General features: G+C 69.8%; 46 protein-coding genes (2 of these 46 only partly in view). 33 read left to right on the top strand and 13 right to left on the bottom strand.

Going from position 1 to position 57,671, the window contains the following annotated elements; all coding sequences use genetic code 11:
- Together FNH13_RS13665 and FNH13_RS13660 are read left to right on the top strand one after the other, a co-directional pair.
- Nucleotides 1-2,220, top strand: the 3' portion of a protein-coding gene (locus FNH13_RS13665; RefSeq protein ID WP_143783921.1) for a glycosyltransferase. It extends 936 nt beyond the left edge of the window; 2,220 of the gene's 3,156 nt are visible here — the last part of the coding sequence; the start codon falls outside the window, past its left edge; the stop codon is at nucleotides 2,218-2,220.
- A complete protein-coding gene (locus tag FNH13_RS13660) occupies nucleotides 2,220-3,971 on the top strand; it encodes a DUF5719 family protein (RefSeq protein WP_143783920.1) in 1,752 nt (583 codons plus the stop codon). Before FNH13_RS13665 ends, FNH13_RS13660 begins: the two co-directional genes overlap by 1 nt.
- Before the next feature lie 89 nt (nucleotides 3,972-4,060).
- Here the strand turns inward: FNH13_RS13660 and FNH13_RS13655 are convergent, their stop codons facing one another.
- A complete protein-coding gene (locus FNH13_RS13655; RefSeq protein WP_143783919.1) occupies nucleotides 4,061-4,474 on the bottom strand; it encodes a metallopeptidase family protein in 414 nt (137 codons plus the stop codon).
- A gap of 121 nt (nucleotides 4,475-4,595) precedes the next feature.
- On the opposite strand from FNH13_RS13655, the gene FNH13_RS13650 reads away from it, so the two are divergent.
- From FNH13_RS13650 to FNH13_RS13635, 4 genes are read left to right on the top strand one after another with little or no spacing between them, the layout of a single operon-like run.
- On the top strand, nucleotides 4,596-4,955 hold the full coding sequence (locus FNH13_RS13650) for a DUF3499 domain-containing protein (protein ID WP_143783918.1): 360 nt from the start codon (nucleotides 4,596-4,598) through the stop codon (nucleotides 4,953-4,955).
- Between the two features lie 9 nt (nucleotides 4,956-4,964).
- Nucleotides 4,965-6,386, top strand: a complete 1,422-nt coding sequence (locus tag FNH13_RS13645; protein WP_143783917.1) for a phosphomannomutase/phosphoglucomutase — start codon at nucleotides 4,965-4,967, stop codon at nucleotides 6,384-6,386.
- Complete coding sequence (locus tag FNH13_RS13640; RefSeq protein ID WP_143783916.1) at nucleotides 6,383-6,589, top strand: Trm112 family protein; 207 nt, start codon at nucleotides 6,383-6,385, stop codon at nucleotides 6,587-6,589. The genes FNH13_RS13645 and FNH13_RS13640 overlap by 4 nt, the downstream gene beginning before the upstream one ends.
- A gap of 8 nt (nucleotides 6,590-6,597) precedes the next feature.
- A complete protein-coding gene (locus FNH13_RS13635) occupies nucleotides 6,598-7,878 on the top strand; it encodes an SIS domain-containing protein (RefSeq protein WP_143783915.1) in 1,281 nt (426 codons plus the stop codon).
- On the opposite strand, the gene FNH13_RS13630 is transcribed toward FNH13_RS13635, so the two are convergent.
- The 3 genes from FNH13_RS13630 to FNH13_RS13620 form a co-directional block, all read right to left on the bottom strand.
- Complete coding sequence (locus FNH13_RS13630; protein WP_143783914.1) at nucleotides 7,803-8,270, bottom strand: hypothetical protein; 468 nt, start codon at nucleotides 8,268-8,270, stop codon at nucleotides 7,803-7,805. The two genes, FNH13_RS13635 and FNH13_RS13630, sit on opposite strands and share 76 nt — an antisense overlap.
- Nucleotides 8,267-9,220, bottom strand: coding sequence for an amidohydrolase family protein (locus FNH13_RS13625; protein WP_228266405.1), 954 nt, complete (start codon nucleotides 9,218-9,220; stop codon nucleotides 8,267-8,269). Before FNH13_RS13625 ends, FNH13_RS13630 begins: the two co-directional genes overlap by 4 nt.
- A gap of 167 nt (nucleotides 9,221-9,387) precedes the next feature.
- Nucleotides 9,388-10,131, bottom strand: coding sequence for a hypothetical protein (locus tag FNH13_RS13620; protein ID WP_143783913.1), 744 nt, complete (start codon nucleotides 10,129-10,131; stop codon nucleotides 9,388-9,390).
- Nucleotides 10,132-10,300: 169 nt separating this feature from the next.
- Here FNH13_RS13620 and kynA point away from each other — a divergent pair, with 169 nt between their 5' ends.
- The 12 genes from kynA (at nucleotide 10,301) to secA (ending at nucleotide 29,582) form a co-directional block, all read left to right on the top strand.
- On the top strand, nucleotides 10,301-11,143 hold the full coding sequence (gene kynA, locus FNH13_RS13615) for a tryptophan 2,3-dioxygenase (RefSeq protein ID WP_228266726.1): 843 nt from the start codon (nucleotides 10,301-10,303) through the stop codon (nucleotides 11,141-11,143).
- Complete coding sequence (locus tag FNH13_RS13610) at nucleotides 11,136-12,389, top strand: kynureninase (protein WP_143783912.1); 1,254 nt, start codon at nucleotides 11,136-11,138, stop codon at nucleotides 12,387-12,389. The genes kynA and FNH13_RS13610 overlap by 8 nt, the downstream gene beginning before the upstream one ends.
- A gap of 23 nt (nucleotides 12,390-12,412) precedes the next feature.
- The gene (locus FNH13_RS13605; RefSeq protein ID WP_143783911.1) at nucleotides 12,413-13,834 is read left to right on the top strand and encodes a mycothione reductase; all 1,422 of its coding nucleotides are present in this window, start codon (nucleotides 12,413-12,415) and stop codon (nucleotides 13,832-13,834) included.
- Nucleotides 13,835-13,994: 160 nt separating this feature from the next.
- Nucleotides 13,995-15,464: an adenosylhomocysteinase gene (gene ahcY / locus FNH13_RS13600; protein WP_143783910.1), complete on the top strand. Its 1,470-nt coding sequence runs from the start codon at nucleotides 13,995-13,997 to the stop codon at nucleotides 15,462-15,464.
- Between the two features lie 7 nt (nucleotides 15,465-15,471).
- Complete coding sequence (mtrA, locus tag FNH13_RS13595) at nucleotides 15,472-16,149, top strand: MtrAB system response regulator MtrA (protein ID WP_143783909.1); 678 nt, start codon at nucleotides 15,472-15,474, stop codon at nucleotides 16,147-16,149.
- Nucleotides 16,150-16,153: 4 nt separating this feature from the next.
- Complete coding sequence (gene mtrB, locus FNH13_RS13590; RefSeq protein WP_143783908.1) at nucleotides 16,154-17,884, top strand: MtrAB system histidine kinase MtrB; 1,731 nt, start codon at nucleotides 16,154-16,156, stop codon at nucleotides 17,882-17,884.
- Nucleotides 17,881-19,656: an LpqB family beta-propeller domain-containing protein gene (locus FNH13_RS13585; RefSeq protein ID WP_143783907.1), complete on the top strand. Its 1,776-nt coding sequence runs from the start codon at nucleotides 17,881-17,883 to the stop codon at nucleotides 19,654-19,656. The genes mtrB and FNH13_RS13585 overlap by 4 nt, the downstream gene beginning before the upstream one ends.
- A gap of 86 nt (nucleotides 19,657-19,742) precedes the next feature.
- Nucleotides 19,743-20,489, top strand: a complete 747-nt coding sequence (locus tag FNH13_RS13580; protein ID WP_143783906.1) for a ComF family protein — start codon at nucleotides 19,743-19,745, stop codon at nucleotides 20,487-20,489.
- A 244-nt stretch (nucleotides 20,490-20,733) separates the two neighbouring features.
- Nucleotides 20,734-21,423: a ribosome hibernation-promoting factor, HPF/YfiA family gene (gene hpf / locus FNH13_RS13575; protein ID WP_143783905.1), complete on the top strand. Its 690-nt coding sequence runs from the start codon at nucleotides 20,734-20,736 to the stop codon at nucleotides 21,421-21,423.
- Between the two features lie 65 nt (nucleotides 21,424-21,488).
- A complete protein-coding gene (locus FNH13_RS13570) occupies nucleotides 21,489-22,682 on the top strand; it encodes a winged helix-turn-helix domain-containing protein (protein ID WP_143783904.1) in 1,194 nt (397 codons plus the stop codon).
- 169 nt (nucleotides 22,683-22,851) lie between these two features.
- Entirely contained in the window at nucleotides 22,852-26,694 is a 3,843-nt protein-coding gene (locus FNH13_RS13565; protein ID WP_228266404.1) for an ExeM/NucH family extracellular endonuclease, read from the top strand.
- A 146-nt stretch (nucleotides 26,695-26,840) separates the two neighbouring features.
- The gene (gene secA / locus FNH13_RS13560; protein ID WP_143783902.1) at nucleotides 26,841-29,582 is read left to right on the top strand and encodes a preprotein translocase subunit SecA; all 2,742 of its coding nucleotides are present in this window, start codon (nucleotides 26,841-26,843) and stop codon (nucleotides 29,580-29,582) included.
- Nucleotides 29,583-29,588: 6 nt separating this feature from the next.
- On the opposite strand, the gene FNH13_RS13555 is transcribed toward secA, so the two are convergent.
- On the bottom strand, nucleotides 29,589-30,152 hold the full coding sequence (locus FNH13_RS13555; RefSeq protein WP_143783901.1) for an Rv3235 family protein: 564 nt from the start codon (nucleotides 30,150-30,152) through the stop codon (nucleotides 29,589-29,591).
- Nucleotides 30,149-31,015: a LysM peptidoglycan-binding domain-containing protein gene (locus FNH13_RS19315; RefSeq protein ID WP_143783900.1), complete on the bottom strand. Its 867-nt coding sequence runs from the start codon at nucleotides 31,013-31,015 to the stop codon at nucleotides 30,149-30,151. The genes FNH13_RS13555 and FNH13_RS19315 overlap by 4 nt, the downstream gene beginning before the upstream one ends.
- 153 nt (nucleotides 31,016-31,168) lie before the next feature.
- On the opposite strand from FNH13_RS19315, the gene FNH13_RS13545 reads away from it, so the two are divergent.
- The gene (locus FNH13_RS13545) at nucleotides 31,169-31,729 is read left to right on the top strand and encodes a hypothetical protein (RefSeq protein WP_143783899.1); all 561 of its coding nucleotides are present in this window, start codon (nucleotides 31,169-31,171) and stop codon (nucleotides 31,727-31,729) included.
- A gap of 78 nt (nucleotides 31,730-31,807) precedes the next feature.
- On the opposite strand, the gene FNH13_RS19115 is transcribed toward FNH13_RS13545, so the two are convergent.
- The gene (locus tag FNH13_RS19115) at nucleotides 31,808-32,053 is read right to left on the bottom strand and encodes a helix-turn-helix domain-containing protein (protein ID WP_165700116.1); all 246 of its coding nucleotides are present in this window, start codon (nucleotides 32,051-32,053) and stop codon (nucleotides 31,808-31,810) included.
- 293 nt (nucleotides 32,054-32,346) lie between these two features.
- Between FNH13_RS19115 and FNH13_RS13535 the strand changes: the two genes are divergently transcribed.
- The 5 genes from FNH13_RS13535 to pruA are packed head-to-tail and all read left to right on the top strand — an operon-like array spanning nucleotide 32,347 to nucleotide 37,984.
- Nucleotides 32,347-32,940 (top strand): hypothetical protein, encoded by a 594-nt coding sequence (locus tag FNH13_RS13535; RefSeq protein ID WP_143783897.1) that lies wholly within the window; start codon nucleotides 32,347-32,349, stop codon nucleotides 32,938-32,940.
- Nucleotides 32,937-34,418: an AAA family ATPase gene (locus FNH13_RS13530; protein ID WP_143783896.1), complete on the top strand. Its 1,482-nt coding sequence runs from the start codon at nucleotides 32,937-32,939 to the stop codon at nucleotides 34,416-34,418. Before FNH13_RS13535 ends, FNH13_RS13530 begins: the two co-directional genes overlap by 4 nt.
- Nucleotides 34,419-34,430: 12 nt before the next feature.
- A complete protein-coding gene (locus FNH13_RS13525) occupies nucleotides 34,431-35,846 on the top strand; it encodes a WS/DGAT/MGAT family O-acyltransferase (RefSeq protein WP_143783895.1) in 1,416 nt (471 codons plus the stop codon).
- 24 nt (nucleotides 35,847-35,870) lie between these two features.
- Nucleotides 35,871-36,305 carry a DUF6912 family protein gene (locus tag FNH13_RS13520; protein ID WP_143783894.1) on the top strand — a complete coding sequence of 145 codons (435 nt, stop codon included), beginning with the start codon at nucleotides 35,871-35,873 and terminating at the stop codon, nucleotides 36,303-36,305.
- Between the two features lie 50 nt (nucleotides 36,306-36,355).
- Nucleotides 36,356-37,984 (top strand): L-glutamate gamma-semialdehyde dehydrogenase, encoded by a 1,629-nt coding sequence (gene pruA / locus FNH13_RS13515; RefSeq protein WP_143783893.1) that lies wholly within the window; start codon nucleotides 36,356-36,358, stop codon nucleotides 37,982-37,984.
- A gap of 38 nt (nucleotides 37,985-38,022) precedes the next feature.
- Here pruA and FNH13_RS13510 read toward each other — a convergent pair whose 3' ends face one another.
- Entirely contained in the window at nucleotides 38,023-38,526 is a 504-nt protein-coding gene (locus FNH13_RS13510; protein WP_143783892.1) for a DUF2505 domain-containing protein, read from the bottom strand.
- Nucleotides 38,527-38,588: 62 nt separating this feature from the next.
- On the opposite strand from FNH13_RS13510, the gene FNH13_RS19110 reads away from it, so the two are divergent.
- The 3 genes from FNH13_RS19110 to FNH13_RS13500 all read left to right on the top strand — a co-directional run bounded on the left by FNH13_RS19110 (nucleotide 38,589) and on the right by FNH13_RS13500 (nucleotide 45,625).
- Nucleotides 38,589-38,753 (top strand): hypothetical protein, encoded by a 165-nt coding sequence (locus FNH13_RS19110; protein ID WP_165700115.1) that lies wholly within the window; start codon nucleotides 38,589-38,591, stop codon nucleotides 38,751-38,753.
- A gap of 495 nt (nucleotides 38,754-39,248) precedes the next feature.
- A complete protein-coding gene (locus FNH13_RS13505; protein ID WP_143783891.1) occupies nucleotides 39,249-44,048 on the top strand; it encodes an NAD-glutamate dehydrogenase in 4,800 nt (1,599 codons plus the stop codon).
- 59 nt (nucleotides 44,049-44,107) lie between these two features.
- Nucleotides 44,108-45,625 (top strand): sensor histidine kinase, encoded by a 1,518-nt coding sequence (locus tag FNH13_RS13500; RefSeq protein ID WP_143783890.1) that lies wholly within the window; start codon nucleotides 44,108-44,110, stop codon nucleotides 45,623-45,625.
- Nucleotides 45,626-45,633: 8 nt separating this feature from the next.
- Here FNH13_RS13500 and FNH13_RS13495 read toward each other — a convergent pair whose 3' ends face one another.
- A complete protein-coding gene (locus tag FNH13_RS13495; RefSeq protein WP_109474243.1) occupies nucleotides 45,634-45,882 on the bottom strand; it encodes a WhiB family transcriptional regulator in 249 nt (82 codons plus the stop codon).
- A gap of 395 nt (nucleotides 45,883-46,277) precedes the next feature.
- On the opposite strand from FNH13_RS13495, the gene FNH13_RS13490 reads away from it, so the two are divergent.
- Nucleotides 46,278-47,468 carry an amidohydrolase gene (locus FNH13_RS13490; RefSeq protein ID WP_143783889.1) on the top strand — a complete coding sequence of 397 codons (1,191 nt, stop codon included), beginning with the start codon at nucleotides 46,278-46,280 and terminating at the stop codon, nucleotides 47,466-47,468.
- Nucleotides 47,469-47,620: 152 nt separating this feature from the next.
- Here FNH13_RS13490 and FNH13_RS13485 read toward each other — a convergent pair whose 3' ends face one another.
- The 3 genes from FNH13_RS13485 to FNH13_RS13475 form a co-directional block, all read right to left on the bottom strand.
- A complete protein-coding gene (locus tag FNH13_RS13485) occupies nucleotides 47,621-48,397 on the bottom strand; it encodes a (2Fe-2S)-binding protein (protein ID WP_165700114.1) in 777 nt (258 codons plus the stop codon).
- 59 nt (nucleotides 48,398-48,456) lie between these two features.
- Entirely contained in the window at nucleotides 48,457-51,144 is a 2,688-nt protein-coding gene (ppdK, locus tag FNH13_RS13480) for a pyruvate, phosphate dikinase (RefSeq protein ID WP_143783887.1), read from the bottom strand.
- Between the two features lie 233 nt (nucleotides 51,145-51,377).
- Nucleotides 51,378-52,214, bottom strand: coding sequence for a pyruvate, water dikinase regulatory protein (locus FNH13_RS13475; protein WP_143783886.1), 837 nt, complete (start codon nucleotides 52,212-52,214; stop codon nucleotides 51,378-51,380).
- 188 nt (nucleotides 52,215-52,402) lie between these two features.
- Here FNH13_RS13475 and miaA point away from each other — a divergent pair, with 188 nt between their 5' ends.
- From miaA to FNH13_RS13455, 4 genes are all read left to right on the top strand, one after another.
- Complete coding sequence (gene miaA, locus FNH13_RS13470; protein ID WP_228266403.1) at nucleotides 52,403-53,341, top strand: tRNA (adenosine(37)-N6)-dimethylallyltransferase MiaA; 939 nt, start codon at nucleotides 52,403-52,405, stop codon at nucleotides 53,339-53,341.
- A 227-nt stretch (nucleotides 53,342-53,568) separates the two neighbouring features.
- A complete protein-coding gene (locus FNH13_RS13465) occupies nucleotides 53,569-54,897 on the top strand; it encodes an MFS transporter (protein WP_143783885.1) in 1,329 nt (442 codons plus the stop codon).
- Between the two features lie 72 nt (nucleotides 54,898-54,969).
- Entirely contained in the window at nucleotides 54,970-55,398 is a 429-nt protein-coding gene (locus FNH13_RS13460) for a cupredoxin domain-containing protein (RefSeq protein ID WP_143783884.1), read from the top strand.
- Nucleotides 55,399-55,403: 5 nt separating this feature from the next.
- On the top strand, nucleotides 55,404-55,814 hold the full coding sequence (locus FNH13_RS13455) for a hypothetical protein (RefSeq protein WP_228266402.1): 411 nt from the start codon (nucleotides 55,404-55,406) through the stop codon (nucleotides 55,812-55,814).
- Here the strand turns inward: FNH13_RS13455 and FNH13_RS13450 are convergent.
- Nucleotides 55,792-56,394 carry a class I SAM-dependent methyltransferase gene (locus tag FNH13_RS13450; protein WP_143783882.1) on the bottom strand — a complete coding sequence of 201 codons (603 nt, stop codon included), beginning with the start codon at nucleotides 56,392-56,394 and terminating at the stop codon, nucleotides 55,792-55,794. The two genes, FNH13_RS13455 and FNH13_RS13450, sit on opposite strands and share 23 nt — an antisense overlap.
- Before the next feature lie 67 nt (nucleotides 56,395-56,461).
- Here FNH13_RS13450 and hflX point away from each other — a divergent pair, with 67 nt between their 5' ends.
- On the top strand, nucleotides 56,462-57,671 hold the 5' portion of the coding sequence (gene hflX / locus FNH13_RS13445) for a GTPase HflX (protein WP_321169196.1). It continues 347 nt past the right edge of the window; only the first 1,210 of its 1,557 coding nucleotides appear in the window; its start codon is at nucleotides 56,462-56,464; its stop codon lies off the right edge, out of view.

Raw genomic sequence — 57,671 nt, 5'->3', positions numbered from 1 at the left:
TGGCGTTTCCGGGGCCGCCGCCGGGTGCGCCGACGAGACCTCGCTGCGCTCTTCGCGCCAGGGTCCAGCGGCTGGCACGGCACCCAGGACACCTTCCATGGGGCGCTGACCAACCCCCGGACTCCTCCGACGACGTCAGCGCTGGAGACCGGGCCGGTCTCCGAGGAGGCCGAGTCGCTCGAGCCGGCACCGAGCAGGTTCCGGAGCGTGTGGAGCTGGCCGTTGGTGATCGCCGTGCTGGTCGGCACGGTCGTCTCCGTGGTGCGCTGGCGCGAGCTGTGGCCCGCCCTGTCCGGGAGCAGCGACGGCGTGCGCGGAGGTGAGATCTATCCGGTGACCGCGGGGGCCGCGCAGGTGTGGCACTCCTGGGCCGACCCCTGGACCGGCAGTGGTCTGGGCAGCGCCGCCGAGACCTCGCCCTGGCTGCTGCCGATGGCCGGCCTCACCTGGCTGGTCGAGCTGTTGCCCTGGGTCGACTCCAGTCAGTCACCCGCTGCGGTCACCGTGACCTGGATCCTGTTCGCCGCCATCCCGCTGTCGGTGCTCACGGGATACGTCGCTGCGCGCACCGCCCTGACGTCCCGCTGGGCACGCGCGGCCACGGGCCTGGTCTGGGCGGGCATGGCACCGCTGTCCGTCGCGGTCGATGAGGGTCGGCTCGGTCCCGTGGTCGCCCACGTCGCCATGCCGCTGCTTGTCGCAGGCGTCGTGGTCGCTGGGTCCCGCAGACAGGGCGCGCTGCGCACGTCAGCGACCTTCGCGACCGTCCTGCTCGCTGCGCTGGTCGGTCTCTTTGTCCCGGCGGTCCTGGTCCTGACCAGCATCGGGGGACTGCTCGTGGTGGCCTTCGGGCCCGGCTGGGGCCGATTGCGCGGACTCCTGCTGGCCGTCCTGCCGTGGGCCCTGACCGGACCGTGGTTGCGTGAGGTCGCCGATGATCCCCGGGTGGTGCTTTGCGGGGCCGGCAGCGGTGCCGTCGGAACGCCGGGCGCCGACGCCTGGCAGATGCTGCTGCTGCACCCAGGCGGTGGCCTGTCGCCCACCCTGTGGTGGACCGTCCCCCTCCTCCTCTTGGCACTCGCTGCAGCCATGCGCACGGGTCACCGCGGACGTCGTGCCGCAGCCCTGTTGTGTGGTGCCGTGATCGGCCTCATCGGAGCGCTGGCCGCGCCACTGCTCCAGGCCGGTGTGGTGCCGGCCGGGCACGGCGCGTCGGGTGACCCGGTGACCGCCTGGTCGGGCACCTTCTTGAGCCTGACCGCTGCGTGTGTGCTGCTGGCCGCGGCACAGGCCGTGGAGCTGCCCAAGCGCCAGGGTCGGGCCTCGTGGCAGCGCCCCGTGGGGGCCGTGCTCACCGGTGTGGTGGCCGTCGCGGGTCTGGGCACGCTGGCCTGGGCTGCTGTTTCTGGGGTCGGGCCGCAGTTGGCGGCGGCCGAGCGTGCCTATCCGGCGGTGGTGCACGCGCAGGCGGACGGGCCGGAGGCCCTGCGGATCCTGGATCTGAGCGTGACCGATGACGTGGTGACCTACCGGTTGGAGGGGCGCGAGCCCGGGCTGTGGGTCCGTGACCGTGTGGGGGAGGTCGTGCACGCTGCGGACGGCGTCGATGAGGCGGCAGCACCGGGCCGCGTCGCCCTTTCCGAGGCTGTTGTGCTCCTGACCGATGCCGGCGGCACCAGTGAGTCCGACGTCGCGCACCAGGCGCTCCTGGACCTGGCGGTGGGCTATGTCGGTCTGCGGGCGGACCCGGAGGACCCGCTGGTCGCGGCGCTGGATGCCACGACCGCGCTGTCCAGGGTCACCTCCACCGACGATGTGCTGCTCTGGCGTGTGGGTGGGGCCGGTGATGAGGATGCGCTCGTGCCACCCGCGCGGGTGCGGTTGCTCGACGGCACCGACACCCCGCTCACCGCGGTGACCGTCGAGGGTGCCCACGCCGTGCTGCGCACCACCGCGGAGGCCGGCGACGCGACCTCGGTGGTGATCTCCGAGGAGGCAGGCTGGGCCGATGTGGCGGAGGTGCGGGCCAGCGGCACGGTGCTCGAACCGGTCACGGGACAGTGGCCGCTGAGTTATCCGGTGTCGCCCGGCGCAGCGGGGCAGTTGCAGATCGAGCTCCCCCCGCGCGAGGTGACGTGGTGGATGGTCACCGCCGGACTCGCCGCCCTGGTGGCCTTCCTGGCGCTCCCCTTCGGCACACCACGACGGAGGACGCCCTGATGCCGCGCTATCCCAAGCGCCGTCGCCCGGCCACGCCGCGCGTCGACGACCTCTTCTACGGCAACCCCGACCCGGAGTCGGAGCAGCAGCCTGCCGACGTGGACGCCAGTCCGGAGAGCAGTGAGGCGGACAGGGGGGTGGATGTCGACGACCCGGCACAGTCAGGAGCCGGAGACGCCGCCGTCGATCAGAGCCCCGAGGAGGGGGCAGGCGGGGCCGCCAAGAGCCGATCACGTCGCAGGATCGGGGTGCTCGGACGGGTCACGCGTGCCGGAGCGCTCGCCGTGTCCGCCGCCGCACTGGTGTATGCCGTCGGTGCCGGTCATGTCGGCACCCTCGACCTGGCAGCAGCTCTGGATCGGGACGATCCCGTCACTGAGCACCCCGGCCAGCCGGTCGGACTGGCTCTGGTGACCGAGACCTCCCTCGGGTGCGTCGGCCCCGAGCAGGTGGGGTTGGACGATCCGAGCGTGCCCGAGCCGGACCAGACCGTGTCGGTCGCTGTCGCCAGCGCACCCCACGAGGCGCTCCCGGAGGGACTTGACCCGGCGGGAGCGGGTGAGGCGCAGGTCTCGGTGACCCCCGGAGGCGACACTGAACGTCTCGTCGCGCGCGGCGGCCTGGCCGGTGCCCAGGTCTCCGGGGACGCCTGGGCGCGCGGGAGTGCCGAAGGCGCCCTCGCGGCAGGTTTTGCGGGATCCCAGATGGGGCTCGGCACGCAGGAGCAGGCCCGGGGCCTGACGACGGCGGCCTGCCAGGTGGCGCAGGAGGAGAGCTGGCTCGTGGGCGGGGGCGGCCAGCCGGGGCGCATCGAGCGGCTCATCCTGGCCAACCCCACCGGCAACCCCGTCACCGTGCAGGTCGACGTGCTCGGAGCCGACGGGCCCGTTGACACCGCCGGGGGCCGGGGAATCGTGGTGCCCTCCGGCGAGCGTCAGGTCATCCTGCTCGATGCACTGGCGCCGGGCGAGGAACGTCCGGTGCTGCACGTGCGCACCACCGGCGGACCGATCCTCGCGGCCGTGGGGGACCGGTGGCTGGAGGGCACTCTCGACCGCGGGGTCGAGCTGACCACGCCGGCCGCACCACCAGCCAGCAGCCTGGTGATTCCGGCGGTGCCGGTGGGAGCAGGCGAGGCCGACTCAGCCGTGGTGCGCGTCGCGGTCCCCGGTGACGAGGACGCCGTCGTGCAGCTGCGTGCGCTCACTCCCGACGGGCCGGTGCGGATCAGCAATGCCGTGACGACCGTCCAGGCCGGTGCAGTGGCGGATGTGGACGTGTCGGACCTGCCGCCGGGCACCCACGCGATCGAGATCGGGGCGGACACCCCCGTCGTGGCCTCGGCACACGTGGAGCGGCGCGCAACCCTCGACGGTGTCAGCGACCTGGCGTGGGTGCCGGCGGGGCCCCTCACGAGCGCACTGGTCGGAGCGCCGTTGGCACACGCGGGCACCGACCCGCTGGAACGTGAGCTGAGCATCGCCTCGGCAGAGGGTGCCCAGGTGCAGATCCTCACCGTCGTGGGCGGCACCACCGATGTGCGGCGCCTGGACGTGCCCGCCGCCGGTTCGGCCACGGTGTCGCTCGACCCCGCCGCCGAGAGCGTCTGGGTCCGGGCGCTTGGTGGCACCGCCACCTCGGCGGTCGTCTCCACCCTGGAGGATGACGCAGGCACCCTGATCGCCGGGATGGTGCTGCCCGAGGCACCGGTCACCCGCCAGGTGCGGTCAGTGGCTCCCTGGCTGCCCTGAGTCAGGCCCTGCCTCCCTGGCCTGCCCTGAGTCGGGCCCTGCCCCCAGTACGGCGGCTCGCGCGCGGTCGGCAGCAGTGATGCTGCTCGTCAGAGCAGGTCCTCGGGGTCCAGCCCCAGCAGTCCGGCAACCTGCTCCGCCACGACCTCGTGCACGAGCGCGGCCACGTCGTCCTCCTGGGCGCGGGCCTCGACCGGGCGGCGATAGACCACGACCTTGGCGGGCAGGGATCCCTCTGCGGGGAACAATCGCCCCAACGCGATGCCTGACTCCCAGGGGGTCGGGTCGGCAGGCGGCACGTCCTCGACGGCGATCTCCACACCGGCCAGCTCCTGGTCAAGGCGCTGCTCGATGTGCTGCACCGCGTCCAGCACCAATTCGTCAAAACGGGTCGAGCGACTCACCATGACCGGCACCGGAGGCCACGCCAACGGGCCGCGTGCGCCCCGCCCGCGCCGGTCCCGACGACGCACCACCGGCTCGGGTCGCGGGCGTGAACGCATGTCCACAGCTCCTTCCGCAGGCTCAGGCCCCAGCCACCTGGCCGGAGTCTCGATTGTGCCACTGGGGGAGGTCGCGGCGTGGTTGCCCCGTGAGGGCGACCCCACGGCATACAGTCCAGGGGTGGTTATCTCTCGTCAGTGCTCCAAGACCGCGTGCGTCAGACCGGCCTACGCCACCCTGACCTACGTCTACGCCGAGCAGACCGCTGTCCTCGGACCGCTGGCCACCTATGCCGAGCCGCACTCCTACGACCTGTGCGATGACCATGCCAAGCGGCTGACAGCGCCCCGTGGCTGGGACGTTGTGCGGCTGGAGATGGGTGACGAGCCGCCGGACGACCTGGTCGCGCTGGCCGAAGCCGTCCGCGAGCACCGCGCGGTGAACGCCGGGAGCTCCGGGGAGCGTCCGCTGCACCCCGCGGAGGCGACGGTCACCGAGATCGGTCGCCGCGGGCATCTGCGCCTGCTCAAGGACCGTTAGGCTCGGCGCGTGACCTCAGCGCGCCTCCAGGACTTCATCAAGGCCTATGACGTGCGCGGACTCGTGCCGGAGCAGCTCAACCCGGCCGTGGCCAGCGCACTCGGCTCCGCCTTCGCCCAGGTCGTCGTGATCCCGGACGGTGCGACCGACATGGTGATCGGCCACGACATGCGTGCCTCGTCGCCGGAGCTCTCCCGAGCGTTCGCGGCGGGCGTCGCCGCCCACGGGGTGGACGTGACCCTGATCGGGCTGTGCTCCACCGACGGGCTCTACTACGCCAGCGGGGCCCGCGAGGTCCCCGGCGCCATGTTCACGGCGAGCCACAACCCGGCCGCCTACAACGGCATCAAGCTGTGCCGTTCGGGGGCCCGCCCGGTCGGTGTCGACAGCGGCCTGGCCGAGGTCCGGGACCTGGCTCAGTGGCTGCTGGACCGGGGTGCCGAGCATGAACTGCCGCCCTCGTCGCGGGCGGGGACCATCGAGGAGGCGGACCTGCTGGCGGACTACGCCGACTTCCTGCACTCCCTGGTCGACCTGGAGGGCGGACGCCCACTGAAGGTCGTCGTCGACGCCGGCAACGGGATGGCCGGGCACACCGTCCCGGCCGTGCTGCAGCGCTCGAGCCTGCCCCTGGAGGTCGTGCCGCTCTACTTCGAGCTGGACGGCACCTTCCCCAACCACGAGGCCAACCCGTTGGAGCCGGAGAACCTGCGTGACCTGCAGGCCGCCGTCCTGGCCCACGGGGCCGACCTGGGGCTTGCCTTCGACGGTGACGCCGACCGGTGCTTCGTCATCGACGAGCGTGGTCAACCGGTGACCCCCAGCGCCATCACCGCCCTCGTCGCCGCACGGGAGATCGCCCGCGAGGTCGCGGCTGGGGTGGCTGGCTCAGAGGTCACGGTGGTCCACAACGTCATCGTCTCCCGTGCCGTCCCCGAGACGATCGCCGACGCGGGTGGCCGGGCGGTGCGCACCCGGGTGGGCCACTCCTTCATCAAGGCCGTGATGGCCGAGCAGAACGCGGTCTTCGGTGGGGAGCACTCGGCGCACTACTACTTCCGCAACTTCTGGTTTGCCGACACCGGCATGCTTGCGGCGATGCACGTGCTCTCAGCGCTGGGGGAGCAGCCCGGCCCGCTGTCCGAGGTCGTCGCGCCCTACGAGCGTTACCCGGCCTCGGGCGAGATCAACTCGCCGGTGGCAGACGTGCCCGCCGCCACGGCGCGGGTGCGTGCCTGGGGTGAGGGCCGGGGCGCTACAGTCGACACGCTCGACGGGCTGGGTCTGAGCTGGGGGAGCGACCAGGACTTCTGGTGGCTCTCGCTGCGACCCAGCAACACCGAGCCGCTGCTGCGGCTCAACGTGGAGGCCTCGGACGAGGCGACGATGATCACAATCCGTGACGAGGTGCTGAGGATGGTGCGCGCATGAGCGACTCGATCGAACCCTGGGTGCGGGAGATCTTGCGCTGCCCGGTCGGCCGCCACGAGTTGGTGGACCGTCTCAATGGCGCCGGCGAACCCGTCCTGGAGTGTGCCGAGGACTGCGGTGGCCCCGGTCAGCGGAGGCAGTTCCCCATCACCGAAGGCATCCCCGTTCTCCTCGAGAGCGACGCCACCACCGTGACGCGCTGAGGAGCCCTATGGCACCGCACATCGACGACGCCCTGCTCGACGACCCCGACGAGCTGCTCCGCAAGGACAGCAGACAGACCCTGCGTGCCCTGGCCACCGCTGGCGCCCAGGTCCGCGAGTCGGTCAGTCTCGCCGAGGAGGCCGGCATCGACCGGCTCGCCCGGCTGGACCGACCCCGCTCGGTCCTGGTGGCCGCACTGGGTGGCTCCGCGCTGGTGGCCGAGGTGCTCGAGCTGCTCGCCGAGCCCGGTTCTCCCGTGCCGGTTCAGGCGCGGCGCAACCTGCCGCTGCCCGGGTGGGTCGGCCCCCTCGACCTGGTCGTGGCGGTCTCACTGTCCGGGCGTGCCCCCGGGCCGGTCGGGATCGCTGCCGAGGCCGCCCGCCGGGGCGCCTCACTGCTCACCGTCGGGGCCGACGACTCCCCGCTGGCGGAGGTATGCCGACGCGCCCGGGGGACGCACATCGGCGTGGGCCGGGGTCGCACGAGTTCGCGGACGTCCCTGTGGAGTCTGCTCACCCCGGTCCTGCTCGGTGCTCACACCCTGGGTCTGGTGGACACCCCGCGCGAGCAGATGAGGCAGGTGGCTGATCGGCTGGACGAGGCGGCTGAGGCCTACCGGCCCGCCTCAGAGTCGTTCGTCAACCCGGCCAAGCTGCTGGCCCTGCAGCTGGCGGAGACCGTGCCCATGGTGCTCGGTGACGGACCGCTCAGCGGCGTGGCCGCGGCTCGCGCATCCTCGATGCTGGCGCGCACCGCCCGGATGCCCGCCCCCTGGGGGGAGCTCCCGGACGCCGCCAGTCAGATCGTGGCCTGCTTCGACGGTCCCTACACCGCTCGGGGCGGGCACCGACCCGGCACCTACGACGCCGGACGCATCCGGCTGGGTGACATCGACACCAGCGGCTGGGAGCCGCACCACTTCGCCGAGCCCGAGGGTGACCTTGCCGAGCGGCCGCGCGGCGCCGGCGGCCGCGACATCTTTGCCGACCCGTTCCTGGACGGTCCGTCCCTGCCGCAGCTGGGTCTGCTGACCCTGCGCGATGCGGCCCCCGAGCCACCGACCCGCGAGTCGGTGGAGGTCGAGGCCCTGACCGACGCGGTCCTGGCCACTGCCCGGGAGGCCGGGGTGCGGGTGATGGATGTGAGCGCTCAGCCCGGACGACCGCTGACCCGGCTCGCCGAGCTGGTCACCACGGTGGACTTCACCGCGACCTATCTGGCGCTGGGGCTCGGGCTGGACCCTGCGGTCTCGCCCCACGTGGCAGATCTCAACGACCGCACCCGCTGACCGGCGCCCCCGACCGACACCAGGAGCAGGCCCGCAGCCAGCAGGGCGGTGAACTGACCGCTGAGCACCTCCGGCAGGGCGGTGGCCACCGCGACCACTGCGCAGCCCGCGGCGACCAGCAGTGCCATGGGACGGGCGGACGCCCAGCCCACGAGCAGCAGGACCAGTGCCAGGACCAGGAAGAAGCGTGCGGGGGACTCACCGCCGACGGCACCACCGATCACGTGCGTGGTCGGGACACCGATGTAGTCGCAGATCAACCCGCCTTCGCCGGACAGGTCGGGGATGCACGACGGCCCGCCGGGCGTCGTCGTGGTGGAGGCGCTGGTCCACGGCAGCCCCAGGGAGAGCAGCAGCAGCCCGCCGGCCAGCCAGCGCGCCCAGGCCCTCATCGCCCACTTCCAGCAGCGGCAGAGCTGGCCTGGTCCCCGTGGTCAGCCAGTCTCATCAGTCGCGCCCCGTTGTGCCACAACACATCCCGCATCCAGTCCTCCCCAAGATCCCACCGTGCCAGCGCCTGCAGCTGGTGGGCATAAGGGTAGGGGATGTTGGGGAAGTCGGCCCCGAGCACGACCTTGTGCTGCAGGTCGCGCAGTCGGGACAGATAGCCACTCGGCAGCGGGGACCTGGCCTCGACATAGTCGGTCCCGGCCATCGTCGTGTCCAGGTGCACGCCGGCATACTGCTCAGCCAGGTCAGCGAACTCGTGGTGCTCCGGCATGCCGAGGTGGGCGATGACCAGCACGAGACGAGGGAAGCGCGCCAGCAGTGCCGCGACCGGCGCCGGGCCGGTGTGCCGCCCGGGATGCGGACCCGAGCCCGCGTGCAGGACGACCGGGGTGCCCGCGTCCTGCAGGACCGACCAGACGGGATCCAGCAGCGGGTCCGTGGGGTCGAAGTCACCGACGGTGACGTGGGTCTTGAACAGCCGCACCCCGGCCTCGATGGCCTCGGGGACGTAGTCTGCGGCCTCCGGCTCGGGATAGAAGGTGCCCGAGGGCACTGCGTCGGGGACCCGCTGGGCGAAGTCGGCGCACCAGGCATTGAGCCAGGCTGCCATGCCGGGTTTGTGGGCGTAGGTCAGGGCCGGGACGGCACGCAGGCCCAGCGACCGCGCCACCGCCAGGCGCTCCTGCTCGGGCAGCCGGTACCGGATCGGCCAGTCGCCCCCCTCGGACCAGCCGTGGGCGTCGAAGTAGGCCCACACCTTAGCCAGGACCGGCTCGGGCAGGAAGTGCACGTGGATGTCCGCGAGACCGGGGAGCCCGAGTCCCGCGACCCAGGACGCCACGTCCGCGTCGGTTGCGGGTCCCCGGTGATCGGGCATGGTGTCGGTCGGCACAGCCCCGAGTATGCCGTGACTCACCCGGGTGCGGAGGTGCCCCCGCCTCGGTCGCAGGGTGCACCGCGCGGCGCCACCCCTGGGAGGGCACGCCTCGGGCCCGGTCGGCGTGCTCGTCCGCCAGTGGGCGGGCAGGAGGATCGGCCCGCACAACCGCGCGTATGCCGTCAGCGCTCGTCGAACTGGCCCAGCAGGGTGACCTTCTGGTAGACCCGCACCGAGATCTCACGGGTAAGGGTCTCGACGTCGCTCACGGTGTCCAGGATCGTCCCGTCGGAGGAGCGTTCAGCGCACAGGGCGGCGGTCTTGGCGATCAGGGACAGCAGTTCGGTGCAGTAGCTGAGGTAGTCGAACATCTCATCCCGGGTGAGGTCACTGGCCAGGCTCAGCTCGGTGGGGACATAACCGGTGCGCAGCCGCCCCGGCTCCTTGGTCAGCTGGTGCATGTCGAGCACGTGAGCCAGCGAGCGCAGCTGGTGCAGCAGGGCCAACAGGCCCTTGCGCTCCCGACGCTCGGGGAAGGCCCACAGGAAGAGCACCGCGATCCCGATAAACACGATCGTGTCGATCGTGCTGTCGATCAGCGGGATCCAGGTGTTGAGCTGGTCGAGAGGGTGGCTCATCACCAGCTGGAGGGCCAGCACCACCAGGGTGATGGCGACCAGCAGCGCCACGGCCGCCAGGATCCGCGCCACCAGGGTTGTGTGGACCACGCGGCGGTGGGTGTCCTGGGTCTTGAGGTCCACCTGGTCGACCAGGTCCACCAGGTCGGTGGCCACCACGGTGAGACGGTGCTGCGGAAACCGGGCCGCGATCCGCCCCTGCAGGTCAAGGACGGTGGCCCGCACCTGCTCGCTGGAAAGGTGGCGGGTGGTGGGGAGGCCGTCGGTGCGCGGCAGACCATCGCTCACACCGGTCACTGTAGGCCGTCGCCAGGTGCGGGCGATACGGTGGGGAGCCCACGCCCACAAGGAGGTTCGCGTGCCCGACGAGGCCCTGCCCGACCGTTCCGGCTCCCAGCCGGCTGAGGCCGCCCCACCCGCGTCTCGGCCTACCGCCCAACGTGATCTCGAGGAGGGGATCGAGCGGGACTTTGCGCGCAACCTCTCCTACGGGGAGTATCTCGACCTGGCCAAGGTCCTGTCGGCCCAGCACCCCCGCTCGGTGCCGACCCGGCACGACGAGATGCTCTTCATCATCCAGCACCAGACCTCCGAGCTCTGGCTCAAGCTGATGCTGCACGAGCTGCACTCCGCCCGGGACCTGATCCGGGCCGACGACCCCCGACCGGCCCTGAAGCGCCTGGCCCGGGTCAAGCACATCCAGGTCATCCTGACCGAGCAGTGGTCCGTGCTGGCCACGCTGACCCCCAGCGAGTACGCGCAGTTCCGCTCGTTCCTGGCCACCGGCTCCGGCTTCCAGTCCTGGCAGTACCGCTCGGTCGAGTTCTTGCTGGGCAACAAGAACGCTGAGATGCTGCGCGTCTTCGAGCACGACCCGATCGTGCACGCCGAAGTGTCGACACTGCTGCACGAACCGAGCCTGTATGACGAGGTGCTGGCCTGGCTGTCCCGCCAGGGCTATGCGGTCCCACCCGAGCTCCTCGACCGGGACTGGTCCCGACCCCACCAGGAGAATGAGGGACTGGTCGAGCTGTTCGGACAGATCTATGCCGCGCCGGACGAGCACTGGGGCGTCTATGAGCTGTGCGAGGAGCTGATCGACGTCGAGGACAACTTCCAGTTCTGGCGCTTCCGGCACCTCAAGACCGTCGAGCGCATCATCGGGTCCAAGCGGGGCACCGGTGGCTCATCCGGGGTGCCCTTCCTGCGCCGGGCCCTCGACCTGACCTTCTTTCCCGAGCTGTATTCCGTGCGCTCCCGCATCCAGGACGTCACCGAGGAGGGCTACCACCATGAGTGAGACGGCGGCCACCGGCACCGACTGGGCCGCCGTCGCAGCCGACCTTGACGCACGCGACCCGCTCGGGAGGTTCACCGACCGGTTCGAGCCGGCCGAGGGGCTGCAGGCCTACCTCGACGGCAACTCCCTGGGTCGACCGGTGCGGGGGACCGCCCACGAGCTGGCCCGCTTCGTCGAGCAGGACTGGGGCACCCGGCTCATCCGCGGCTGGGACGAGGCGTGGATGCGCTGGCCCGAGGAGACCGGGGATCTCGTCGCCAGCGCCGCTCTCGGCGCCGCGCCCGGGCAGACCGTTGTGGCGGACTCGACCACAGTGATGCTCTACAAGATGCTGCGGGCGCTGGCGGACGGCCAGGTTGCCGCCGACCCGGCCCGGACGCAGATCGTGATCGACACCGACAACTTTCCGACGGACCGCTACGTCGCCGAGGGAGTGGCCGCCGAACGAGGGCTGGAGCTGGTCTGGATCGAGGCCGATCCCGCCTCGGGAGTGAGCGCGGAGCAGGTCGCGGAGGTCGTGGGCGAGCGCACCGGGGTCGTCCTGCTGAGCCATGTGGCCTATCGCTCGGGCTATCTGGCGGACGCGCCGGAGATCACGCGGCTGGTGCACGCGGTCGGCGGGCTCGCGCTGTGGGACCTGTGCCACTCGGCCGGATCGGTGCCGGTCGAGCTGGACGCGTGGGAGGTCGACGCGGCGGTCGGCTGCACCTACAAGTACCTCAATGGTGGCCCGGGTGCCCCCGCCTTCGCCTACCTCGCGAGGCGGCACCACGGCATACTCCGGCAGCCGATCCAGGGCTGGATGGGTCGCCGTGACCCGTTCCTGATGGGCCCGGGCTATGAGCCCGCCCCGGGGATCCGCTCGTTGGTCAGCGGGACGCCGCCGGTGGTCGCGATGGTGCCCCTGCGGCTGTCCCTGGAGATGCTCGCCGAGGCAGGGATCGCAGCGGTGCGGACCAAGTCCCTGGCCCTGACCGACCTGGCGTGGCAGATCGTGGAGTCGTGGCCCGGCGCCCTGGACGTCGCGATCGCCTCACCGCGAGAGCACGAGCGGCGCGGCGGGCACCTGACGATCCGGCGCCACGACTTTGCCGACCTCACCGCCCGGCTGTGGCAGCAGGGCGTGATCCCGGACTTCCGCGCGCCCGACGGGCTGCGCCTGGGTCTGGCGCCGCTGTCGACGAGCTTCGCCGAGGTGGCCACGGGCCTAGAGACCATTCGCTCGCTCCTCCACGCACGTGGGTGAGGGGGCGACCGTAGTCTGTTGGGGTGGCTGACTACGACCTGATCATCATCGGCACCGGCTCGGGGAACTCCCTGGTGACCGAGGACTTTGCGGACAAGAAGGTGGCCGTCGTCGAGCGGGGCACCTTCGGGGGGACCTGCCTGAACGTGGGCTGCATCCCCACCAAGATGTTTGTGTATGCGGCCGAGGTCGCGACGACCATCCGCGACGCGAGCCGTTTTGGCGTCGACGCCACACTCGATCGGGTGCGCTGGCCCGATATCCGGGACCGGGTCTTCGGCCGGATCGACCCGATCTCCGAGGGCGGGCGGGACTACCGGGTCAACGGGCCCAACACCGAGGCCTACCTGGGACACGCCACGTTCGTGGGTGAGCGTGAGGTCGAGGTCGAGATCACGTCGCCCGGCGGGAAGCACGCCGTGGGGGAGAAGGTCCGGATCACCGGTGAGCAGATCGTCATCGCCACCGGCAGCCGCGCCACGATCCCCGACGTCATCGAGTCCTCGGGGGTGCCCTTCGAGACCTCCGACACGGTCATGCGGCTGGCGGAGCTGCCGCGGTCGATGGCCATCGTCGGAGGCGGCGTGATCGGTGCCGAGTTCGCGCACGTCTTCTCCGCCCTGGGGGTGCAGGTCACCCAGGTGCAGCGCGGCGACCGGCTGCTGCACCGTCTGGACGCCGAGGTGGGCACGCTGTTCACCCAGCAGGCGCAGCAGCAGTGGGATCTGCGGCTGAACACGCAGATCACCGGCGCGACCGTGACCCAGCCCGGCGCGGACGGCGGCGGCGCGGACGGCGGCGGCGCGGGCGTGCGGCTCGAGCTGACTCAGGGCGATCCCCTCGAGGTGGACGTCGTGCTGGTGGCGACCGGCCGCCGGCCCAACAGCGACGGGATGGGTCTGGAGGTCGTGGGCGTGCAGACCCACTCCGACGGGCGCGTCGTGGTCGATGATCACGGCCGCGCCACCGCGGACGGGGTGTGGGCCCTCGGCGACGTCTCGGCGCCCGTGCAGCTCAAGCACCTGGCCAACCACGAGGCTCGGGTCGTCGCCCACAACCTGGTCCATCCGGAGGACCTGCAGTCGTTCGTGCACACCAATGTGCCCGCAGCCGTCTTCAGCCACCCCCAGGTGGCCACGGTTGGGCTGACCGAGGAGGAGGCCCGCGCCGGCGGCCACGACGTCACCGTCAAGATGCAGCGCTACGGCGACACGGCCTACGGCTGGGCGATGGAGGACACCACCGGGGTGGTCAAACTGATCGGGGACGCCTCGACCGGTCTCATCCTGGGTGCCCACTTCATGGGCCCGCACGCCTCCACCCTGATCCAGACGGTCATCCACGCGATGTCCTTCGCGCAGCCTGCGCAGCAGGTGGCCAAGGAGCAGTTCTGGATCCACCCCGCCCTTGCCGAGGTGGTGGAGAACGCGCTCCTGGGGCTGTGACCCCCGCCTACGCCAGGGCGTCACCGGCACAGGCACGCCGCAGGAAAGCGCTGCCCGGCCCAGGAGAACGTAGGATGGGCGCCGGGTCCGGACGTGACCGACCCCACTGACCAGCCATGCGGCACGGCGCCGCAGCCACGAACCGACGGAGCACCCGACGATGACGTTTGACCACAAGGTCAAGGACCTGTCCCTCGCAGAGGCGGGGCGGCACCAGATCCGCCTGGCCGAGCACGAGATGCCGGGGCTGATGGCCCTGCGTGAGCGGTATGCGTCCACCCAGCCGCTGGCCGGGGCCCGGATCGCCGGCTCGCTGCACATGACCGTGCAGACCGCCGTGCTCATCGAGACGCTGATCGCGCTGGGAGCTCAGGTCCGCTGGGCGTCCTGCAACATCTTCTCCACCCAGGACGAGGCGGCCGCGGCCGTCGTGGTGGGCCCGCACGGGACCCCCGAGGACCTGCAGGGCGTGCCGGTCTTCGCCTGGAAGGGCGAGACGCTGGAGGAGTACTGGTGGTGCACCACCCAGATCCTGGACTGGCCGGGCGACGAGGCCCCGAACATGATCCTCGACGACGGGGGTGACGCCACCCTGCTCGTGCTCAACGGCCGCCAGTGGGAGCAGGCAGGTGCCGTCCCGACCGCGACCGCGGAGGACAGCGAGGAGTATGCCGTCATCCTCGACACCGTGCGCCAGACCCTGGAGTCCCAGCCGACACGCTGGACCACCATCGCCGAGGGCATCCGTGGCGTCACCGAGGAGACCACGACCGGTGTCCACCGCCTCTATCAGCTGCACGAGACCGGCGACCTGTTGTTCCCGGCGATCAACGTCAACGACTCGGTCACCAAGTCCAAGTTCGACAACAAGTATGGCTGCCGCCACTCCTTGATCGACGGCCTCAACCGGGCCACCGACACCCTGATCGGCGGCAAGGTCGCCGTGGTGCTCGGCTACGGCGATGTCGGCAAGGGGTGCGCAGAGGCGCTGGCCGGGCAGGGCGCCCGGGTCATCGTCACCGAGATCGACCCGATCTGCGCCCTGCAGGCCGCGATGGAGGGCTTCCAGGTCGCGCAGCTCGAGGACGTCGTCGGTCTCGGCGACTTCTTCGTCACCACGACCGGCTGCTGCGACGTGATCCGCCCGGAGCACCTGCTCGCCATGAAGGACAAGGCGATCGTGGGCAATATCGGCCACTTCGACAACGAGATCGACCTGACCGGCCTGTCCCGTGTCCCCGGCGTGCGCAAGACCGAGATCAAGGCGCAGGTCCACGAGTGGACGCTGCCGGCGCAGGAGGCCGACGGTGACGCCGAGGCCCGCGAGGAGCGCTCGATCATCGTGCTGTCCGAGGGGCGACTGCTCAACCTGGGCAACGCCACCGGGCACCCCAGCTTCGTGATGTCCAACTCCTTCGCCAACCAGACCCTGGCGCAGATCGAGCTTTTCACCCGCCCGGACGACTACCCGGTCGGTGTGCATGTGCTGCCCAAGCAGCTCGATGAAGAGGTGGCCCGGTTGCACCTGTCCGCCCTGGGCGCCGACCTGACCGAGCTGACCAAGAAGCAGGCCGAATATCTCGGCCTGGACGTCTCCGGGCCCTTCAAGCCGGAGCACTACCGCTACTGAGGTGACCGTGAACGCACGTGTATTGGTGGTCGACGACGACCAGGCGCTCGCCGAGATGCTCGGCATCGTCCTGCGCAAGGAGGGCCTGGAGGTGGCCCACTGCGCGGACGGCGGCCGCGCCGTGGCCCTGTTCCGCGAGTTCCGCCCCGACCTGGTGCTGCTCGACGTCATGCTGCCCACGATCAACGGTGTCGAGGTGTGCCGACACCTGCGGGCCGAGTCCGGCGTGCCCATCGTGATGCTCACCGCACGCACCGACACCAAGGACGTCGTGGCCGGACTGGAGGCCGGAGCCGACGACTATGTCGTCAAGCCGTTCAAACCCCAGGAGCTGCTGGCCCGGATCCGGGCTCGGCTGCGCCGCTCCGACCGGCGCGAGCCCTCCCAGCTCACCGTCGGCGACCTCGTCGTCGACGTGGCCGGTCACACGGTCAAGCGCGACGGTGTCGAGCTGTCGCTGACCCCTCTGGAGTTTGACCTGCTCGTCGCGCTGGCCAGCCGTCCCAACCACGTCTTCGACCGCGAGTCGCTGCTGGAGAAGGTCTGGGGTTATCGGCACGCTGGTGACACCCGCCTGGTGAACGTGCACGTGCAGCGGCTGCGGGCCAAGATCGAGAAGGACCCGGAGAACCCGCAGATCGTGCTGACCGTCCGCGGGGTGGGCTACAAGGCCGGGCCGGCCTGAGGACATGAGCACCCCCGCCCACGGTGCCGGGGGAGTGGTGGCATGGTGGCGCTCCTCCCTCCGGTTGCGGGTGATCGTCACCACGATGCTCCTGGGCTCGCTGGTGACAGCACTGATCGGCACGGTCCTGTTTGCCCAGGTCGCCGAGGGGCTCGTGCGGGAGGCGGTCTCCGAGGCCACCGCCGGCGCTGCGCAGGAGGTCCGCTATGCCCAGGCACAGTTCGATGCCATCGACCGCAGCGACGACACCAGTCTGAACGCCACGGCCAAGGGGATCATGGACCAGATCACCCCGCCCGACCAGTCCGGGCGCAGCGCCCTGATCCGCAGCGTGGGCAACGAGCGGGAAGCGCGGATCACCACCTTGGCCCCGGACGACTTCGACGTGGAGCAGATCCCGGAGCAGCTCCCCGAGGCGCTCGCCCAGGACCCCAGCAACCAGCAGGTCATGGTCACGGACGTGCGGCTCGGAGACTCTCAGACCGCCCTCGCCTCCGTCATCGTCGGCGCTCAGGTCGACATCCCCCGGGCCGGCCCGCACAACGTCTTCCTGATCTATCCGATGGAGCGGGAGCAGGCCACCCTGGACCTGATCCGGCAGTGGTTCGCACTCGGCGGGCTGGCGCTGCTCCTGCTGGTGGGTGCCGTGGGCTGGGTCGCCTCCAGCATGGTCGCGCGCCCTGTCGGGCAGGCCGCCCGGGTCAGTCAGCAGATGGCCCAGGGGCACCTGGACGAGCGGCTGCCGGTGCGTGGGTCGGACGAGCTGGACCAGCTCGCGATGTCGTTCAACACGATGGCCGACAGCATCCAGTCCCAGATCCGCCAGCTAGAGACGCTGTCGATGCTGCAGCAGCGTTTCGTCTCCGACGTCTCGCACGAGCTGCGCACCCCGCTGACCACCATCCGGATGGCTGGCGAGTTGCTGCACGCCTCGCGGGAGGACTTCCCCGTGCCCGTGGCCCGCGCTGCTGAGTTGCTGTATGAGGAGCTGGACCGGTTCGAGGAGTTGCTCACCGAGCTGCTGGAGATGAGCCGCTACGACTCTGGTGCAGCCGACCTGGAGATCGACCAGATCGACCTCGTCGGGGTGATCCGCCAGGTCCTGGAGGCTCTGTCCACCCTGGTCAACCACACCGGCTCCGAGCTGCGCGTGGACCTCCCGCACCACCCGGTGCTGATCGACATGGACCAGCGGCGGGTGAGCCGGATCCTGCGCAATCTCATCGCCAACGGCCTTGACCACGGTGAGGGCGAACCGGTGCAGATCACCCTGGAGGAGCGCGAGAGCTCGGTCGCCGTCACGGTCCGGGACCACGGCATCGGCCTGACGGAGCAGGAGGCCGCCCTGGTCTTCGACCGGTTCTGGCGCAGCGACCCCGCGCGCAACCGCACGACCGGTGCCACCGGGCTAGGGCTGGCGATCTCGCTCGAGGACGCCAAGCTGCACGGGGGCTACCTCCAGGTGGCAGGGCAGCGTGGTGAGGGCGCGGCCTTCCGGCTGGTGCTGCCGCGCCGACAGGACACCCCGGTCGCCGTCCCGCCCGGTCCGGTCCCGTTCCCCGCCGAGCCACCCCCGCTGCACGGCGAGCCGACCCTGCTGCACCCCGACCCTGCGCCGCTGCACGCAGACCCCGACCAGCTCGACGGCGACACTGCTGCGCGGCACGCCGACCCCGCTCTGCTCGAGGACGCGCCCACCCCGCGCAACCTCACCGAAACCGAGGCTTCGCCATGATCGACCGACCCAGCCTGCGCGGCCGGCTCCTCGCCGGCATACTGCCCCTGCTCCTGGTGCTCTCGGCCTGTGCCGGACTGCCCACCAGTGACACGGTCGAGCGTGGCCTGCCCGTCCAGGGAGCCCCGGTCCAGGAGGTCCAGGCCCTGCCGGTGGGTCCGGAGGAGGACGCGAGCCGGGAGGAGATCGTGGCCAGCTTCCTGCGGGCCAGCAGCAGCTTCGCCGACGATCACGACGTGGCGCGCTCCTTCCTGACCGAAGACCTGGCCCGCCAGTGGCGCCCCACCAGCACCGTGCTGATCTATGAGGGCGAGCCGGACCTCACGGCCACCGAGGACGGCAGCGTCGAGGCCGAGGTGACGGTGCGCGGGACGGTCGACCGGGACGGCTATCTGGTCGAGGTGCCGCGCGGGACGGCCCAGAGCCACCAGTTCGAGATGGAGCGGGTGGGCGGCCAGTGGCGCATCGCTGCCTTCCCGGAGGGGGACGGGCTGTGGTTGTCGGAGATCAACTTCGAGCGGCAGTTCACCCATGGCGCCGTGCACTACGTCACGCCCAACGACGGTTTCCTGATCCCGGACGTGCGGTGGTTCCCCCGCGGTGACGGGCTGCCGACGAGTCTGGCCAGCGCCCAGATCGGACCCGTGCCCGACTATCTGGCTGGCGCCGCCGCGACGGGCATCTCCGATGACCTGCAACTGGTGGCCAGCGCCGTGCCGGTCGACCTGGCCACCTCAACAGCGACCGTGGACCTGCGCGGACTGACGCTCGGGAGCTCGCCGGTGCAGCAGAGGGAGCTGCTGGCCCAGTTCGCACAGACCCTCAAGCAGGATCCCCGGGTCAGCAGCGTCCTGGTGCGCAGTGCGGGACGTCCACTGGAGGTGGAGGGCGTGGACAACCCGATCTCCGATGTCTCCACCACCGGGTTCGAGGAGGCCACCTGGACGGTGCCCTACGGGTTGCTGCGCACCGGGGACGAGCTCAAGCCGGTGGTGCCCGACCACTACCAGCTGCAGGACGATCTGGCCGCCGACGCCGAGGAGCTGCCCCGGGTGCCGATCCGGTGGAGGCAGTTGGCGACCGACGCGCTGGTGGAGGAGTTCGCCGGTGTCTCGGTCACTGGTGATGAGCTCTGGCGCTGGCGGGGTGGCAACGACATCGTCATGGAGGGCATCGGCCTGGAGCTGACCACCCCCTCGTTCGACCGCAGCGGTGCGCTGTGGGTGGCGGGACGCTCCACCACGAGTCCGCGGGTCTGGGTGATCTCCCGGACCGAGCCGCTGAGCCAGGCCGTGGCCCGACCACTGGACGCGCCCTGGTTGGGGCAGGACCAGCGGATCACCTCCTTCCGGCTGGCCGCCGATGACCGTCGGGCCCTGATCGTGCTGGAGCACATGGACACCGACGAGGTCCAGGTGGGCATCACCGGGATCGTGCGGGACCAGGACGGACGGGCGACCTCGCTCACCGAGCCCTATTGGGTCGCCCCCACCCTGACCAGCGTGACCTCCGCGGTCTGGTCCTCGCAGACCCAACTGTTCGTGCTCGGGCAGCAGCAGTCCGACCGGGCCGACCGTCCGTTCCTGGTGCATATCGGGGGCTGGCTCGAGCCGCTGCGCAGCGTCGCGCAGGCGACCGGCGCGCGTGCCGTCCCCGGTGAGGCCCTCCCGCCACTGACCGTGCTGACCGAGCCGGGCCGGATCTACACCCAGGAGCGCAACGACTGGGGCATCGGCCGCAACGGCGACGACCTCATCATCCCCGGGACGTGATCCACACCCGGTGAGTGGTCCTCCTCGCTGTCCACAGGTGGCCCAGCCAGCCTTGTCCACCACCGGCCCGCACCCGATCGTGAGGTATGCCGTCACGCACCGGGGCAGGTCACCTCACCACCGCGCTGCTGGCCCTGGGAGACCTCGTGCTCCCCGTGCGCTGCGGCGGCTGTGACCTGCCCAGGGACGCCTGGTGCGCGGCGTGCGAGGCAGAGCTTGCGGGCGCGCCTCCGGCTGCCCGGTGGTGGCCGACCCCGGTGCCCCACGGGCTTCCCTCGGTCTGGTCCGTCCTGCCCTACCAGGGGGCCGTGCGAGCGGCTCTGACCAACTGGAAGGACAACGGTCGACGGGACCTGGCCCAGGTGCTGTCCCCGGTGCTCGCCGAGGCGGTGCTGGCCGGTCTGCTGGCACACGCGCGACCAGGGACCGCAGCCACTGCGCAGGGACCGGTCGTGGTGCCCGTGCCGTCCGGGCGGGCCAACGTCCGCCGGCGCGGGGACCGTCCGCTGCAGGAGCTCACCCGCCGAGCCCTGCGCTCGCTGCCCCCAGCAACGCGCCCACCCCTTGTGCCAGCCCTGCGGCTGACCCGCACGGTGCAGGACCAGTCGGGCCTGCACAGCGGGGCACGGGCGACCAACCTGCGCGGTGCCATGGCGGTGGAGCAGCCGGCTCGAAAAGCGGTCCAGGGTGCCCGCTGCCTGGTGGTCGACGACGTGATCACCACCGGCGCAACCCTCGCCGAAGCAGCCCGTGCGCTGCGTGCTGCGGGGGCCCTGGACGTCGTGGCGGTCACCATTGCGGCGACCCGGCGGAGGGGCGCCTCCTCCGGGTGAGGCGGTGTGACAGGAGTGACCCGCGACACGTGGGGCACGACATACCGACGCGGCTGTCTTTCGGGTTGGAACCGGGCTAGTGTCTGGTTATGGGACGCCCCCAGCGCCGACCGGTCACCGCACGTGGTGGCCGCCAGTGTTGTGAGAGGCGACGGGGTAGCCGCCTGCGGGAGGTGGTGCCGGACGGGTAGAGGGCCGAGACAGCCCAAGGTTCAGCACACTGGCGCAGTTTGAGGAGGATCCTATGGAAATCACCGTGACCGGCCGGAAGAAGACAGTTTCTGACCGTTTCCGCCGCCACCTGGAGGAAAAGCTCGACAAGGTCACCCAGCTTGCCCCGCGGGTCTCGCGGACCGACGTGGTGCTCACGCACGAGAGCAACCCCCGTCAGGCCAAGGAGAGCGAGCGCGTAGAGATCACCTGTTACATCAAGCGGAGCGTGGTCCGTGCCGAGGCGTGCGCGGACGAGGAGTATGCCGCGCTCGACCTGGCGATGACCCGTCTCCTGGAGCGACTTCGCAGGTCCAACGACAAGCGCCGGATCAGCCACACCGGCAAGCACCGCAAGCCTTCCGTGGCCGAGGCAACCTTTGGGTTGCCGACCGACCCGTTGCGCACCGAGGCGCCCACCGAGGCCTCCGAGAACGGAGTGCCGCTGGACCCGGAGGAGGCCATCGCCCAGGCGTTGGGAACCGAGGGCAACTCGCCCATCGAGCTGCGCGAGAAGGTCCACGCCTCCGAGCCGATGAGCGTCGGGCAGGCTCTCAACGAGATGGAGTTGGTGGGACACGACTTCTACCTCTTCCACGACTCAGAGGCCGACCTGCCCAGCGTCGTCTACCGTCGGCGCGGATGGTCCTACGGCGTGCTGCGACTCAAGCACGAGCACGCTGAGGACGACGAGCCCGTCGCAGCTGGGGCTGCTGCCGGGTGATCGTCACCCCTTGACACCTGGACGAGGGTCCCGACGCTGTCGGGGCCCTCGTCTATGTTCACGAGATGACTGAGCTGACGCTCCCGCAGGCACGGCGCATCGCCCTGGCCGCGCAAGGTTTCGCCGACCCACGTCCGGCGCGCCCGACGATGCGGCACATCCAGCGGGTGATCGACCGGGTGCAGGTGGTGCAGATCGACAGTGTCAACGTGCTCGCGCGCAGTCACTACCTGCCGTTCTTCTCCCGTCTTGGGCCCTATGACACCGCGCTGCTCGATCGCGCCCGGGACGGCAGCGGGCCACGGTCGAGGGAGCCGAGACGACTGGTGGAGTCCTGGGCCCACGTCGCCAGCCTGATCCCGCCCGACACCTGGCCGTTCCTGGGGTTCCGGATGGCGCGGGCCGAGGTCGACTCCTGGAGCCATCAGGTGGCGAGTGAGCATCCAGGTGTCCTGGAGGCGGTGCGCGAGGTGGTGCGCGATCACGGCCCGCTGACGGCACGCGAGGTCGACACTCTGGTGGAGACGGCGGAGGTGCGCGCGCGGGACAACTGGGGCTGGAACTGGTCGCTGGTCAAGGAGTGCCTGGAGCACCTGTTCTGGGCGGGTCAGATCGTCAGCTCCGGGCGCAACAGCCAGTTTGAACGGCGCTATGCCGTGCCCTCGTTCGTGCTGCCGCCGGAGGTGCTGGCCCGCGCACCGGGGCAGCCTGCCGCGCCGGATGCGGAGGAGTCAGGGGTGGAGCTGATGCGTCGTGCGGTGCGAGCTCATGGCATCGGCACGGCCGCCGATCTGCGCGACTACTTCCGGCTGAGGCAGTCGATGGCCGGCCCGGCCCTGGCGGAGCTGGTCCGCCTGGGTGAGGTCGAGCAGGTGAGTGTGCGCGGCTGGGACCGCCCGGCCTATCTGGACACGAGCGCCCGCCGCCCGAGGTCGGTGGCTGCACGCTCTCTGCTCAGCCCGTTCGACTCCCTAGTGTGGGAGCGGGACCGCACCGAGCGACTCTTCGGCTTCCATTACCGGATCGAGATCTATGTGCCCGAGCCCAAGCGGGTCTTCGGCTACTACGTGCTGCCCTTCCTGCTGGGGGAGGAGCTGGTCGCCCGGGTGGATCTCAAGGCTGATCGGGCCCGTGGCCGACTGCTGGTCCGGCGCCTGCACTGTGAGCCGGGGGCGCCCGCCCACACCCGCGAGGCGCTCGGCGAGGAGCTCGGCCTGATGGCCGGGTGGCTCGGCCTGGACCGGGTCGACTTCATCTGAGGGCCCCGAACCGTTCACCGACGACACGTCTCAGGGTCTTCCCAGGTGTCACTGCTGGAGGCTAAGGTCCGCACCATGCCACGTCTTCCGTGGTTTTCCCGTGTCGGACCCCGCAAAGGAAAAATTCATGTCACGACTTACTCGACGGACCCGTGCGGTACTTGCCGCAATGGCGTCCGTCGCCATTGCCGGGGCGCTCGCCCCAGGCGCTGCGACGGCGATCACACCGCAGGTGCCCCCCGTCCCCGCTGCACCCGCTCCTGCGGCCGCCGACTCGCTCATCATCAGTGAGTATGTCGAGGGCACCAGCAACAACAAGGCCTTGGAGATCTACAACACCGGTGATGCCAGCGTCGACCTCTCCGGCTATCAGATCCAGGGCTTCCAGAACGGCAACACGACGGTAGGTTTCACGCTGACACTGGAGGGAACGCTTGCTCCCGGTGGCACCTATGTCGTGGCGCACACCTTGGCTGCACAGGCTGTCCTGGACGTCGCAGACCTGAAGTACAACTTGCAGCACAATGGCGATGACGTGGTCGTGCTCGGCACGACCGAGGGCGAAGTGCTGGATTCGATCGGCCAGATCGGAAACCGGCCCACCGGTGGCTGGGGCAGCGGTGACTTCACCACCCAGGACAACACAATGCGCCGGATGGCCAGTGTGTGCGCGGGGGACACCGACCCGACCGACGCTTACGACCCCGTGACCGAGTGGGTCGGGTTCCCGGTCGACACCTTTGACGGCCTGGGTGAGCACGAGTCAGACTGCGTCGAGTCCGAGCCGCAGGCACCGGTGATCAACGAGTTCTCAATCGACACCGCAACTCCCGGGGACGACGTCGAGTTCTACGAGGTCTACGGCGAGCCGTCGACCGACTACTCCGACCTGCACATCGTCCAGGTGGAGGGCGACGGGACGTCCAACTCGCGCGGCTCGATCATCACGGCGGACACAGTCGGCAACACCGACGCCGACGGCTTCTGGCACGTAGACCTTCCGGCCAACCGCATCCAGAACGGCACGCTGACACTGCTGCTGGTCGAGGGTTACACCGACCAGACGGTGATCGATGCCGACCGCGACGGCGTCCTTGACGAAGGCACGGGGCTCACCGTGGTCGACTCGGTCGCGGTCGTGGACGGCAACGCCAACGACCTGTTCTACTCTGAGACCGCGCTGGTGGGAGGGTTCGACGACCTGCCGTTCGCGCCCGGCGGCGCCTCACGCATCCCGGACGGGACCGATACCGACAGCGTCGCCGACTGGGTCCGCAACGACTTCAACAAGGCGGGCTTCCCGGGCTTCGAGGGCCCGCCGGCCCCGGGCCAGGCCTGGAACACCCCGGGCCAGCCGAACGAGGTCTACGAGGAGGAGCCCCCGCCGCCCGGCGGCGAGTGCGGTGACCCCGCCACCGCGATCGGTGCGGTCCAGGGATCCGGCGACGCTACTCCGATATCTGGGACCCTCGTCACGATCGAGGGTGTCGTCGTCGGCGACTTCCAGGAGGGCGGCTTCAACGGCTTCTATGTGCAGGACGAGGGCGACGGCAACCCCGCCACGTCCGACGGCATCTTCGTGCACGCTCCTGGCGCAGCCGAGGTCTCGGTGGGCGACCAGGTGCGGGTCACCGGCACGGCCACGGAGTTTGACGGCCTGACCCAGATCAGCACTTCTCCCGTCATCGTGCCCTGCGCGACGGGTGTTGAGCTCCCCGAGGCGACTGTCCTGGAGTTCCCGTTGACGGACGCCGACAAGGAGGCCGTCGAGGGCATGTATGTCACCTTCCCGGCCGACCTGTCCATCCTGGAGTACTTCAACTACGCCCGCTTCGGCGAGGTCGTGGTGGGCACCGGTCTCGACACGGCCCGCCAGTTCCAGCCGACGGCGCTCGCGCTGCCGGACTCGGCCGAGGCCATCGAGGTGCGGGACCACAACGCGACCCACCGGATCACGATCGACGACGGGCTGAGCCCGCAGAACCCGCCGTTCCTGCGCCACCCGGCCGGCGGCCAGTTCACCCTGGAGCACACTTTCCGCGGTGGTGACACCATCACCGACCTGGCCGGCGTGATGGATCACCGGTTCAACCTCTACCGCGTCCAGCCGACCGAGGACGCCGTGTTCACCGCGGTCAACCCCCGCCCGACGGAGGTGCCGGACATGGAGGACGCCACGATGACCGTGGCCGCCTTTAACGTCCTGAACTACTTCACCGACCTCAACGGCCGGGGTGCTGACACTCCGGAGGAGTTCGACCGTCAGGAGGTCAAGATCGTCTCCGCGCTGGCCGAGCTGGACGCCGACGTGGTGGGGCTGATCGAGATCGAGAACAACGACGACGGCGCGGTGGCGACCCTGACCGCGGCGTTGAACGCCGAGGTCGGAGCGGGCACCTACGACTACGTCGAGACCGGCACCATCGGCACGGACGAGATCACGACAGCCTTCATCTTCAAGCCGGCCACGGTGGCCCCGGTGGGCGACTTTGCCCTGCTGACCACCGCGGTCGACGATCGGTTCCTGGATGACAAGAACCGTCCCACGCTGGCGCAGACCTTCGAGGAGCTCGCCACCGGCGAGCAGGTGACCGTCGCGGTCAACCACCTCAAGTCCAAGGGCTCGACCTGCGAGGACGTGGGTGACCTGGAGGACCCGTGGGCAGGCAACTGCAACGGGGTGCGGACCGACGCCGCGGAGGCCATGGTCGACTGGCTCGCGGACGACCCGACCGGCACCGGCGCCGAGAACACCCTGGTCATCGGCGACCTGAACTCCTACGACAAGGAAGACCCGATCAACGTCTTCCTCGACGGCGGCTACTCGGACCTGCTCCTGGACCACCAGGGGGAGTACGAGTACTCCTACGTCTTCGACGGACAGCTGGGCTACCTGGACTACGCGATGGCCAATGACGCGCTGTCCGCGAAGGTGACGGCGACCGAGGCGTGGAAGATCAACGCCGACGAGCCGAGCGTCCTGGACTACGACATGACGTTCAAGCCGGATGAGCAGGACGCGCTCTTCGAGCCCAATGCCTTCCGTTCCTCCGACCACGACCCGATCCTGGTCGGACTCGACTTGGATCCGACCGTGGTTCCCGACCCCGTGGTGGTGGACCGACTCTCCGGTGCTGACCGCTACGCCACCTCGGCCACGATCGCTGCCGAGTTCGGTGAGGTCGGTTCGCTGTACCTGACCAGCGGCCAGCAGTTCCCGGATGCCCTGACCGCCACCGCCCCTGCGGTGCGTGACGGTGCTCCGGTCCTGCTGACCAAGGTCGACAAGCTGCCGAACGTCATCGCGACGGCTCTGGACTCACTGAGCCCGGAGCAGGTGTATGCGGTTGGCGGCACGGCGGTCATCTCGAACGAGGTCCTGGCGCAGACCCAGGCCCTGACCGGCGCCGAGGTGGTGCGGATCTCCGGTGAGGACCGGTATGCCACCGCGTCAGCGCTCGCCCAGGCGCGCTTCGGCGCTGCGGACGTCGACACGGTCTACGTGGCGTCGGGCCTGGAGTTCGCCGACTCCCTGTCGGCGGGTCCCCTCGCTGGTCTGGAGGACGACCCGATCGTGCTGGCCAAGTCCGATGCCGTGCCGCTCGCGACGCGTGCAGCGCTCGAGGCGCTCGACCCGGACCGCATCGTGGTCCTGGGCGGCACCGTGGCGATCAGCGATGACGTCATGACCGAGCTGGAGTCCTACGCCACCACGGTCGAGCGACTGCGTGGTGACGACCGCTACGCCACCGCCGCGGTGATCGCCTCACGCATCGCTCCGTCGGAGAACGTGTTCGTCGCCTCCGGGCAGGCGTTCCCCGATGCGCTGTCCGGTGCGGCGCTGGCCGGGCTGCGCCAGAGCCCGTTGCTGCTGACCCAGCAGGACCACCTGCCCACGGCCACGGCTGCGGCGCTGGTGGAGCGTGAGCCCAGCACGGTGACCTTGTTCGGTGGCACCGTCGCGATCACGGAGGCGGTCAAGACCGCCATCGAGGAGCTCTTCGCGTCCTAACCAGCAGATGATCCCCCGGTGGGGGTGTCGCCGGCACAGCCGGCGACACCCCCACCTCGGTTTCGGTCGAGGGCTCTCGGCGATTAGCCTGTCCTTGAGGTCCGCATGTGGGTTCACGCGGCCACCACGACGTGTCAGGAGACTCCGTGCCCAAGTTTTTCGAGAAGTTGCTGCGTGCCGGTGAGGGCAAGGCCCTACGCCGACTGGAGGTTGTCGCGCAGCAGGTCAACTCCCTCGAAGAGGATTTCCAAGGGTTGACCGACGCCGAGTTGCGCGAGGAGACGGACAAGTTCCGCGCGCGGCTGAAGGACGGGGAGACCCTCGATCATCTCCTGCCCGAGGCGTTTGCGGCGGTCCGCGAAGCGTCGGTGCGCACCCTGGGGAAGCGACACTTCGACGTCCAGATCATGGGTGGCGCGGCGCTGCACCAGGGCAATGTGGCCGAGATGCGCACGGGTGAGGGCAAGACCCTGGTCGCCACCCTTCCGTCATACCTCAACGCCCTCACGGGCGAGGGTGTGCACGTCGTGACGGTCAACGACTACCTGGCCGAGTACCAGGCCGAGTTGATGGGGCGCATCCACCGCACCCTGGGGCTGGAGGTCGGGGTGATCCTGTCGAAGATGACCCCGGACCAGCGACGTGCGGAGTACGCCAAGGACATCACCTATGGCACCAACAACGAGTTCGGCTTCGACTACCTGCGCGACAACATGGCATGGGCCACCAAGGACCTGGTGCAGCGCGGCCACCACTACGCGATCGTCGACGAGGTCGACTCGATCCTGATCGATGAGGCCCGCACCCCGCTGATCATCTCCGGACCGGCCGACGGCTCGCCGCGCTGGTACACCGAGTTCGCCAAGCTCGCCCAGCGTCTCACCCGCGGCGAGAACGGTGAGGGTGACTACGAGGTTGACGAGAAGAAGCGCACCGTCGGTGTCCTGGAGTCCGGCATCGAGAAGGTCGAGGACTACCTCGGTATCGACAACCTCTACGAGAGCGCCAACACGCCGCTGATCGGCTACCTGAACAACTCCATCAAGGCCAAGGAGTTGTTCAAGAACGACAAGGACTACGTCAACGTCGACGGTCAGATCATGATCGTTGATGAGCACACGGGCCGCATGCTGGCTGGTCGTCGTTACAACGAGGGGATGCACCAGGCGATCGAGGCCAAGGAGGGGGTGGAGATCAAGAACGAGAACCAGACCCTGGCGACGGTGACCCTCCAGAACTACTTCCGCATGTACGACAAGCTCGCCGGCATGACCGGTACCGCTCAGACCGAGGCTGCCGAGCTCCACCAGATCTACAAGGTCGGTGTCGTCACGATCCCGACCAACCGCGACATGGTCCGCAAGGACCAGCCGGACCTGATCTACCGCACCGAGCAGGCCAAGTACGACGCGGTGGTCGAGGACATCGCCGAGCGCCACGAGAAGGGCCAGCCGGTCCTCGTGGGCACGACCTCCGTCGAGAAGTCCGAGGTGCTCTCCGAGCAGCTGCGCCGTCGTGGCATCCCGCACGAGGTGCTGAACGCCAAGCATCACGCCCGTGAGGCCTCGATCGTGGCCGAGGCGGGGCGCAAGGGTGCCGTGACCGTGGCCACCAACATGGCTGGTCGAGGCACCGACATCATGCTCGGTGGCAACCCGGAGTTCCGGGCGGTGGCCTACCTCAAGAGCAAGGGACTCGATCCTGCCGAGACCCCGGAGGAGTACGAAGCAGCCTGGGACGAGACTCTTGCCCGGGCGGAAGAGGCCGTCCAGGCGGAGTACCAGGAGGTCCACGATCTTGGTGGACTGTATGTGCTGGGCACCGAGCGGCATGAGTCCCGTCGTATCGACAACCAGCTGCGCGGCCGCTCCGGTCGTCAGGGTGACCCCGGTGAGAGTCGGTTCTATCTCTCGCTGGAGGACGATCTGATGCGGATGTTCAACGCCGCCATCGTCGATCGCGTCATGCAGACGACCGGCATGGATGACAGCGTCCCGATCGAGTCCAAGGTCGTCAGCCGCTCGATCCAGAGCGCTCAGGCGCAGGTCGAGGCACAGCACTTCGAGACACGCAAGAACGTGCTGAAGTATGACGATGTGATGAACCGCCAGCGTGTGGTCATCTATGACGAGCGTCGCCGGGTCCTGGAGGGGCAGGACCTGGAGGACCAGATCCGCGACTTCATCAACGAGGTCGTGGGCGATTACGCACAGACCATCCAGGGTGATGAGCTGGAGAAGGAAGAGCGGGACATGACCAAGGTCCTCGCTGATCTCCGCACGGTCTACCCGGTGTCCCTGACCGTCGAGGAACTGGAGGCCGCAGCGGCCGGAGCCGGCGGGATCACCAGTGACCTGCTGGCCGAGCAGTTGACCTCTGATGCCCAGCACGCCTACGACGAGAAGGAGGCTCTCGTCGGCGCGGAGGCGATGCGGGATCTCGAACGCCGGGTCGTGATGCAGGTGCTGGACCGCAAGTGGCGCGAGCACCTTTACGAGATGGACTACCTCAAGGAGGGCATCGGCCTGCGGTCGATGGCCCAGCGCGAGCCGATCGTGGAGTACCAGCGTGAGGGCTACCAGCTGTTCCAGGCGATGATGGAGTCGGTCAAGGAGGATGCCGTCAGCACCCTCTTCCGGGTCGAGGTCAAGGCCCCCCAGGAGCAGGCGGCCCAGGCCAGCGGTCTGGCCGTTCCTGCCGCGCTGGCCGGACTGGTCGACGCCAAGCCGGCACCGGCAGCTGCCCTGACCTACAGCGCTCCCTCCGAGGACGGCTCGGTCGAGCAGCGTCGCGTGGCGGCGGATGGGTCCACCATGACCCGTGCGGAGGTCAAGAAGTCAGGAAGCGGCAACCGCGCAGAACGGCGGAAGGCACGCAAGGCGAACTGACCTGCCTCAGCCGATCTCCAGGGCCGTGATCAACCATCGGCCGTCCACGCCGCTCATGCGCATGGCCAGAGCGCGCACGCGGGAACGGTAGGCAATGACCGCAGCGACCTCGGCGACGCCGTCCACTGGCTCGCAGACCCGCAGGGCGCGCACCTGCAGTGGCCCTCCGGGTCGTTGACGTCGTTGGCGGGCCTGGACTCCGCGACGAAAGATCCGGTCCCGGATGTCTGGTGCCACCCACCTGCTGAGCTGGTCGCTGGGACGCAGCCCGTCCATGGCCTCCAGAATGGTGGTGATCAGCCGCCGGGCCCAGGTGTCTGGATCAGGCAGATCCTGACGACTGGTCGACTGTGGCCCAAAGAGCTCGTCATGGCCCTCCCGTCGGAAGTCCACCGCCAGGGCGCCCTGGACATAGCGAGGGTCTGGTTCTGCCGGACGGACACCGCGGGGCAGTGGTGCTGGCTCGTTGTCGGGGATCGGCAGCACCGTCAGGTGCCCGGGACGGATCCACGACGCGCAGGACGGTGTGACCAACGGGGCGACCGCCAGCGCTGTCGGCTGGGCGCTCACGGCGCGACCTCCTGGTAGCTGTCCACGACGGGCGGGACAAGCCGGGTGCCAGGCAACAGCAGATCGGGGTCAGAGCCGATCAGGGCCCGGTTGGCGTCATACCAGTGGGGCCAGGCCTCCGCGATGGCGGCGGCGTCAGCATCCTCTCCGAGGTGCCGGGCCGCGATGTCCCACAGGGTGTCACCCGCGCGCACGACCACGGCGTCTGGTTTGGCCGCACCGCGACTCACCAGCGAGATCGAGTCTGGGTCCGGTGTGGGTGCGGGGGCGGTGGGGCGCCAACCCGGCTCCGGTGCACGGTTCGCCGGATCAGGTTCTTGCGCGTGGTAGATCAGCACGCCTGCGGACGACTGCGAGGCGGGCACGGCACTGGTGTTGGTGGGCGTGGGAGCTGTGGTGGTGGGCACGGTGCTGGTGGGAGCTGTGCTAATGGGGGCCGTGGAGGCCTGGGCAGCGCCCAGGGGGGTCAGCGTCACCGCAGCAGTGACCAGTCCGGCTGCCACGTGCCGAGCAAGGCGTGGGGCCAGTCGCTCAGCGAGGCTGCGCAATGGTGCCGTGGATCGCCCGGGCAGTGCAGCGGCGGCACCGACCAGGAGCAGCGCTGCGAGCCAGGCTCCCACCAGTCCGGCCACAGCAAGGGCCAGGAGTTCCAGCCCGTGGGCCACCACGATGCCGTCGGGCCCGACGGCTGTCGCCCACCCATGGCGGGCACGGTTCCAGCAGGTCAGGACAATGAGTGACAGAACGGCCGCGCCGGCTGCCCCGAGTGCACTGGCACAGATGCCGACACCGGGGTGCCTGACACCGTCCAGGTGCGTGCTGCGTCCGCCACCGCCGGCCGTGGCTAGGTCCTTGTCAGTCATGTCCCCGCGCTCCCTTGATGATGTTTGACGTCAATTGACGTCGATTGCGTTCATTAGGACACAGTAGAGCGCTTGGCGCAGACGCGCGACCAGAAGGTGCGGCGGATGTGGACAACGTGCCCGGGTGACGGTCCGTCGGGCACAATCGGCGCCATGCGGTGGACCGAGCTGTTCGACGACCTGGAGGCCCAGCTGGCTGCTCAGGAGGCGGCCGAGCTCCTGGGGGAGGTTGCCGAGCACACCCGGGCCGCGACAGGTCAGGTGCTGCTCCGCGACAGGCTCCTGGCCGATCTGGGGCGAAGGATCCACCTGACGCTGCGCGGTGGTGAGGTCCTGGACGGCGCGCTGAGCGAGCTCGCCCGGGACTGGTTTGTGGTGCAGGAGCAACTGCCCGCGCAGGGACGGGAGGTGCTGGTGGTCACCGCCAGCGTCGTCTCGGTGCGGGGACTCTCCGGCCGGTCTGATCAGGGCCGGCGCAGTCGGGTCCAGCGCTCGCTCGATCTGCGGCACGCCCTGCGCGCGTTGAGCCGAGACCGTGCCGTGGTGCGGGTCCGCGACGTCGAGGGCGGTGTCACGGTCGGGACGATCGACCGGGTGGGCGCTGATCACCTGGACCTCAGTGCCCATCCCGACGACCTGCCACGGCGCAGCCGCGACGTGCACTCGGTGGTCACGATCCCCTATGCAGCCCTGGCCTGCGTCACCCGGTCGTGATCAGCCCGTCGTGATCAGCCCGTCAGGTCAGCCCGCCTGATCGGGTCCTCCGGAAGCGGCCAGGGCGTGCCTCCGGCGCTACTCCTCGTCGAGGTCAGCGTCGGCCCCCTCGACCTCGTCGGCCATCCGAGAGATTGTTTCGCGGGTCTGCGCATACATCCGCTCGATGTAGTCCTCGAGCATGCTCGTCTCGATCCGCCAGATGCCGCGACCGCCGATCTTGACCGCCGGCAGGGTGCCGCTGCGGACCAGCGCCTTGGCCTGGGCCATGGTGATGTTGAGGGTCTCGGCGACGTCGGCCAGGGTGAGGAACCGTTTTTCCAACGGGCTAGCTCCGTCCGATCTGCGGGGACGCCGGGGGTGGCGAACCTTGACGGGGATTTTACTCGCTCGGGATGGCACTGGGTTCCGGCCTGTGGACAAGATGATCGCGCCGTGTCGCGCGCCGCTACCGTGGCGCTCTGGTGCGACGCAGGCCAGCGTGTCCGGACCCGGGCGCGGGTGCATCAGGAAACGGGAGGGACCAGGTGGCTCGGGGAACGACAGGACAGGGTCAGGACGACGTTCCGATCGCGCGCCGGCTGCGCAGGCCCGGTTGGCGAGATACCCGCCTGCTGGTGGGTCTGCTGCTGGTGGTGCTGTCGGTCGCCGGGGGCGTGCGCGTCATCTCCTCCCTGGACGAGTCGACCCCCGTGTATGCCGCTGCTCGGGTGATCCTGCCCGGCCAGGAGGTCGCCGCCCAGGACGTCGTCGCGGTGCGGGTGCGGATGCAGGAGCCGATCTCTCACTATGTCGACGCCACCCAGACCCTGGCGCCAGGGACGGTGGCCCTGCGGCAGGTGCAGGTCGGTGAGCTGGTGCCTGCGAGCTCCCTCGGCTCGGCCAGCGAGGCTCTCGACAAGACGGTGAGCGTGCCCATCGATCCGGCCGCGGCACAGAGCCTGTCCACCGGCACCGTCGTAGACGTCTGGGTGAGCCGTCGCGATCCTGAGGGTGTCGGCACCGCCTACCTGGATCCAGAGCTCCTGCTCGGACAGGCCGTCGTGGCCCGCACGCCCACCGGTTCGAACAGCCTGGGGATGGGCATCGGCCGCGCCGCGGTCCAGATCATCGTCCCGGCCGACCGGGTTGGGGCGGTGATCTCCAGCGTCGACCAGGAGGCCAAGGTCACCCTGGTGCCCTCCCCGGCAGCGGCGGAGTCGTCCTCGTGAGCCTGCCTCTGCTCACGGCCGTCACCCCGCAGTACGAGGCGCAGCTGACCAGCAAGCTCGGCAGCAGCAGCGTGGTCCATGTCGTGCGGCGGTGTGCCGACCTGGCTGAGCTGCTCGGTGCCTCCGCCGCCGGTGTGGGACGTGTCGCCGTGGTCTCCGCCGACCTGCGAGGACTCGACCGTGGCGCGGTGCAGGACCTGATCGACCGGGATGTCCTCGTGCTGGGAGTGCACCGACCCGATGACGAGGCAGACGAGCGCATGCTGCGGCGCTGGGGCGTGCGTGTGGTGCTGCCTGCCGACGCCGCGCAGCCAGAGCTCGACGCAGGTCTGCTCGCACTGATCAGCACCGACCCCACAGGGAGCGCGCCCCACGGCGCCGAAGTTGATCACGCGGGGGCCGGCGACCCCGTCCAGGGTGCCGGAACGACGGAGCGTGCGCGACACTCCCCGAGCGAGCAGGAGGGGCTGAGTCAGGCTCGGGGTCGTTTCCCGACCGAGGACGTCGGCGAGAAGGCCCCCGGCGACACGGGGGCCGGCGGACACGGGTTCGGCCACGACCGGACGGGCGACGGCCTCCCGGGGGATGGGCAGACTGGCGTTCCCGGCCAGGGCGGCGCGGACCGTCCACATGACCAGGGGCAGGTTGTGGTCGTGTGGGGCCCGGTGGGTTCCCCGGGACGCACGACCGTCGCAGTCAACCTGGCTGCCGAGGCTGCTGAGCCGGCGGATCCGGTGATGCTGGTCGACCTGGACACCTACGGTGCGGCCGTCGCACAGGTGCTCGCGGTGCTGGATGAGGCCCCTGGGGTGGCAGCTGCGGCCCGGGCTGCGGACAAGGGCACTCTCGACCGCTCGACCTTGACCGGATGTGCCCCGGAGGTGTCCCCGGGGCTGCGGGTGCTGACCGGGATGCCGCGTCCCGACCGGTGGACCGAGCTGCGTGAACATGCCCTCCAGGACGTGCTCGCGCAGTGTGCCGCCACGGTGACCCTGACGGTCGTTGACATCGGGTTCTGCCTGGAGGCGGACGAGGAGCTCAGCTTTGACACCACGGCGCCCCGCCGCAACGGTGCGGCGCTCGCCGCGCTCGAGGTGGCCGACCAGGTCGTGGTCGTGGGCTCGGCCGACCCGGTCGCGCTGCAACGGCTGGTGCGCGGCCTCGACCAGCTCGCGGCAGTGACCTCGGCCCCCACCACCGTCGTGGTCAACAGGCTGCGGCCCGGGGCCGTGGGCAAGGATCCGGGCCGTCGGGTCAGGGAGGCGCTGCGGCGGTTCGCCAACGTCGACGACGTGGTGCTCGTGGACGAGGACCAGGTGGGGCTGGACGCCGCCGTCCTGGCCGGTCGCACCCTGCGTGAGGCCAGACCGGGCAGCCCCGCCCGGACGGGGCTGCGCGAGCTGGCGGGACGCGTCACCGGCCGGGAGCTGGCACCCCGACGGGGAAGAGGCCGACAGCGCCGCACCGCTGATGTCTGACACGATGGGGACGTGTTAGATCGCCTCACGTCCGTCGACGCCTCCTTCCTCTATCTGGAGGGTCCAGTCACCGCCATGCACGTCGGCTCGGTGCTCGTCTTCGAGACTCCGGAGGAGGGGTTTGATTACGAGACCCTGCTGGATCTCGTGGCAAACCGGATCGCCTATGTGCACCGTTACCGCCAGCGGGTGCGCCAGGTTCCCGCCGGGCTGGGTGGTCCGGTGTGGGTGGACGACACGGACTTCGATCTCACCTACCACGTGCGCCGGTCAGGCCTGCCCCGTCCGGGGACGCGGGAGCAGCTCGCCGAGTTCGTGGCACGCATCCAATCCCGCCTCCTCGACCGGGACCGTCCCCTGTGGGAGGTCTATCTCGTGGAGGGCATGGAGGACAACGAGTTCGCCCTGGTCACCAAGACCCACCAGGCCATGGTTGATGGTGTGCACGGACTGGACATGGGCCAGGTGATCCTCGACGAGGCCCCGACCGACGTGGTGGCCATCGCCCAGACGTGGAGCCCCTCGCCGGCACCGAGCGACGTCGAGCTGCTGACCCGCTCGGCCCTCAGCACGGTCACCTCCCCGCGGCGGCTGTGGGAGGGAGTGCGTGGCGGCATCACAGATCTGCGGCACACGGGGGCCCGGGTCGCCGAGGTCGGCAAGCAGGCGGGGACGGCCCTGGTCCGCACCGCCGCGAGTCCCGCGCCGCCCACCCCGTTGAACACCACCGTCGGCTCGGCGCGGCGCATGCAGCTGATCGACCTCGACCTGGAGGACTTCCGCGCCGTGCGCCGCCGCCGGTTCGGGGCCGGCGACCTGGGTCACGTCACCGTCAACGACGTCGTGCTCGCCACCCTGACCGGTGCCCTGCGCGAGTGGTTGATGACCCGGGGCGAGCCGATCAGCACCTCGAGCACAGTCCGGGCGATGGTCCCCCTCTCGGTCGAGGACGCTGAGAGCGAGTCCCACGTCGGAGGTCAGGTCGTGGCGGCGTTCGTCGACCTGCCCATCGGGGAGCCGAGTGCGGCCATGCGGCTCCAGCAGGTCAGTTACCGGATGGCCAAGCAGCTGAGCGACGGCCGGGCCATCGGTGCCGTGGGGATCGCCGGCCTGGCCGGTTTTGCCGCCCCCACCCTGCACTCGATGGCTGCGCGGGCAGCGAGCGCCATGTCCCGTCGCGTGTTCAACCTGATCATCAGCAATGTCCCTGGGCCACAGGAGGCGAGGTATGCCGGACCCGCCCGTCTGCTGGCCAGCTATCCGGTGATCCCCCTCGCCCAGGGGCAGGCCCTGGCGGTCGGGCTCACGTCCTATGACGGCAGGGTCTATCTGGGGCTCAACGCCGACCGTGACGCCATGCCTGACCTCTCGGTCCTCGCCGAGTGCATCGACTCCGCGCTGGCCGAGCTGGTCGCGACCGACGCCTGAGACCCACGCCCGAACGGAGAGACGATGTCTGCGATTGCCCCACAGCGCCGGTGCTACCTGCCGCTGACCACCGACCAGGCGCAGGAACTGCACGAGCACGGTGCTCTGTCCGGAGACCTCGTCGCCTTCCTGGTCACCGAGTCGGTGCGCCGCTCGGACCCCGAGGGCGACGAGGAGGTCTGGGAGTGGGCCGCGCTGCAGGACGCCGCCGGCTACTGCCGCGACCACGATCTGTCGGTCCTCGTCGCAGCTGCCGACGTCGCCCAGGACACGATCGACGCGACGTCGCCCCAGGGCTCCCGGGTGATCGTGCACGGCCCGGTCACCCTGCCGCGGATTGCCTCACTGCACCTGGGGGACGACGTGGTGGGTGATGGCTCACCTGTTGCCGACGACGAGGTGATCGAGCTGTCCTGGTATGACGCCACCGAGTTGGCCGAAGTGCGCTCCTTGCTGTGATCATGGACTGAGTAGGACACGAGGTCGCCCCGACTGACTGGAGGAAGACGATGGATGCCGTGACGAGCGTTCCCGAGCCGATCAACGAGCCCGTGAAGGACTACGCCCCGGGGAGTCCCGAGCGGGCCGAATTGGAGGTGGCGCTCGCTGAGATGGCGGCGAACCCTGTCGACCTGCCCCACGTTATCGGCGGTGAGCGTGTGACCGGTGCCGGTGAGGCGATCGACGTGGTGCAACCACACGCCCATGCTGAGGTGCTGGGGACCCTGCGCAACGCGCAGACTGCCGACGCGGTCGCAGCCATCGAGGCGGCGGGTCGGGCGGCCCCGGAGTGGGCCGCCATGGACTTCGACGACCGGGCTGCGATCCTGCTGCGCGCGGCCGAGCTGCTGGCGGGCCCGTGGCGGGCCAGGCTCAACGCGGCCACCATGCTCGGGCAGTCCAAGACCTCCTATCAGGCGGAGATCGACTCGGCCTGCGAGCTCATCGACTTCTGGCGCTTCAACGTCCACTTCGGCCGCCAGATCCTCGCCGATCAGCCGATCCGCAATGCACCCGGGGTGTGGAACCGCACGGACCAGCGTCCGCTCGAGGGATTCGTGTATGCCGTCACGCCCTTCAACTTCACGGCGATCTCCGGCAACCTGCCGACCGCACCGGCGCTGATGGGCAACACCGTGCTGTGGAAGCCGGCGACCACCCAGCAGCGCGCGGCCACGGTCGTGCTGGAGGTGCTCGAGGAGGCGGGGCTGCCGCCGGGGGTCATCAACATGGTCACCGGTCACGGCGTCGAGGTCTCCGACGTCGCTCTGGGGCACCGTGACCTGGCAGGCATCCACTTCACGGGGTCGACCCGCGTCTTCCAGATGCTGTGGGGACAGGTCGGTGCCAACATCGCCGACTACCGCTCCTACCCCCGCATCGTCGGAGAGACCGGCGGCAAGGACTTCGTGGTGGCTCACCTCTCGGCGGATGTCGACGTGCTGCGCACCGCTCTGGTGCGGGGCGCCTTCGAGTACCAGGGGCAGAAGTGCTCGGCGGCCTCGCGCGCCTACATCCCTGCCTCGCTGTGGGCGGAGCTGAAGGACGACCTGGTCTCGATCACCGAGTCCCTGCCGGTGGGTGACGTCCGGGACTTCGGCACCTTCATGGGTGCCGTGATCGACGATCGCGCCTTCGCCAAGCACAAGGACGTCCTCGACCGGGCCAAGACCGACGACGCGGTCACCGTCATCGCCGGCGGCACCTATGACGACTCCGTGGGCTACTTCGTGCGTCCCACGATCCTGGAGGTCACCGACCCGACCCACGAGACGTTCACGACGGAGTACTTCGGGCCGATCCTGTCCGTCCACGTCTATCCCGACGACGGCTTCGAGGACATGCTCACCCAGATGGAGTCCGTCGCGGACTACGCCCTGACCGGCGCCATCATTGCCCGCGACCGAGCCGCGGTCGCGCTGGCGACGCAGCGCCTGCGGTTCGCCGCGGGCAACTTCTATATCAACGACAAGCCGACCGGCGCGGTCGTGGGGCAGCAGCCGTTCGGTGGAGCGCGTGCCTCCGGGACCAATGACAAGGCGGGGTCGCTGCAGAATCTCCTGCGCTGGACCAGCGCGCGGTCGATCAAGGAGACCTTCGTGGCGCCGACCGAGTGGCGCTACCCGCACATGGGCTGACCGCCCGGGTCACGACCTGCCGGCGCCCCTGGTCGCCGTCAGGTGCGGTCCTGCTCGAACCACTCCCGGGAGAGCCTGCCCTCCAGGCGTAGCCCGCTGCCGAGCACCGGAGCCACCGCCTGCTCGATCTTGGAGCCGAGAAAGGGCACGTTGGCCTTGAGCTCACCCTCGACGGTGTGCTCGGTGCCAGCGCCTCCTGGTGCCAGCACGACACTGCCGGTCAGGCTGACCGGGGTGCGTGGAATCTCCAGGTGCAGGGACGCCGAGTGGCCCCCGTCCTCGTCCGGGGTCAGCGCCCACACCTGAGTCTCCACGACGTCCACGGCCTCGCCGACGAACTTCTTGGCGAAGTCCGGGAAGCCGTCGGTCGGCAGGCGTCGCCGGGTGACGATCGTGCGGGCGTCATCCTCAACCTCGATGGCGACCTCGTGCTCCAGCGCGCCGCTGCGCACGCACCGCAACTCCTGGTAGTCGGGGGAGCAGATCATCTCGAAGATCTGTTGCGGGGTGGCGCTGTGCTCAATCGTCTCGTGGATCCTCATGGGGCAACTTTAGGTGTCAGAGAGTCCAACTGGGCTGCGGCGCGACGTAGCCCTCGCCGCAGATGCTGCTGAGCTGTAGTGCTGCTCTGATCACCCAGGTCCTGCACCAGACGCTGCAGGCTGTCCGCGATGGTCCGCAGGCAGTCGGCGACCGGTCCTGCGAGAGCCTGCTCCGGACGGCCGTCGAGGAGGTGAGCGGTGCGGTGGCAGCGGGTGGCGAGCGCTGAGCAGGATGCGGCATCGACCTCGGTGCTCTCGGCGCGAGCGATAGGTGGGGCTCCGTATGGGGCCTCGTCTGGTGCCGCGGTCCGAGGGGGAGCGCCGCGGGACAGGGTCTGCCGCCCTGCCACCACGTCCACGATAGCGTCCGTGCACCGGTCGAGGAGCCTCGACACCAGGGCCTCGTCGGCGGGGTCACCCAACGACACCTCGAGCACACTGAGCTGCTCGGCGAGGCCGAGCAGGTGCAGGTCGTCTGGGGTCGACATGGCGCCACCCTACGGTCGCCCGGTGACACCGCCCCGGGACTGTCCACCGGGCCGTCGTGCCCGGCTGCTGTCCACCGGGCGGTGGAGTCCGCGCCGGGCGCCGGATCTTTCCTTCGGAGAGTGACGTTTCGCTCACTGGCCCGACCTGCCAGGAGCCGTCCGCAACGATAGAGTCGGTGCGGCGCACAGCGAGGTGCGCCGCCGCGGCCCGCGCTGACAGGAGAAGTGCCTGACATGTCGTCCGACGACACGTTGCTGGATCGGTTCTACCGACACGTTGCCCACACCGACCTCATGGAGCGGGACCCCGCGATCCGCGAGGCCGTCGCCGGTCAGGTGGCCGGTCTCTCCCGAGGGCGTGAGCCCGGGGAGGCCGCGGTCCGGGTGTTCAACCCCTCGCGGGCCGAGGACGGCTGGACCTCCCGGCATACCGTCGTCCAGGTCGTGACGGACAACATGCCCTTCCTGGTGGACTCGGTCCTGGGGGAGCTCAACCAGCGCAACCTGTCCGTCCACCTGCTGGCCCATCCCCAGATGGTGGTCCGGCGCACCGACTCCGGCGTGGCCGTGGTCGACGCGGACGCCACCAGCGCCGGCTCGGAGGACGTCGTCGAGTCCTGGATGCACCTGGAGATCGACCGGTTGCACCGGGAGGCCTCGCGGGAGGAGCTGCAGGAGCGTCTGCTCTCGGTCCTCGCCGACGTCCGACGGGCCTGCCAGGACTGGCAGGCCATGCGGGAGAAGGCACGCGAGATCATTGACGAGCTCCGCACCGGGGTGCCGGACACGGTCGACCCGGAGACGGTGGAGCCGACCATCGAGTTCCTGACCTGGTTGGAGGACGCCCACTTCACCTTCCTCGGCTACCGCGAGTACGAACTCGTCGTGGACGACGGGGTCGAGGCGCTGCAGTCCGTCCCCGAGACCGGCCTGGGCATCCTGCGTGGGCGACCGGGGGAGGAGGGCCGGATCAGCCGGCTGCGTCCGGAAGCCGTCGCGACGGCCCGCGATCCGCGTCTGCTGACCATCACCAAGGCCAACTCGCGGGCCACGGTGCACCGGCCGGTCTATCTGGACTACGTCGGGGTGCGCACCTTCGGTGAGGACGGTGCGGTCATCGCCGAGCGACGCTTCCTCGGACTGTTCACCCAGAGTGCGTATGCCGAGTCCGTCACGAGACTGCCGGTCATCAGCAGGAAGGTCGAGGCGATCCTGGAGCGCAGCGGCTTCCCCGCCGACAGCCACTCGGGCAAGGACCTGATGGGGGTGCTGGAGAACTATCCGCGCGACGAGCTGTTCCAGGCCGACATCGACCTGCTCCAGGCCAGTGCCAACGAGGTGCTGCACGTGCAGGAGCGGCGCGCCTCCCGGATCCTGGTCCGCAAGGACGAGTTCGGGCGGTTCGTCTCGGTCCTGGTGCTGATGCCCAAGGACCGGTTCAACACCTCGGTGCGGATGCGCATCCAGGGGCTGCTGCAGGACGCCTACGGGGCCGCCACGGTGGACTTCACCACCAAGATCGGCGAGGCCGCGCTCGCGCAGGTCCACTATGTCCTGCGGATGCCCCCTGGGGGCAATATCCCCGAGGTCGACACCACCGAGCTCGAGGCACAGGTCCAGGATGCGATGCGCACCTGGGAGGAGAAGCTCACCGACGTTGTGCAGGAGCACGAGGAGGACGAGACCGTCGGTGACACCGCGGCGACCTTCTCTGCGGCCTTCCCCGAGGGTTACAAGGAGGACTTCGGGCCGGCGACCGGCTATGCCGACCTGGCCCAGATCCGTGCTGTGGCAGCCGATCCCAAGCAGGGGATGCGTCTGCACCTGTATGCCGATGACGGCGCCCCCGAGGGGGAGCGCCGGCTCAAGCTCTATCGCCGTGACGCGATGACGCTCACCGACGCGATGCCGATCTTCAGTCACCTGGGTGTCGAGGTCACCGACGAGCGGCCCTATCTCGTCGAGGAGGAGGACGACGACATCGCGATGCGGATCTATGACTTCGGACTGCGGGCCAAGGACCCCGCTGTCTGGCAGTCCGACGACAACCGCACCGCAGAGGAGGTCGCCGCAGACTTCGAGGAGGCGTTCGCGGTTGCCTGGAGCCGGCAGGGTGAGAGCGACAGCCTGAACTCCCTGGTGCTGGACGCCGACCTGTCGTGGCGTTCCGTGGTCATCCTGCGCACCCTGGTGCGCTACCTGCGTCAGGTGGGCTCGTTCAGCCTCGACTATCTTGAGGAGGCGCTGGTCACTAACCCACACATCGCCCGGATGCTGGTGGAGCACTTCACGGTCAGGTTCGATCCCGACACCGACGCCGATGCCGCCACCCGGGACGAGGGGGCGGCCGAGGTGATCGCCCGCATCCACGAGGCCCTCAACGAGGTGGCCAGCCTCGACCAGGACAGGATCATCCGCTCCCTGGTGTCCGTGGTCGAGGGCACGCTCCGGACCAACTTCTACCAGTTGGACGAGGACGGCAGAGCCAAGCCGCACGTCTCGCTCAAGCTCAGCCCCCGCGACATCGAGGGACTGCCCGAGCCCCGCCCGGCCTACGAGGTCTGGGTCTACGCACCCCGTGCCGAGGGGGTCCACCTGCGCTTCGGGCCGGTCGCCCGCGGTGGGTTGCGCTGGAGTGACCGACGGGAGGACTTCCGCACCGAGGTCCTTGGCCTGGTCAAGGCACAGATGGTCAAGAACGCCGTGATCGTGCCGACCGGTTCCAAGGGTGGCTTCGTGGCCAAGCAGCTGCCGGACCCCAGCGACCGGGAGGCCTGGCTCAACGAGGGCATCGGCTGCTACCGGATCTTCATCAAGGGTCTGCTGGACGTCACGGACAACCGGGTCGGCAACGACATCGTGCCGCCGGAGCGCGTCGTGCGCCGGGACGGCGACGACAGCTATCTCGTGGTCGCGGCCGACAAGGGCACGGCCAAGTTCAGTGACATCGCCAACGGGGTCTCCCGGGACTACGGATTCTGGCTGGACGACGCTTTCGCCTCCGGTGGCTCTGCCGGCTATGACCACAAGGGGATGGGCATCACGGCCCGCGGCGCGTGGGAGTCGGTCAAGCGCCACTTCCGCGAGCTCGGACACGACACGCAGAGCGAGGACTTCACCGCGGTCGGCATCGGTGACATGAGCGGTGACGTCTTCGGCAACGGCATGCTGCTCTCCGAGCACATCCGGCTGGTCGCCGCGTTCGACCACCGGCACGTCTTCCTGGACCCCAGCCCCGACGCCGCCACCTCCTTCGCCGAGCGGCAGCGGTTGTTCGACCTGCCGGGGTCGAGCTGGGCGGACTACGACTCCTCCCTGATCAGTGCCGGCGGTGGGGTCCACCCGCGGTCTGCCAAGTCGATCGAGATCTCACCCGAGGTGCGTGAGGTCCTGGGGCTCGAGGAGGGCGTGACCTCCATGGCCCCCAACGAGTTGCTCCGCGCCGTGCTCAAGGCGCCGGTGGACCTGCTGTGGAATGGTGGCATCGGCACCTATGTGAAGTCCGCGGAGGAGAGCGACAGCGACATCGGCGACCGGGCCAACGACGCCATCCGGATCAACGGTGGCGAGCTGCGGGTCAAGGTGGTGGGCGAGGGCGGCAACCTCGGCTTCAGCCAGCGCGGGCGCATCGAGGCTGCCCGGTCCGGCATCCACATCAACACCGACGCGATCGACAACTCTGCCGGAGTGGACACCTCTGACCATGAGGTGAACATCAAGATCGCCCTCGCGCCCGCTGTCGCTGAGGGGGAGATGACGCTCGAGGAGCGTGACGAGCTCCTGGCCTCGATGACCGATGAGGTTGCGCGCCGGGTGCTGCGCACCAACTATGAGCAGAACGTCCTGATCGGCAACGCCCGCGACCAGGGCGGGGTGATGGCAGCGGTCCACCGCAGGCTGATCTCCCACCTGGGTGAGCACGCGGGGTTGGACCGTGAGCTGGAGTTTCTGCCCAGCGACCGGGCGATGGTCGCTCTGGAGGAGGAGGGCCGCGGCCTGACCTCACCGGCTTTCGCGGTCCTGGTGGCCTACTCCAAGCTGGAGCTGAAGGAGCAGCTGAACGAGTCCGAACTACCCGATAACCCGTTCTTCGAGTCCTCGTTGACCGGCTACTTCCCGGGGCCCCTGCAGGAGCGGGTGCCCGAGCGTCTGGTCGAGCACCCGCTCCGCCGCCAGATCATCGTCAACGGTCTGGCCAACGACATGGTCAACCGCGGAGGCATCACCTTCGCCTTCCGGTGCATCGAGGAGACCGGGGCAACCATCCCGCAGATCGCCCGCGCCTTCGTGGTGTGCCGGGAGGTTTTCGACATGGCCGGCTTCATGGCCCAGGTCGAGGCGCTCGACAACACCGTCGCCACGCGCCTGCAGACCGATCTCTACCTTGAGTTCCGGCGGCTGATGGACCGCAGCGTGCGCTGGTTCCTCAACAACCAGTCCCTCACCGGGAGCATCGAGGAGGAGATCGAGCGGTTCCGCGAGCCGGTCGCGGCCCTGCGACCGGAGCTGAGCGGGCTGCTGCGGGCCGGCGAGCGGGAACGCTTCGACGGACAGGCACAGCGGGCGCAGGAGGGTGGCGTGCCCCAGGACCTGGCCGTCACCTATGCCGGTCTGCTGGACTCCTTCTCCGTGCTGGACATCGTCGAGATCGCGGAGGAGACCAACCGTCCGGTCGAGGAGACGGCAGCCCTCTACTTCGCCGTGTCCGAACGCTTCCGGATCGACAACCTACTCAACCGGATCGCCGAGCTGCCTCGCCAGGACCGGTGGGACTCCCTGGCGCGCGGCGCGATGCGCGACGACATGTATGGCGTGCTGAAGGCTCTGACCCGCACCGTCCTCGCCAGCAGCGAGGCGTCGGAGGCCCGAGGCCGGGACCAGCTGGAGGGCTGGGCGGAGGCCAACGCCGAGTCGCTCACCAGGGTCAGCCAGGTGCTACGCAACGTCGACCGGTTGGACTCCCCGGGGATGGGCCCACTGTCCGTGGCGCTGCGAGCGCTGCGCGGCCTGGTGCGTCAGGGCGCCAACGCCTGACCGCCAGCGTGAAGGACTCGGGTGCAGCACCTGGGGTGGCGTCGCGTTAGTCTGCGGACGTGCCGACGCTTCGTGATGCCCTGGGTCAGGCGTCCCTGCCGCGCGCCGACGCTGACTGGCTGCACCGTCTGGTCAGCGACTGGCAGATGGTGGCAGACCTGTCCTTCTCGGACCTGACCCTCTGGGTGCTCTCGGAGGCCAGGGCCGACGACTGGGTGCTGGTGGCGCATGCCCGGCCCACCACCGGCCCCAACTTCTACCACGACGACGTCGTCGGACTTGCCCCTGACGCGGTGCGTCGGAGCATTCTGGATCAGGTGCGCCAGAGTGGACGTTCGGTCGAACCGCCCCAGGCGGGCTCGGTGCGCGAGCAGTACGTTCCGGTGGTCCGGGCGGGCCGGACCGTGGCAGTCCTGGTCCGGCATACCGACCTGCACAGCATGCGTCAGCAGGGCGGACTGGAGGTCAACTATCTGCAGCTGGCCCAGATGCTGCTGCGGATGGTCGGGCAGGGCAGCTTCCCCAGCGAGTTGGCACCCACCGGGATCGGGCGAGGCACCCCGCGCGTCGGTGACGGGGTGCTGCGGTTGGATGCGGAGGGGCACATCGACTATGCCAGCCCCAATGCGATCTCGGCGCTGCGGCGGCTGGGCTACACGGCCCAGGTCGCCGGCACCTATCTCTCCGAGATCGTCACCAGCCGGCTCCCAACGGGGGGGACCGTCGACGAGATGATGCCGCTGGTGCTGACCGGCCGTGCGCCCTGGGGCACCGAGATCGAGACCTCACGGATCAACCTGACGATGCGCGCCGTGCCGCTACTCGACCACGGCACTCGCTATGGCGCGATGATCCTGCTGCGGGACGTCAGTGAACTGCGCCGCCGGGAGCGGGAACTGCTCACCAAGGACGCCACGATCCGGGAGATCCACCATCGGGTGAAGAACAACCTGCAGACGGTCTCGGCGCTGTTGCGCCTGCAGTCCCGCCGTCTGTCCGACCAAGGGGCGCAGGCCGCGCTGCGGGAGGCCGGACGACGCATCTCAACGGTTGCCCTGGTGCACGACATCCTCAGCCACGGGTTCGACGAGACCGTGCTCTTCGACGAGATCGCCGTGCGGATCGCCCGGGCCACCGTGGAGGTGGCCTCCCAGGGCGACGCGCGCGTGGTGGCAGAGCACCGCGGGTCCTTCGGACGGATCCGCGCGGAGGACGCCACCCCGCTGGCGATGATCCTGGCCGAGCTGGTGCACAACGCCGTGGAGCACGCCTTCGACACCGGCACCCCCACCCAGGACGGCACCCCCGCCGGCGCGGTCGTCGTGGAGGCCCACCGGGGGGAAGGAGTCCGCCGTGACCAGGAGACGCCGGAGCCCGGCGGCATGCTCACCGTGACTGTCACCGACAACGGGTGCGGGCTGCCGGATGACCACCAGCCCGGCACCGGGCTCGGCATGCAGATCGTCCAGGCGTTGATCAGCGACCTGCGGGGTGAGATCACCTGGGAAAAGCAGGAACCGCACGGAACCGTCGTCCGGTTCGTCGTGCGGCTCCGCGGTCTGTCTGCAGAGGGCTGACGGTGCGGTCAGCCAGCTCTGCGGGCGCGCGCCTTGCGGCGCTTCAGGGCTCGTCGCTCGTCCTCTGAGAGTCCGCCCCAGACACCGGCGTCCTGGCCGGTCTCAAGAGCCCACTTCAGGCACGTGTCCATGACGGGGCAGCGTCGGCAGACGGCCTTGGCCTCCTCGATCTGCTGCAGGGCGGGACCAGTGTTGCCGATCGGGAAGAACAGCTCTGGGTCCTCATCCAAGCAGGCAGCGCGATTGCGCCAATCCATCGATTACTCCTCGTTCTTCTCCCGGTTCGGACCCCATGAGGTCACCCGGGTGCTGACGGGTGACCCGCGTATCTGTCGCCCGATGACTGGTGTAGCGTGATCCCCAGTCAGACACACGTGAAGTCTGGGCCGGAGGAACACGCAACAGGGCACCTCATCGTGACCTGGTTGTTCTTGTTGTGCCAACAGACGGTTGCGCACAGCGTTCCTATCCTCACAGGTAGTTGAAGCCCGCACAAGAGTTTTCGTCTACTAACCTGCCCGAAAATCTGAGTGATGAGTCACAGGTGCCCCGTGGAATAGGGGCGGGGCAGGCTTTGCCTAAGGTGGGGGAGAGAGGGCATCAGCCCTGTCCACGTCGGCACAGCCGGCAGCCTGACTCTGGAGGAGAGCCCATGACCCTGGCCATCACCAATGCCCACGTCGTCCCGGTTGACGGAGAGCCGTTCGAGGGGACGATCGTCGTGGACAACGGCACGATCACGGCACTCGGGGCCGAGATCGAGGTCCCGGACGGTGCGGAGACCATCAACGCCGGTGGCCAGTGGGTGCTCCCGGGCCTGATCGACGCCCACGTCCACCTCGGGGTGTGGGAGGAGGGCGAGGGCTGGGCCGGCCAGGACACCAACGAGATGACCGATCCCGTCATGGCAGCCGCTCGGGCACTGGACGGCATCAACCCGCGCGAGCAGGGCTTCGACGACGCCCTCGCAGGCGGCATCACCTCCGTCAACGTCAACCCCGGCTCGGGCAACCCGATCGGCGGGCTCACCGTCGCTCTGAAGACCTACGGCCGCTATGTCGATGAGATGGTGCTGCGCAGCCCCTCCGGTCTCAAGGCCGCCCTCGGCGAGAACCCCAAGCGTGTCTACGGCGACCAGAAGAAGACCCCCTCCACCCGGCTCGGCGTCGCGCTGATCCTGCGCAAGGCCTTCACCGAGGCCCGCAACTACCTCGAGAAGACCGCCAAGACCACCGCCGAGGGCGAGTATGCCGAGGGGCACCTGGTCAACCAGGCCCTCGTCCAGGTCCTCAACCGCGAGATCCCGTGGCGTCAGCACTGCCACCGGGCCGACGACATCGCCACAGCCATCCGGATCGCCGAGGAGTTCGGCTACGAGCTCGTTCTCGACCATGGCACCGAGAGCTACCTGATCGCCGACCTGATTGCGGAGAAGGGGATCCCGGTGCTCTATGGCCCCCTCATCGTCAGCCGCTCCAAGGTCGAGGTGCGGGAGCGCACCCCGGCGGCGCCCGGCATCCTCGACCGGGCTGGAGTCAAGGTCTCGATCATCACCGACCACCCCGTCGTCCCGATCGAGCACCTCATCACCCAGGTCGCGCTCGCGGTGCGCGAGGGGATGGACCGCGATGCCGCGCTGCGGTCCGTGACCATCAACCCGGCCGAGGTGATGGGGGTGGCCGACCGGGTGGGGTCGCTGGCGGTCGGTAAGGACGCCGACCTGGTGCTGTGGTCCGGCGACCCGATCGACCTGCAGTCCCGCGCCCTGCGGGTGTGGATCGAGGGCCGCGAGGTCTACAGCTATGACGAGCAGGAACGACGCGGCACCGTCCTGACCCGCTGACCTGTCGCTTTCGTCGAGGCGAAAGCGTCATGCGGTCCCGGTGTCGCGGAACCGTTGCTCGACGGCTGGTTCCGCAACACCGAGAACGCCTCAAGAGTCAGCGGAGAGCAGCTGCTCGAGCCACGTGCTGGCCGGACCGTTCGTGGTGCCGCTCAGTGGTGGTCGTCGGCCGCGTGGCCGGGGCGCACGAGCACGCAGTCTGGGCAGAGGCCGTGGCCCGGCAGGCGGTAGTAGAGGCAGCACCCGGTGCGCTTGAACTGCGTTGAGCCGGCCGCCGGGTTGGTCTCGGGGTCGGTCTCGGTGTCGGCCTCAGTGTCGGTCTCGGTGTCGGCCTCAGAGCTGGCCACTACCTCGACCGTGACGCTCTGGTAGGCGCCCCCGGCCGCCAACCACGGACGTTCGAGCAACTGGCGGGAGACGGCCTCCAGGTGGGACGCCCGCGTGGGCACCTTGCCGCCCAGGACCCGTGCGGCCGCCACGAGGCTGGATGCGGCATTGCTCACCAGGACGTTCGCCGACGTGCGCCCGTGCTCACGGCAGGCGTCGGTGACCGCTGCGACGGCGCCGTGGACGACGAGCTCCTCCACCGCTGCGACCGTCTCCGTGAGCCCGACCACGGACCGCCCCGCCCCGGGATCCTCGAGGGCCAGAGGGGAGGGGTTGCGGTGACTCGGGTCCACCCGCACCCGATCGGGCGTCAGGTCAGGCACCCAGCCGTGCAGCGCCACAGAGGCCAGGGCGATCGACCAGAAGCGGGACACGAGCCCGACCTGGGCCGCCGAGACGGCGGTCCTGGGGAGCACCTCAGCCAGTGGCAGTCCGGTGCCGGTGGCCAGGCCGACCCTGGTGGCGGCGAAACGTTCGGCCAGGTGGTCGGCGTCCAGGGCCGTGGTCAGGGGCAGCAGCCCCTCCGCGTCGACCTGGAACACGGCAAAGCCGCCGAGCTCGGTGAGCTCGGCGGCCCGCTGCGCGGGAGGCAGTGCGCCGCTCAGCCGTCGCCCGCCTGGTCCTGCGCGTCGAGGACGGCCCGCGCGGCTGCGAACCGTGCGATCGGCACCCGGAACGGCGAGCAGGACACGTAGTCCAGGCCGATCGACTCAAAGAAGGTGATCGAGGCGGGGTCGCCGCCGTGCTCACCACAGACACCCACCTTGAGGTCGGACTTCGTGCTGCGACCGCCCTCGGTGCCCAGGCGCACTAGACCGCCTACGCCGTCGATGTCGATCGAGGCGAACGGGTTGTCCGGCACGATGTCGTCATCGACATAGGGCGCCAGGAAGGAACCCTCGGCGTCGTCCCGGGAGATGCCGATGCCGGTCTGGGTGAGGTCGTTGGTGCCGAAGGAGAAGAAGTCGGCGTGCTCGGCGATCTGGTCGGCGACGACGGCCGCCCGCGGCAGCTCGATCATCGTGCCGACCGTGTAGTCGAACTGCTGGCCCGCTGCCTCAAACTCCTCAGCGAGGGTGTCCTCGATGAGCTCGCGGAGACGTCGCAGCTCCTCTGCGTAGGCGACCAGCGGCACCATGATCTCCACGATCGGCTCGCCGCCGCGCTCGCGGACCGCGAAGGCGGCGCGGGCGATGGCACGCACCTGCATCGTCGGGATCTCGGGGTAGAGCAGGGCCAGGCGGACGCCGCGGGTGCCGAGCATGGGGTTCATCTCGGTGAGCTTCTTGACCTGGGACAGCAGCAGCCGCGCCTCACGCAGCTCCGCGTCGGTGCCACCCTGCAGCTCTAGGCGCTGCACGGTCAGGGCCTGCTCGACCAGGTCGGGCAGGAACTCGTGCAGCGGCGGGTCGAGCAGTCGGATCGTCACCGGCAGGCCACTCATCGCCTCGAAGATTGCCTCGAAGTCGGCCTGCTGCATGGGCAGGATCTTCTCCAGAGCAGCTGCGCGGGACTCCTCGTCGTCGGCGAGGATCATCTCGCGGACGGCCGGGAGGCGGTCCTCGGCCATGAACATGTGCTCAGTGCGGCACAGGCCGATGCCCTGCGCGCCGAACTCGCGGGCTCGGGCTGCGTCCTCGCCGTTGTCAGCGTTGGCCCGGACGTCCATCCGGCGCACCTCGTCGGCCCAGCCGACCACAGCCGAGAAGTCCTCGTTGACCTGCGGCGGAACGAGCTCGAGCGCCCCGGCATACACCTCGCCGGTGGACCCGTCCAGGGTGATCGTGTCGCCCTCGTGGAGCACCGTGTCCCCGATGGTGACCTTCTTGGCGGCGGCGTCGATCTTGGCCGCCGACGCACCCGCCACGCAGGGCTTGCCCATGCCGCGGGCGACGACCGCCGCGTGGGAGGTCATGCCACCGTGTGCGGTGAGCACACCCTGGGCGGCGATGGTGCCGGCGATGTCGTCGGGAGTGGTCTCCCAGCGGACCAGGATGACCGCGTCTCCAGCCTTGCCGCGGGCCTCGGCCGTGTCGGAGTCGAAGACGATCTCACCGACGGCAGCGCCGGGGGAGGCGTTGAGGCCCTTGGTGATGGGGGTCTTTCCGTGGTCCGGATCGATGGCCGGGTGGAGCAGCTGGTCGAGCTGGCCGGCCTCGATGCGCCGCAGCGCCTGCTCCTTGGTGATGACGCCCTCCTCGACCAGGTCGCGAGCGACCTTGAAGGCTGCGGGGGCGGTGCGCTTGCCGTTGCGGGTCTGGAGGAGATAGAGGGTCCCCTCCTCCACGGTGAACTCGATGTCCTGCATGTCGCCGTAGTGGCCCTCAAGACGCTTCATCGTGTCGAGCAGTTGACCGTAGGCCTCGGGCAGCACGGACTCCATCTCCGCCAGCGGGCGCGGGGTGCGGATGCCGGCGACGACGTCCTCGCCCTGGGCGTTGACCAGGAACTCGCCATAGAGCTCCTGCGCGCCGGTGGACGGGTTGCGGGTGAAGCAGACGCCGGTCGCGGAGGTGTCGCCGCGGTTGCCGAAGACCATCTGCATGACATTGACGGCGGTGCCCAGGCTGTCGGAGATGCCGTGGGCCTTGCGGTAGATCCCGGCACGGGGGTTCATCCACGACCGGAAGACGGCGTCGATGGCGCGCTGCAGCTGCTCACGGGGCTCGGTCGGGAACTCGGCGCCCATGTGCTCGCGCGCCACGGACTTGAACTTCTCCACGAGTTCCTTGAGGTCCTCGACGGACAGGTCGGTGTCCTGCTCGACGCCGCGGGTGCGCTTCAGCGCGGTGAGCTCGTCCTCGAAGGCGTGGGCCGGGACACCCTCGACGACCTCGCCGTACATCTGGATGAAGCGCCGGTAGGAGTCCCAGGCGAAGCGCGGGTTGTCGGACTCGGCGCCGAGGGCCTCGACCGTCGAATCGCCGATCCCGAGGTTGAGGATGGTGTCCATCATGCCGGGCATGGAGACCACGGCACCGGAGCGGACCGAGACCAGCAGCGGGCGCTCCGCCGACCCCAGGGTCCGACCGGTGCGCTCCTCGAGGCGCTCCAACGCCTCCTGAGTCTCCGACCACAGGCTCGCCGGCCACTCCCCGCCGGTGTTCATCGAGTCGATGGAGGCCTGCGTGGTGATCGTGAAGCCGTCGGGCACCGGCACGCCGAGGCGCAACATCTCGGCGACGTTGGCTCCCTTCCCGCCGAGCAGCGCCTTCATCGACGCATCGCCATCGGCGAGGTCGTAGAGGTATCGGGTGGTCTGGGCGGCTGAACTCGACTCTGGGCTCATGTCAGGCCTCTCCTCGGTGACGTCGTGTGCTCAGGACGGCCCGCACCGTCCCCACGTGGGCAGACTACTGGCCGCTGCGATCCTCGGGCGAGGAAGGTCACGTGAGTTTGCCGACAGTCGGCACTGATGAGGTCTTGGTACGACTGGCAGACACGCTCGGATCTCGTGTGGTGCGACCGTTGGACCTAACTTCCGGTGGACCTAACTGCCGGTGGACCTAACTGCCAGTGGACCTAGCTGCCAGTGGCGGCCAGACGGCGCCGCTCGACGATCTCGATCACCCGGCCGGCAGCCTCCTCGAGCGCCAGCGCGGTCGTGTCGATGACCGGGCACCCCAGCCGGCGCTGGATGGAACTGACCTCGTCGAGCTCCTCATAGATGCGGATCAGCTCGGTGTAGCCGTCGCCCTGGCGACGGCTGCCCAGCGCGCGCACCCGCTTCTGGCGGATCTCCTTGAGCCGCTCCGGATCCAGGGTCAGGCCCACGATCTTCCACCGGTCCACCCGATAGAGCTCCTCCGGAGGATCGATGCCGCGCACCAGGGGGATGTTGGAGGTCCGGTAGCCCAGGTAGCCCAGGTACATCGCCAAGGGGGTCTTGCCCGAACGGGACACGCCGATGAGCACGATGTCGGCCTGTCTGAGGGGGTTGGTCAGGTGCCCGTCGTCGTTCGCGATGGCGAACTCCATGGCCTGGATCCGCTTGAAGTAGTCCTCCCCGACCCCCACCGGGCGGATGACCCGCTCGGGGGCCGCCCCGGTGGCCGACTGCAGGGCGGCCAGGGCCGGCTCGAGCAGGTCGGCATGGGCGATCGCCCGTTCAGCACACAACTGCGCGACCAGGGCTCGCAGCTCGTCGTCGACGACGGTGGAGAAGACGGCCATCCGGGTGTTCGCCGGGTCCAGGTGGCGGATGACGGCGCGCAGCCCCTCAGGCGAGGTGATCCGCGGGTGCCGGATGATCCGCAGGTCGTAGGCCGCATACTGCGCGGCGGCGGCGCGAGCCACCCGGGCGGCGGTGTCACCGGTCGAGTCGCCGATCACGTGCAGTTCCAGGGGAGTGCCACTCATGGACCCAGTATGTCGCCACCACCAGTCTTGGGGAGGTATGGGGAACGCTATCCGAGCTGCCACAGGCAACCAGCGGGGTGCAGGATCGGTCAGCGCTGACCGATCCTGCACCCCAACGAGGTTCGCGTCGGGCGGGCAGCGAAGGGGCGTCGAGTGCCTGCCGAGTCGCCCCGTGCCAGACTGCGGCCGTGCCAGGGAACGTCTCCGAGCCGCTGCCCGTGGTCGCCATCGTGGGGGCGACCGCCACGGGCAAGTCAGACCTGGGGGTGGCGCTGGCCCAACGGCTGGGCGGGGAGATCATCAACGCCGACGCTTCCCAGCTCTATCGCGGCATGGACATCGGCACCGCCAAGCTCACCTGCGGCGAGCGTGAGGGGATCACCCACCACCAGCTCGATGTGCTGGACGTCGTCGAGGAGGCGAGCGTCGCGGCATACCAGGTGGCGGCCCGGGCCGACCTCGCCGCGATCCGCGGACGCGGCCACCTGCCGATCATCGTGGGAGGGTCCGGTCTCTATGTCCGGGCGCTGCTGGACCGCCTCGAGATCCCACCGACGGATCCGCAGGTGCGGGCCCGGTGGGAGGCCGAGCTGGCGCATGCGGGGGTCGGGGCGCTGTATGCCCGCCTGCGTGCCACCGATCCGGAGGCGGCCGACCGGATCGAGCCGCGCAACGGCCGCCGGATCGTGCGGGCCCTGGAGGTCATCGAGCTGACCGGCCGACCGTTCAGCGCCACCCTGCCGCGGCGGGAGTATGCCGTCCCGAGCCTCCAACTCGGCCTGACCGCTGAGCGTGCCGTGCTCGACACCCGCATCTCCCGGCGTGTCGACCGCATGTGGGAGCAAGGGTTGGTGGCGGAGGTGCGCTCGCTGGAAGGTCAGGGTCTGCGGAGCGGACGCACGGCGTCGCGGGCCATCGGCTACGCACAGGTGCTGGCTCTCCTCGACGGTGAGGCCGACGAGGGAAGCGCCCGGGCCGACACCGTCGCCGCGACCCGACGCCTGGTGCGCCGGCAGGAGTCATGGTTCCGACCCGACCCGCGGATCACCTGGCTGCCGCACGACGCGGACGATCTGCTCGACCGGGCCGTGGGCGCGGTCCTCGCGCTGCAGTCCCACGAGCCTTAGAGCGTGGTCGGTCGACAGGGGGGTTAGAGTGCATTCGGCCAGGTCACCCGGCCACCGAGAACCGGCCACCAGCACTCGGCCGACCCGCGCCCAGGAAGAGAGACGTGTTCTTCAGAGCTCGCAGCGACAGCCTCTGAGTCGCCGCTGACACCCGCAGGCCCGCGCACCGATTGCGCCGGGCCGGTGTCGACGTGCTCTGTCCTTCCTAGCTCTCCCTGAGGTGACTCATGCCTTCGCGCACCCCTGACCCGTCCCACAACTCCGGCCCCGCCGCGCCATCCGGTCGACAGTCCGACAGGCCGCTCATCCTGTCCAACGCAATCGATGCGTCCGGTCGCACCGTCGCCGACCTGGCCACCGACTTCCTCGCCGTCGTGGTGCTCGGTGCCACCGCCGCCCAGATGGGGCTGCTCAACGCCCTCGGCACCCTGGCCTTCCTGGTCCTGGGCATCCCCATCGGGGTGCTGGTCGACCGCTCTCCGACCGTCCGCCTGCTCCTCGCGTCCGGACTGCTCCGGGCGGCCCTGCTGGGCAGCCTCGTCCTCGCCTGGGGGCTCGATGCCCTCACCCTGCTCCATCTGTATGCCGTCGCGACCCTCGCCGGGACCGCCGCCGTGGTCGTCGAGACGACCCAGACGGCGATCGCCCCCAGGGTGGTGGGTGCCGCCGGGGTGTCCCGACTCGTCTCCCGGATGCAGTCCGCAGAGTCTCTGATCTCCCTGGTGGTGCCCGCGCTCGCCGGTCTGCTCGTGGCCCTCGCCGGCGCCGGGACGACCCTGGCGGTGGCCGCCGCGCTCACCGCCCTGGCTGCCCTGGTGGTGCTGCGGTTGCGCGTAGGTGACACCGCCGAGGCGGCCCAGGAGGCGTCGGCGGCCCAGGAGGCGTCGGCCGTCCACGCGGAGGACCCGAGCAGTGCCCTGTCCCGGTTCTTCCGTGAGGCAGCGGTGGGGTGGTCGACCCTGCGTGAGCGCCGCACCCTGTGGCGGCTCACCCTCGGCTCGATGCTGGTCAACCTGGGCCTGGCCGTGCACTCCGCGGTGGAGGTCGTGCTCGTGCTGCGTGAGCTGGACCTCGGCCCGACGGTGCTCGGGCTGCTGGTCTCGGCCGGAGGCGTCGGTGGGCTGCTCGGGTCGCTGGTGGCGGTCCCGCTCGGTGACCGACTGGGGACGCCGCGGGCGCTGCGCGGCTGCGTCCTGCTCCTGGCTCCGGTCGCGGCGCTGACCCTGACCGCACTGCTGGACCAGGACCGGGCCACTACCTGGCTGCTGGCTGGATCCTTCCTCTGGGGAGTGGCGATCGTGGCCTACAACGTGCTGCTGTCCGGCATCGCCGCGGAGCTGACCCCGACCGACCTGATGGGCCGGGTGTCCGCGACCCGGCGCACGCTGACCATGGGCATCGTGCCGATCGGCGGGATCGTCGGCGGTCTGCTGGCCGACGAGGCGGGCATGATCGCCACCATCACGGCCTGGCTCGTCCTCAACGCGATCGCAGGGGTCGTGGTGGCGACGACCCCGTTCTCCCACGCGCACACCCGGACCGGGCCAGGGCGCTGAGCCAGGGCACACCCCGAGGGCGTGGCGGACCTGGACCCAATCCACCGGGGGCCGGGCGCCGTACAATCCGGCATGAGCGTCAGCACACCCCGCCCGAGCCTGAACACACCCCGCCCGAACACACCCCGCCCGAGCCAGCCCATCGGTCGCCGCCTCGCCGCTGCGGTCCTGACCCTCGGCATACTGCCGGCAGTGCTGTCCGGCTGCTCCGGTGGTGACGAGACGGACACACCGGAGATCACCGTCGAGGAGGGCGCCGCGCTGATCACCATCGTCGACTTCGACTATGAGACCACCGGCACGATCGAGCCCGGTGCCGAGGTGACCGTCCACAACGAGGACAACGTCGGCCACACCGTCACCTCGGACGAGGACGGGCTGTTCGACGTGGAGGTGGGGCCGGGCGAGACGGTGACTTTCACGGCCCCGGACGAGCCGGGGGAGTACTCCTACTACTGCATCCCGCACCCGTCGATGGTCTCGGTGCTGACGGTTGGGTGAGAGCGGTGGCCGAACGCGTCGTCCGGGGGCTGGTAGTGCTGGCGCTGCTCGTCGACGCGGGCGTCCATCTCGCTCTGGCCTCCGACATGCAGCTCGCGGCTCCCGGTGGCATCGGCGGGGGGTGGCTGTTCCGGATCCAGGCGGTCCTGGCGCTGCTCGCGGCGGGAAATCTGGCGCTGCGTCCCTCCCGGCTGGCCTACCTGGTGGCGGGAGCGGTGGCGCTGTCGGCCTTCGTGCCGGCCCTGCTCTACACCTATGCCGACGTGCCGGCGATCGGACCCGTCCCGGCGATGCATGACCCGTTCTGGTCCGCCCCCAAGATGATCAGTGCGCTCGCTGAGGGGCTCGGTGCGGCGGGGGCCATGGTGGGGATCGGACTGACGTCCCGTCCGGTCAGGGACGCGCCACCCGGATGAGCCGGAACCCGCCGCTGGTGGCCGGACGGTCCACCGCCAGGTCCGGGAACTCACTGGCCAGCCACTTCTGCAGCGAGTCGGCGCCGAGGTTCTTCTGCACCACCAACCAGGCCTGTCCGCTCGGCGCCAGTCGGGGCAGCCACGTGCGCATCATCTCGTGCAGGACGGCCTTGCCGACCCGGATCGGCGGGTTGGACCAGATCAGGTCGTATGCCGTGTCGCCGGGGACCTCATCCGGTGTCCCGGTGGCCACCGCGCACCCGAGGGCTGCTGCATTGCGGCGCACCAGGTCCAGCGCCCGCTGGTTGACGTCCACGGCGTGCACCGTGGCGTCGGGGGAGTGCAGGGCCAGGGTCAGGGCCAAGGGCCCCCAGCCGCAGCCGAGGTCCAGGAAGGTCCCCGTCGACGGGGGCGCCGGGGCGTGCCTGAGCAGCACGGCCGTGCCCTTGTCGATGCCGTCGGGAGAGAAGATCCCACCCGCGGTCTGCACGGTGACGGAGCGCCCGGCGAGCACGACGCGGCGCTCGCGCAGCTCGGAGGGCGAGGCGGGTTCGGCGGAGAAGTAGTGGTCCTGAGGCATCGCGGGAAGTCTAGACGGGACGAAATGAGTGGTCCCGGGCGTTGAACGGTGAGACCCTGAGGAGAATATGACGAACACTGAGATGAACCGCACCGCCGACGCCAGCACGGTCGACGACGCCAGCACCACCGAAACGTCCCACACTGACGCACGGCACACCCGCGAGGTGGAGGCCGACCGGGTCCGCCTGCTGGACCGGCGGGCTGATGCCCTGAACGCCGACCCGGGCGACCCGACATACGACGAGGGCCTGCAGGACTTTGACGGTGAGCAGTTCGACCGCGAGGAGCGCGAGGCGCTGCGCCGCGTGCCGGGCCTGTCCACCGAGCTCGAGGACGTCACCGAGGTCGAGTACCGCCAGCTGCGCCTCGAGCGGGTCGTGCTGGGCGGCATCTGGACCGAGGGGACGCAGACCGACGCTGAGAACTCGCTGCGCGAGCTCGCGGCCCTCGCCGAGACGGCCGGCTCGACCGTGCTCGAGGGTCTGATCCAGCGCCGCACCAACCCCGACCCCGCGACCTACCTGGGCTCGGGCAAGGCACAGGAGCTGCGCGACATCGTGATCGCCGAGGGCGCGGACACCGTCATCATCGACGGCGAGCTGGGTCCTTCTCAGCGCCGCGCCCTGGAGGACGTCGTCAAGGTCAAGGTGATCGACCGCACCGCGCTGATCCTGGACATCTTCGCCCAGCACGCCAAGTCCCGGGAGGGCCGGGCGCAGGTCGAGTTGGCGCAACTGCAGTACCTCCTGCCGCGCCTGCGCGGCTGGGGTGAGTCGATGTCCCGCCAGGCAGGTGGGCGGGTCGCCGGCGGTGAGGGCATCGGCTCGCGCGGACCGGGTGAGACCAAGATCGAGCTGGACCGTCGACGGATCAACCAGCGGATCGCCAAACTCCGGCGCGACATCAAGGGGATGAAGACCAAGCGCGACACCAAGCGGGCCTCCCGCAAGGTCAACCAGGTGCCCTCGGTCGCGATCGTCGGCTACACCAACGCTGGCAAGTCCTCCTTGCTCAACAGGCTGACCGGCGCCGGTGTCCTGGTGCAGGACCAGCTGTTCGCGACGCTGGACACCACGGTCCGCCGGGCAGAGAGCTCCGACGGGCGGACCTACACGCTCACCGACACGGTCGGGTTCGTGCGCTCGCTGCCGCACCAGCTGGTCGAGGCCTTCCGCTCCACGCTGGAGGAGGCCGCCGACGCCGACCTGCTGCTGCACGTGGTCGACGGTGCCCACCCCGACCCCGAGGGTCAGATCGTGGCGGTGCACGAGGTGC

Origin of the sequence: Ornithinimicrobium ciconiae, assembly GCF_007197575.1 — a bacterium.
Classification (GTDB): Bacteria; Actinomycetota; Actinomycetes; order Actinomycetales; family Dermatophilaceae; genus Ornithinicoccus; species Ornithinicoccus ciconiae.
Note: the sequence above shows the minus strand (reverse complement) of the source record. Positions and strands in the feature narration are given on the sequence as shown.

Excerpts from the sequence above, each read along its gene's own strand:
- FNH13_RS13660 (WP_143783920.1), top strand. The coding sequence starts at position 2,220 with ATGCCGCGCTATCCCAAGCGCCGTCGCCCGGCCACGCCGCGCGTCGAC.
- FNH13_RS13655 (WP_143783919.1), bottom strand. The coding sequence starts at position 4,474 with ATGCGTTCACGCCCGCGACCCGAGCCGGTGGTGCGTCGTCGGGACCGG.
- FNH13_RS13640 (WP_143783916.1), top strand. The coding sequence starts at position 6,383 with ATGAGCGACTCGATCGAACCCTGGGTGCGGGAGATCTTGCGCTGCCCG.
- FNH13_RS13635 (WP_143783915.1), top strand. The coding sequence starts at position 6,598 with ATGGCACCGCACATCGACGACGCCCTGCTCGACGACCCCGACGAGCTG.
- FNH13_RS13630 (WP_143783914.1), bottom strand. The coding sequence starts at position 8,270 with ATGAGGGCCTGGGCGCGCTGGCTGGCCGGCGGGCTGCTGCTGCTCTCC.
- FNH13_RS13610 (WP_143783912.1), top strand. The coding sequence starts at position 11,136 with ATGAGTGAGACGGCGGCCACCGGCACCGACTGGGCCGCCGTCGCAGCC.
- ahcY (WP_143783910.1), top strand. The coding sequence starts at position 13,995 with ATGACGTTTGACCACAAGGTCAAGGACCTGTCCCTCGCAGAGGCGGGG.
- mtrB (WP_143783908.1), top strand. The coding sequence starts at position 16,154 with ATGAGCACCCCCGCCCACGGTGCCGGGGGAGTGGTGGCATGGTGGCGC.
- FNH13_RS13585 (WP_143783907.1), top strand. The coding sequence starts at position 17,881 with ATGATCGACCGACCCAGCCTGCGCGGCCGGCTCCTCGCCGGCATACTG.
- FNH13_RS13580 (WP_143783906.1), top strand. The coding sequence starts at position 19,743 with ATGCCGTCACGCACCGGGGCAGGTCACCTCACCACCGCGCTGCTGGCC.
- hpf (WP_143783905.1), top strand. The coding sequence starts at position 20,734 with ATGGAAATCACCGTGACCGGCCGGAAGAAGACAGTTTCTGACCGTTTC.
- FNH13_RS13570 (WP_143783904.1), top strand. The coding sequence starts at position 21,489 with ATGACTGAGCTGACGCTCCCGCAGGCACGGCGCATCGCCCTGGCCGCG.
- FNH13_RS13565 (WP_228266404.1), top strand. The coding sequence starts at position 22,852 with ATGGCGTCCGTCGCCATTGCCGGGGCGCTCGCCCCAGGCGCTGCGACG.
- FNH13_RS19315 (WP_143783900.1), bottom strand. The coding sequence starts at position 31,015 with ATGACTGACAAGGACCTAGCCACGGCCGGCGGTGGCGGACGCAGCACG.
- FNH13_RS13545 (WP_143783899.1), top strand. The coding sequence starts at position 31,169 with ATGCGGTGGACCGAGCTGTTCGACGACCTGGAGGCCCAGCTGGCTGCT.
- FNH13_RS13520 (WP_143783894.1), top strand. The coding sequence starts at position 35,871 with ATGTCTGCGATTGCCCCACAGCGCCGGTGCTACCTGCCGCTGACCACC.
- pruA (WP_143783893.1), top strand. The coding sequence starts at position 36,356 with ATGGATGCCGTGACGAGCGTTCCCGAGCCGATCAACGAGCCCGTGAAG.
- FNH13_RS13510 (WP_143783892.1), bottom strand. The coding sequence starts at position 38,526 with ATGAGGATCCACGAGACGATTGAGCACAGCGCCACCCCGCAACAGATC.
- FNH13_RS19110 (WP_165700115.1), top strand. The coding sequence starts at position 38,589 with ATGCTGCTGAGCTGTAGTGCTGCTCTGATCACCCAGGTCCTGCACCAG.
- FNH13_RS13505 (WP_143783891.1), top strand. The coding sequence starts at position 39,249 with ATGTCGTCCGACGACACGTTGCTGGATCGGTTCTACCGACACGTTGCC.
- FNH13_RS13495 (WP_109474243.1), bottom strand. The coding sequence starts at position 45,882 with ATGGATTGGCGCAATCGCGCTGCCTGCTTGGATGAGGACCCAGAGCTG.
- FNH13_RS13490 (WP_143783889.1), top strand. The coding sequence starts at position 46,278 with ATGACCCTGGCCATCACCAATGCCCACGTCGTCCCGGTTGACGGAGAG.
- ppdK (WP_143783887.1), bottom strand. The coding sequence starts at position 51,144 with ATGAGCCCAGAGTCGAGTTCAGCCGCCCAGACCACCCGATACCTCTAC.
- FNH13_RS13475 (WP_143783886.1), bottom strand. The coding sequence starts at position 52,214 with ATGAGTGGCACTCCCCTGGAACTGCACGTGATCGGCGACTCGACCGGT.
- FNH13_RS13465 (WP_143783885.1), top strand. The coding sequence starts at position 53,569 with ATGCCTTCGCGCACCCCTGACCCGTCCCACAACTCCGGCCCCGCCGCG.
- FNH13_RS13460 (WP_143783884.1), top strand. The coding sequence starts at position 54,970 with ATGAGCGTCAGCACACCCCGCCCGAGCCTGAACACACCCCGCCCGAAC.
- FNH13_RS13450 (WP_143783882.1), bottom strand. The coding sequence starts at position 56,394 with ATGCCTCAGGACCACTACTTCTCCGCCGAACCCGCCTCGCCCTCCGAG.